Source organism: Pseudomonas sp. WS 5078 (assembly GCF_012985745.1).
Classification (GTDB): Bacteria; Pseudomonadota; Gammaproteobacteria; order Pseudomonadales; family Pseudomonadaceae; genus Aquipseudomonas; species Aquipseudomonas lundensis_A.
In genome coordinates this window covers 1-57,671 of record NZ_JAAQWX010000009.1, presented here as the reverse complement: position 1 = coordinate 57,671, position 57,671 = coordinate 1, and the positions used below count along the sequence as shown (strand labels likewise).

42 protein-coding genes and 3 tRNA genes (1 of these 45 running past the window's edge) are annotated in these 57,671 nt (G+C 59.2%); 11 read left to right on the top strand and 34 right to left on the bottom strand.

The genetic code is table 11. The features are described 5' to 3' along the window. A protein-coding gene (locus HBN68_RS13625; RefSeq protein WP_094993941.1) for an NADPH-dependent 2,4-dienoyl-CoA reductase crosses the window boundary here: on the bottom strand, window positions 1–2,029 show its 5' portion. 8 nt of this gene lie to the left of the window's left edge; the window shows 2,029 of its 2,037 coding nt (coding positions 1–2,029); it begins with the start codon at window positions 2,027–2,029; its stop codon lies beyond the left edge, outside the window. 212 nt (window positions 2,030–2,241) lie between these two features. Between HBN68_RS13625 and HBN68_RS13620 the strand changes: the two genes are divergently transcribed. Both HBN68_RS13620 and HBN68_RS13615 read left to right on the top strand, forming a co-directional pair. Continuing rightward, window positions 2,242–3,372, top strand: coding sequence for a carbon-nitrogen hydrolase family protein (locus HBN68_RS13620; protein WP_169964738.1), 1,131 nt, complete (start codon window positions 2,242–2,244; stop codon window positions 3,370–3,372). A 3-nt stretch (window positions 3,373–3,375) separates the two neighbouring features. Next, entirely contained in the window at window positions 3,376–4,416 is a 1,041-nt protein-coding gene (locus HBN68_RS13615; RefSeq protein WP_094993939.1) for an AraC family transcriptional regulator, read from the top strand. 244 nt (window positions 4,417–4,660) lie between these two features. Here HBN68_RS13615 and HBN68_RS13610 read toward each other — a convergent pair whose 3' ends face one another. The 27 genes from HBN68_RS13610 to leuC all read right to left on the bottom strand — a co-directional run bounded on the left by HBN68_RS13610 (window position 4,661) and on the right by leuC (window position 37,234). Then, complete coding sequence (locus tag HBN68_RS13610; protein WP_169964736.1) at window positions 4,661–5,548, bottom strand: DUF2242 domain-containing protein; 888 nt, start codon at window positions 5,546–5,548, stop codon at window positions 4,661–4,663. A gap of 136 nt (window positions 5,549–5,684) precedes the next feature. Then, the gene (gene pelG, locus HBN68_RS13605; RefSeq protein WP_169964734.1) at window positions 5,685–7,055 is read right to left on the bottom strand and encodes an exopolysaccharide Pel transporter PelG; all 1,371 of its coding nucleotides are present in this window, start codon (window positions 7,053–7,055) and stop codon (window positions 5,685–5,687) included. Next, a complete protein-coding gene (pelF, locus tag HBN68_RS13600; protein WP_094993936.1) occupies window positions 7,056–8,573 on the bottom strand; it encodes a GT4 family glycosyltransferase PelF in 1,518 nt (505 codons plus the stop codon). Next, complete coding sequence (locus HBN68_RS13595) at window positions 8,570–9,556, bottom strand: HEAT repeat domain-containing protein (RefSeq protein WP_169964732.1); 987 nt, start codon at window positions 9,554–9,556, stop codon at window positions 8,570–8,572. The genes pelF and HBN68_RS13595 overlap by 4 nt, the downstream gene beginning before the upstream one ends. Next, window positions 9,534–10,898, bottom strand: coding sequence for a PelD GGDEF domain-containing protein (locus HBN68_RS13590; protein ID WP_249275364.1), 1,365 nt, complete (start codon window positions 10,896–10,898; stop codon window positions 9,534–9,536). Before HBN68_RS13590 ends, HBN68_RS13595 begins: the two co-directional genes overlap by 23 nt. 5 nt (window positions 10,899–10,903) lie before the next feature. Further along, a complete protein-coding gene (locus tag HBN68_RS13585) occupies window positions 10,904–11,422 on the bottom strand; it encodes a penicillin-binding protein activator LpoB (protein WP_169964730.1) in 519 nt (172 codons plus the stop codon). A 28-nt stretch (window positions 11,423–11,450) separates the two neighbouring features. Further along, window positions 11,451–15,062, bottom strand: coding sequence for a tetratricopeptide repeat protein (locus HBN68_RS13580; RefSeq protein ID WP_169964728.1), 3,612 nt, complete (start codon window positions 15,060–15,062; stop codon window positions 11,451–11,453). Beyond that, the gene (locus HBN68_RS13575; protein ID WP_169964727.1) at window positions 15,040–17,850 is read right to left on the bottom strand and encodes a bifunctional glycoside hydrolase 114/ polysaccharide deacetylase family protein; all 2,811 of its coding nucleotides are present in this window, start codon (window positions 17,848–17,850) and stop codon (window positions 15,040–15,042) included. The genes HBN68_RS13580 and HBN68_RS13575 overlap by 23 nt, the downstream gene beginning before the upstream one ends. A 537-nt stretch (window positions 17,851–18,387) precedes the next feature. Then, window positions 18,388–18,464 (bottom strand) — tRNA-Asp (locus HBN68_RS13570). Between the two features lie 101 nt (window positions 18,465–18,565). Continuing rightward, window positions 18,566–18,642, bottom strand: a tRNA-Asp gene (locus tag HBN68_RS13565). A gap of 55 nt (window positions 18,643–18,697) precedes the next feature. Further along, window positions 18,698–18,773, bottom strand: a tRNA-Val gene (locus tag HBN68_RS13560). Between the two features lie 143 nt (window positions 18,774–18,916). Then, window positions 18,917–19,696, bottom strand: a complete 780-nt coding sequence (locus HBN68_RS13555; protein WP_094994922.1) for an SDR family oxidoreductase — start codon at window positions 19,694–19,696, stop codon at window positions 18,917–18,919. After that, window positions 19,693–20,904: an O-succinylhomoserine sulfhydrylase gene (locus HBN68_RS13550; protein WP_094994921.1), complete on the bottom strand. Its 1,212-nt coding sequence runs from the start codon at window positions 20,902–20,904 to the stop codon at window positions 19,693–19,695. The genes HBN68_RS13555 and HBN68_RS13550 overlap by 4 nt, the downstream gene beginning before the upstream one ends. A gap of 95 nt (window positions 20,905–20,999) precedes the next feature. After that, entirely contained in the window at window positions 21,000–22,505 is a 1,506-nt protein-coding gene (purF, locus tag HBN68_RS13545; protein WP_047275550.1) for an amidophosphoribosyltransferase, read from the bottom strand. A gap of 41 nt (window positions 22,506–22,546) precedes the next feature. After that, window positions 22,547–23,104: a CvpA family protein gene (locus HBN68_RS13540; RefSeq protein WP_047275552.1), complete on the bottom strand. Its 558-nt coding sequence runs from the start codon at window positions 23,102–23,104 to the stop codon at window positions 22,547–22,549. Between the two features lie 106 nt (window positions 23,105–23,210). Further along, complete coding sequence (locus HBN68_RS13535; protein ID WP_094994920.1) at window positions 23,211–23,840, bottom strand: SPOR domain-containing protein; 630 nt, start codon at window positions 23,838–23,840, stop codon at window positions 23,211–23,213. Further along, window positions 23,824–25,131, bottom strand: a complete 1,308-nt coding sequence (gene folC / locus HBN68_RS13530; protein ID WP_169964724.1) for a bifunctional tetrahydrofolate synthase/dihydrofolate synthase — start codon at window positions 25,129–25,131, stop codon at window positions 23,824–23,826. The genes HBN68_RS13535 and folC overlap by 17 nt, the downstream gene beginning before the upstream one ends. Beyond that, on the bottom strand, window positions 25,128–26,048 hold the full coding sequence (accD, locus tag HBN68_RS13525; RefSeq protein WP_047275558.1) for an acetyl-CoA carboxylase, carboxyltransferase subunit beta: 921 nt from the start codon (window positions 26,046–26,048) through the stop codon (window positions 25,128–25,130). The genes folC and accD overlap by 4 nt, the downstream gene beginning before the upstream one ends. A gap of 272 nt (window positions 26,049–26,320) precedes the next feature. Further along, window positions 26,321–26,944 (bottom strand): phosphoribosylanthranilate isomerase, encoded by a 624-nt coding sequence (locus HBN68_RS13520; RefSeq protein WP_169964722.1) that lies wholly within the window; start codon window positions 26,942–26,944, stop codon window positions 26,321–26,323. Window positions 26,945–27,007: 63 nt separating this feature from the next. Further along, window positions 27,008–27,832: a tRNA pseudouridine(38-40) synthase TruA gene (gene truA / locus HBN68_RS13515; protein WP_169964936.1), complete on the bottom strand. Its 825-nt coding sequence runs from the start codon at window positions 27,830–27,832 to the stop codon at window positions 27,008–27,010. A gap of 195 nt (window positions 27,833–28,027) precedes the next feature. Then, complete coding sequence (locus HBN68_RS13510; RefSeq protein ID WP_169964719.1) at window positions 28,028–30,649, bottom strand: FimV family protein; 2,622 nt, start codon at window positions 30,647–30,649, stop codon at window positions 28,028–28,030. Window positions 30,650–30,836: 187 nt separating this feature from the next. Then, on the bottom strand, window positions 30,837–31,847 hold the full coding sequence (locus HBN68_RS13505; RefSeq protein ID WP_094994915.1) for an aspartate-semialdehyde dehydrogenase: 1,011 nt from the start codon (window positions 31,845–31,847) through the stop codon (window positions 30,837–30,839). Between the two features lie 153 nt (window positions 31,848–32,000). Further along, entirely contained in the window at window positions 32,001–33,113 is a 1,113-nt protein-coding gene (gene asd, locus HBN68_RS13500) for an aspartate-semialdehyde dehydrogenase (protein WP_094994914.1), read from the bottom strand. A 68-nt stretch (window positions 33,114–33,181) separates the two neighbouring features. Then, a complete protein-coding gene (leuB, locus tag HBN68_RS13495; RefSeq protein ID WP_169964717.1) occupies window positions 33,182–34,264 on the bottom strand; it encodes a 3-isopropylmalate dehydrogenase in 1,083 nt (360 codons plus the stop codon). A gap of 68 nt (window positions 34,265–34,332) precedes the next feature. Continuing rightward, window positions 34,333–35,100: a class I SAM-dependent methyltransferase gene (locus HBN68_RS13490; RefSeq protein ID WP_169964715.1), complete on the bottom strand. Its 768-nt coding sequence runs from the start codon at window positions 35,098–35,100 to the stop codon at window positions 34,333–34,335. 63 nt (window positions 35,101–35,163) lie between these two features. Next, the gene (gene leuD, locus HBN68_RS13485; RefSeq protein WP_094994911.1) at window positions 35,164–35,805 is read right to left on the bottom strand and encodes a 3-isopropylmalate dehydratase small subunit; all 642 of its coding nucleotides are present in this window, start codon (window positions 35,803–35,805) and stop codon (window positions 35,164–35,166) included. A 10-nt stretch (window positions 35,806–35,815) separates the two neighbouring features. Beyond that, window positions 35,816–37,234 (bottom strand): 3-isopropylmalate dehydratase large subunit, encoded by a 1,419-nt coding sequence (gene leuC, locus HBN68_RS13480; RefSeq protein WP_094994910.1) that lies wholly within the window; start codon window positions 37,232–37,234, stop codon window positions 35,816–35,818. A gap of 130 nt (window positions 37,235–37,364) precedes the next feature. On the opposite strand from leuC, the gene HBN68_RS13475 reads away from it, so the two are divergent. Both HBN68_RS13475 and HBN68_RS13470 read left to right on the top strand, forming a co-directional pair. Continuing rightward, on the top strand, window positions 37,365–38,261 hold the full coding sequence (locus HBN68_RS13475) for a LysR family transcriptional regulator (protein WP_094994909.1): 897 nt from the start codon (window positions 37,365–37,367) through the stop codon (window positions 38,259–38,261). 37 nt (window positions 38,262–38,298) lie between these two features. Next, on the top strand, window positions 38,299–41,559 hold the full coding sequence (locus HBN68_RS13470; protein ID WP_169964713.1) for an EAL domain-containing protein: 3,261 nt from the start codon (window positions 38,299–38,301) through the stop codon (window positions 41,557–41,559). A 24-nt stretch (window positions 41,560–41,583) separates the two neighbouring features. Here the strand turns inward: HBN68_RS13470 and HBN68_RS13465 are convergent, their stop codons facing one another. Next, window positions 41,584–42,042: a lipocalin-like domain-containing protein gene (locus tag HBN68_RS13465; RefSeq protein WP_169964711.1), complete on the bottom strand. Its 459-nt coding sequence runs from the start codon at window positions 42,040–42,042 to the stop codon at window positions 41,584–41,586. Window positions 42,043–42,247: 205 nt separating this feature from the next. Here HBN68_RS13465 and HBN68_RS13460 point away from each other — a divergent pair, with 205 nt between their 5' ends. Continuing rightward, complete coding sequence (locus tag HBN68_RS13460; protein ID WP_169964709.1) at window positions 42,248–43,429, top strand: acetyl-CoA C-acyltransferase family protein; 1,182 nt, start codon at window positions 42,248–42,250, stop codon at window positions 43,427–43,429. 47 nt (window positions 43,430–43,476) lie between these two features. Here the strand turns inward: HBN68_RS13460 and ycaC are convergent, their stop codons facing one another. Both ycaC and HBN68_RS13450 read right to left on the bottom strand, forming a co-directional pair. Continuing rightward, the gene (gene ycaC / locus HBN68_RS13455; RefSeq protein ID WP_094994905.1) at window positions 43,477–44,103 is read right to left on the bottom strand and encodes an isochorismate family cysteine hydrolase YcaC; all 627 of its coding nucleotides are present in this window, start codon (window positions 44,101–44,103) and stop codon (window positions 43,477–43,479) included. 88 nt (window positions 44,104–44,191) lie between these two features. Continuing rightward, on the bottom strand, window positions 44,192–45,058 hold the full coding sequence (locus tag HBN68_RS13450) for a pirin family protein (RefSeq protein ID WP_094994904.1): 867 nt from the start codon (window positions 45,056–45,058) through the stop codon (window positions 44,192–44,194). Window positions 45,059–45,348: 290 nt separating this feature from the next. Here HBN68_RS13450 and pvdM point away from each other — a divergent pair, with 290 nt between their 5' ends. The 4 genes from pvdM (at window position 45,349) to HBN68_RS13430 (ending at window position 52,034) form a co-directional block, all read left to right on the top strand. Next, a complete protein-coding gene (gene pvdM / locus HBN68_RS13445) occupies window positions 45,349–46,698 on the top strand; it encodes a pyoverdine-tailoring dipeptidase-like protein PvdM (RefSeq protein WP_094994903.1) in 1,350 nt (449 codons plus the stop codon). 15 nt (window positions 46,699–46,713) lie between these two features. Further along, window positions 46,714–47,583: a formylglycine-generating enzyme family protein gene (locus tag HBN68_RS13440; RefSeq protein WP_169964707.1), complete on the top strand. Its 870-nt coding sequence runs from the start codon at window positions 46,714–46,716 to the stop codon at window positions 47,581–47,583. A 138-nt stretch (window positions 47,584–47,721) separates the two neighbouring features. After that, entirely contained in the window at window positions 47,722–49,386 is a 1,665-nt protein-coding gene (locus HBN68_RS13435; protein WP_169964705.1) for a cyclic peptide export ABC transporter, read from the top strand. 170 nt (window positions 49,387–49,556) lie between these two features. Further along, window positions 49,557–52,034, top strand: a complete 2,478-nt coding sequence (locus HBN68_RS13430) for a TonB-dependent siderophore receptor (protein WP_169964703.1) — start codon at window positions 49,557–49,559, stop codon at window positions 52,032–52,034. 55 nt (window positions 52,035–52,089) lie between these two features. Here the strand turns inward: HBN68_RS13430 and HBN68_RS13425 are convergent, their stop codons facing one another. Beyond that, window positions 52,090–53,916, bottom strand: coding sequence for a glycoside hydrolase family 15 protein (locus HBN68_RS13425; RefSeq protein WP_169964701.1), 1,827 nt, complete (start codon window positions 53,914–53,916; stop codon window positions 52,090–52,092). Beyond that, window positions 53,909–54,709, bottom strand: coding sequence for a glucose 1-dehydrogenase (locus HBN68_RS13420; protein WP_094994898.1), 801 nt, complete (start codon window positions 54,707–54,709; stop codon window positions 53,909–53,911). Before HBN68_RS13420 ends, HBN68_RS13425 begins: the two co-directional genes overlap by 8 nt. A gap of 390 nt (window positions 54,710–55,099) precedes the next feature. On the opposite strand from HBN68_RS13420, the gene HBN68_RS13415 reads away from it, so the two are divergent. Further along, entirely contained in the window at window positions 55,100–56,041 is a 942-nt protein-coding gene (locus tag HBN68_RS13415; RefSeq protein WP_169964699.1) for a cupin, read from the top strand. Between the two features lie 3 nt (window positions 56,042–56,044). On the opposite strand, the gene HBN68_RS13410 is transcribed toward HBN68_RS13415, so the two are convergent. After that, window positions 56,045–56,959 carry a LysR family transcriptional regulator gene (locus HBN68_RS13410; RefSeq protein ID WP_169964697.1) on the bottom strand — a complete coding sequence of 305 codons (915 nt, stop codon included), beginning with the start codon at window positions 56,957–56,959 and terminating at the stop codon, window positions 56,045–56,047. Between the two features lie 219 nt (window positions 56,960–57,178). Between HBN68_RS13410 and HBN68_RS13405 the strand changes: the two genes are divergently transcribed. Further along, the coding region (locus tag HBN68_RS13405; protein ID WP_169964695.1) for a ribonucleotide-diphosphate reductase subunit beta at window positions 57,179–57,671 on the top strand (493 nt) is incomplete at its 3' end.

Here is a 57,671-nt window from a genome sequence, read left to right as displayed (position 1 = left end):
CGGCCGCCAGTCGCGATCCCTGATTGATCGCGCGCTTGGCATCCAGTTCGGCCGCCACATCCGCGCCGCCAATCAGATGCACGCGCTGCCCGGCGGCTTCCAAACCTGCTTGCAAGTCACGCAGCGGGTCTTGACCGGCGCAGATCACGATGTTGTCCACCGCGAGCAATTGAGGCTCACCGTCGCCTATGCGGATATGCAGCCCGTCATCGTCAATGCTCAGGTACTCAACGCTGTTGAGCATCTGCACATGCTTGTTTTTGAGGCCCGTGCGGTGGATCCAGCCCGTGGTCTTGCCCAGCCCGTCGCCCACCTTGGTTTTCTTGCGTTGTAACAAAAACACCTGTCGCGCAGGCGCGTGAACCTGAGGTGTGATCCCGGCCACGCCGCCGCGGGCTTCCAAGCGTGTATCGATGCCCCACTCCCGCCAGAATGCATCCCGGTCCTGGCTGGTGGACACGCCCTGATGCACCAGAAACTCCGACACGTCAAAACCAATCCCACCCGCGCCGATAACTGCCACTTTTGCGCCAACCGGTTTGCGTTCGAGGATCACGTCCAGGTAACTCAGGACGTTGGGGTGATCCACACCCGGAATGTCAGGGGTGCGCGGCGCGATACCGGTGGCCAGAATAATTTCGTCAAACCCGCCCGCCACCAACTGCTCAACATCCACACGGGTGTTGAGGCACACCTCGACCCCGGTGGTTTGCAATAAACGCTTGAAGTACCGCAGGGTCTCGACGAACTCTTCCTTGCCCGGCACGCGCTTGGCCACGTTGAACTGGCCGCCGATCTCGCTGGCCGAATCGAACAGCGTCACCTGATGCCCGCGCCCGGCCGCCACTGTAGCCGCCGACAGCCCGGCCGGACCGGCACCGACTACAGCGATTTTTTTCACATGGATGGCAGGCAGGTAGTTGAGTTCGGTTTCGTGACAGGCGCGCGGATTGACCAGGCAACTGGTGAGCTTGCCGCTAAAGGTGTGGTCCAGACACGCCTGGTTGCAACCGATGCAGGTATTGATTTCGTCACTGCGCCCGGCTGCGGCTTTGTTGACGAACTCAGGGTCGGCCAAAAACGGACGCGCCATGGACACCATGTCGGCGTCGCCCTCGGCCAGAATCTGTTCGGCAATTTCGGGGGTGTTGATGCGGTTGGTGGTGATCAGCGGCACCTTGACCGAACCGCGCAATTTGGCCGTGACTTTGCTGAACGCGCCACGTGGCACTTTGGTGGCGATGGTCGGGATGCGCGCCTCGTGCCAGCCGATGCCGGTGTTGATCAGTGTGGCACCGGCCTGTTCGACCGCCTGCGCCAGTTGCACGATTTCGTCCCAGACGCTGCCACCTTCCACCAGGTCCAGCATCGACAGGCGATAAATGATGATGAAATGTGGCCCGACCGCTTCGCGCACCCGGCGCACGATTTCAACCGGCAGGCGCATACGGTTTTCGTAGCTACCGCCCCAACGGTCGGTGCGATGGTTGGTGTGGGCCGCGAGGAACTGGTTAATGAAATAACCTTCAGACCCCATGATTTCAACGCCGTCGTAACCGGCGCTCTGGGCCAGACGGGCACAGGTTACGAAATCACTGATCTGCTTCTCAATGCCGGCTTCATCCAGTTCCTTGGGTTTGAACGGATTGATTGGCGCCTGAATCGCGCTCGGCGCAACCTGACGCGGGCTGTAGGCATAACGCCCGGCGTGGAGGATCTGCAAGCAGATCTTGCCCCCGGCATCGTGTACCGCCCGGGTCACGACCACATGCTTCTCGGCTTCTTCCGGGGTACTGAGCTTGGCCGCCCCGCTGTACACACCGCCCTCATCGTTGGGGGCGATACCGCCCGTGACCATCAGGCCGACGCCGCCCTTGGCGCGTTCAGCAAAGTAAGCGGCCATGCGTTCAAAGCCGCCGGGCTTTTCTTCAAGGCCGGTGTGCATCGAGCCCATCAGGCTGCGATTGCGCAACGTGGTGAAACCCAGATCCAGCGGGGCCATTAAATGCGGGTAGTGAGTGGCAGTCATCAGGTTGCTCCACAACAGGCTGATTCACGGAACGCGGGAGGCTCTACGGCGCCCGTCGTTGAATGACAGGCACAGTAAAGCCCCGCCCGACCCCACTCAATGACCCAAAGTGACAAATTATTAACCCAATTGCACAGCCCCTCTTGGCAAGCGTGCAGGCGCCACCTACCCTAGACACCGAATCCTGCGAATGGCTGTCTGCTCTATTTCTCATGCGTAAATTAATTGGTTGCACCTTACTGATCGCCGTTGCCGCCGCTGCAGGTGGGTATGCGTACTGGACCGAGCAACGCGACGTCGGCCATTACCTGTCTGACTTGCGGGTCGAGTTGGCAATTAACGACGGCGTCGACACCGGGCGTGGCAACCTGCTGGGGATCGAGCCGTTACTGTCGCCCCGCGATTATCAAAGCCTTGAGCTGCTGCATCTCAAACTGGCGACTTACTTGAACAAGGCCCGCGACGCCGGCTTGCTCAACGAGAAAACCATCGTGGTGATGCCCGAACACATTGGTTCATGGCTGATGTTTCGCGGCGAGAAAGACGAGCTGTATCAAGCTGCAAACCTCCACGAAGCCATGCACTGGCTGGCCATCAGCAACCCGCTGAGCTTCACCCGTGCCTGGCTGGGGGCCGAAGGAGAAAGCCGTCTCAACGATGCCCACTTGCGCATGAAAGCCAAACGCATGGCCGCCGACTATCAGACCCTGTTCGGCGGGCTGGCCCGGGAGTTTGGCATCACGCTGGTGGCCGGCAGCATCGCCCTGCCCGACCCGCGCATCGAAAACGGCACCCTGCACGCGGGCTCCGGCGCGCTGTACAACAGCAGCGTGGTGTTCGATCGCAACGGCACTGCAATAGGCAAGCCCCAGCGCCAATTGCTGCCGACCTACGAAGAACAGAGCTACATCCAGCCCAGCCCCGACCATCAGTTGAATGTGGTGGACACTCCGGCCGGGCGCCTCGGTATTCTGGTGGGCAGCGACAGTTGGTACCCCGACAACTACCGCGTGCTGAACGAGCAACAGGTGCAACTGATCGCCGTACCCGCCTTCGTGACCGGCAAAGACACGTGGAATAACCCCTGGGGCGGTTACAAAAGCGTATCGACGCCCAGCGAAATCAGCCTCAAGCCCGGCGAAGTCAGTGAAGGCGAAGCCTGGCATCGTCTGACCCTAATCAGCAGCGTGCCCAGCAGCACTGCCGAAGCCGGGATCACGGTGTTTTCCCAAGGTCGGTTCTGGGACAAACACAGCGTCGGGCAAAGCTTTATCAGCCGCAACGGCCTCACCAGCCCTGATATGACCGTGTCCACTGCTCGCTTGCTCAACCTCTGGTTGTAGCCAATGAAACCGTTACCGATGCGTTTGGGGGATTTGTCGGTCGGTTTCGTGCAACAACTGGCGGATGCGGTGCGCAGCTGCGGTCATGACCCCTTGCCCTTGCTCGATCAATACGGCCTTGATGCTGCGCGCTTGAGCCAGCCCATGGCGCGGCTCTCGATTCCGCGCTACATGCGCCTGGGGCATGCCGCGATTGGATTGACGGGCGAGCCCGCACTGGGTTTGCGCATGGGTCAGTTGAGCCGCCTGAGTCAGGCGGGGCTGGCCGGGGTCACAGCGGCGCAAGCCCCGACGGTGCGGGAAGCGGCGCGCACTCTGATCCGCTTCGAAGCCCTCTACGGCTCCAACTACCGTGGGCAGTCGAGCCTGCACGAAGATGCTCAGGGCGCCTGGCTGCGCTTTTACTCCATCAGCCCGTACAACGCCTATAACCGTTTCGTGGTGGACTCCATCATCTCAGGCTGGCTGCAGCAATTATCCGCCGTGGCCGACTGCCCGCTGACCAGCGAACAGATCGAGATCGAGTTCAGCGAACCCGACTACGCCGAGCAGTACAGCGTGCTGAGCCACAACCCGGTGCGCTTTCGTGCAGACACCAACCAGCTACGCCTCAATCACGCCACGCTTGATCTGCGCAACCCGCAGCATTGCCCAAGCACCTGGGCATATTTGCTACAATTGTGCGAACGCGAACTGGAGCAACTGACCCGTACGCGCAGTTTGCGCGAGCGCATCACCCAGTTGCTGGGGCCGTTGCTCAATGGCGGCCGTGAACCTGATCTGGAAGAAGTGGCTGCTCGCCTGAAACTGCCGACCTGGACGCTGCGCCGCAAGCTGGCGGAAGAAGGCACGCAGTTTCGCGCCATCCTCAATGACACACGCCGCGACCTCGCCATGACCTATATCCGGGACACCGAACTGGCCTTTGGAGAAATCGCGTATTTGTTGGGGTTTGCCTCGGCCGAGGCGTTTCAACGTGCCTTCAAACGCTGGAACGCTGAAACACCCGGAGAGTTCCGGCGCCGCCAGCGCCAGTCGGCATGAAGCGACCGTGCGCTGCGACGTTCAAAGCTCGGTAGCGTCGTCCGCAGGCTCCAGCGGGTCCAGTTGGGACGCCTGATACTCCAGCAGTTCTTCCTGATAATCGTCCATGTCGGCATCCTTCTGCGTCTGTTGTCGTGATCGTTCGAGCTTAACGTGCGCGCATGAAGGAAACGTGACACCTGCGCTAACACGTCTAGGGCTCAAATTTAAACGTAGCAGATCATTTCAGATTTACCGCCGCGGTTTATTGCGCTGGAGCAGGTTCTGGGTTGACCGGTGCAGTGACCGGGGCTGGCCCTGCGACAGGGATCGGCGCTTCAGGCACAGCCGCTGCAGGCGCCACGGGCGCGCTGGGCGCCGTCGGTTCTGGGGTTGCAGGAGCGTCAATCGGCGTGATGGGGGCTGCTTCCGCGGGCGGCACCATCGGCTGCGACCCCACGGGCTCGACCGCGGGCGGCGCGATCACCGGCGTCACCTCGGGCGCGATGACGGCCGGGGCCTCAGATGGCGGCGTGGCAGGTGTCGCTTCGACCTTGGCAGGCGCAGGCTCAGGCACACCCAGATCAGCCTCGGGTTTCTCTTCAATGTGCGCGGCTTTCTTTGCTTCCTTGGGCAGGAACACCTCTACCAATGAGAAGAAACGGTCATAAAACTGCGCAGACGATACGGTTTCGCTGGCCACCTTGACCATCGAATCATCGGTTGAACCAATGGGCATCGATACCGACCCCAGCACACCGACCCCAAGGCTGGCGGAGTTGTTAACCTTCTTCAGCGCATAGCGGTCCTGCAAGGCATTGGCGAACATCGTGGAGTGATGCGCCGCCCCGCCGTCATCGGCACAGACCACGTTAAAGCTGATTTCCAGATGGCTTTCACCGGTTTGCTGGAAGCTTTTATGGCCGCTGATCATTTTCGGGTCGCGGCTGGTGATGATGTAGCCCTGACTGAGCAAGGCGCGGCGTGCTGCCTCGCAAGAAGCCTTGTCGGCCACCGGGTAATTGCGCGAAAAAGTGCCGGAGTCATCGAAGTTTTCATGCTCGTAGATCGCGGTTTTCTGCGTCGAGCAACCTGCGAGGCCGGTCAGCACGAAGGCGACAACCGCGGTACGCAAGGGGAATGACATAGACATTGAACATCCTGAAGAGAACGGTACGGGCGAATGCGCGCAGTTTGATCGGATGGCGTGTCCAGAACAAGTCGAAGATGCGGCCTGTGGTCGCTGGCGCAGGCCAAGGACCACCGTTCACGCATGCCGCGCTTCCCGCTTAATCGCTGAGCATGAAGGTTTGGTACTCAAGGTCATGCAGCGCCGTCGACAGTTGCTGCAACGCCACGAGCACGCACACCAGCAATGACAAGGTAAACCCGTAACCAAAGAAACTCGGGCCAAGGTACAGGCTGAGCAGGGTCAAAGCGCCGTTCAGCACCACAAACATCACACACAGCTTGAGCACGATTGCCCGCTTGTCGAGGTAGAAAAACACGTTCAACAGCGCCATGAACACCACTTGAATGCTGACCCCCACCAGATCGATGTAAAACAACGGCAGGTAGTAACTGGAAATCCCCAGCCATTCGAGCAGGTGCGGCGCGAAGAGGAACAACAGCACCGCCGTCAGCCCCTGCACCTTGCAAATTTCCAGCAGCCCTTGCTGGATCGACAGCGTCATCTCTGCCTTGATCTGGCCGATATGCTGCAACGTCTCCCCTTCACGGATCGCCCGAAACAGACGGTCATACCATTGTGCGAAGTCGGTTTCGATGCGGACCAGAAACACCGCCATGCCGGGGATGATCGCCAGGTACGCCAGAAAGATCGGCAAGTCGTAGAGCACCGACGAGCGCATCGGGCCAATCACCGCGCTGGAAGTGGCCGGGTTGAACCAGAAGATGAACTTGTCGATCCAGATCCCCAAGTTGTAACAGAGCCCGGTCAGCAACAGGCTGGTGAACACCTGTCGCCGGTCCAGAAAATCGAACGCCACCAGCGTATCGGCGCGGTATTCGCGCAGGATGTCGTAGAGGTACAGGAACAGCAGCGTGCCGTGGCCAATCAACAGCGCCAACAGCAACCCGTTGATACCCATGAAGCTCAACAGGTACGCACTCAATACCATCAGCGCATAGCCCACCAGCATCACCAGCAAAATCCGGTTATAGGCCTTCATCCCCGACAGAAAGATGATCACCAGCCACAGGTTGCACAGGGTCACAAAATTGGCCAGCACCAGCAGCCGGTACATCAGTGGCTCGTCAAACAGTGCCCACAGCAACAGCGTGCCCAGTACGCCTGAGCTCAGGGTGACGAGCAGCAACACGCCCACCAGGTTGGGCAAGATCCGCGAGAATTTGCGCTCAAACAGCCGGTCCGAAACAAACCGTGTGAAAAACAGTTGCAGGCCGCCCGTCAGGATCAGCGAGGTGGCCATCAGGTAAGTCACCGTGATCAGAAACTGCCGGACCAGCATTTCCGGCATCAACAACCCGAGGCTCAACACCCCCACCAGCATCACGCTGACAATCGACAGCACCCACGGCCCCGAGCTGATGAGCCCGGCGTACACATAAGCGTGCAGGGTCGCGGTGTAAGAGTCGCGGGACAGGATTTTACGCAGTTCAAAACCGATGCCAGCCATTTACACCGCCTCCATGGCTGCGCGGTACAGGGTGCGATATCGCTCAAACATCAAATTTTCTCCGTAGTAACGATGCACCCGTTGCAAGCCGCTGGTTTGCGCGGCCTGCCAGCGTTGAGGGTCGCGCAGCAGGCCGAGGATCGCGCGGGAGGTGGCTTGCGGATCAGCGATTGCCACCACTTCTCCGGCCAGCCCCAAGTCGCGGTCTTCGGCAATACCGCCTTCGATCAGCTCGCGGCATGAGCCCACGTCACTGGACACCACCGGAATTCCCGCCGCCCAGGCTTCCAGGATGACCAGCGGCTGAGCCTCACTGATGGAGGTCAGTACCATCAAACCCAATTGCGGCAGGATGTTCTGAATGCTCTGGAAACCCAGGAACAACACGTTGTCTTCCAGCCCCAGGCTGGCCACTAGGCTGCGGCACTCGCTGACGTAAGCCGGGTCTTCCTCTTCGGGCCCGACAATCCAGCCCTGCACGTCAGGCATGGCGCTGACCACGCCGCGCAGGGCGCGGATAAAGGTTTTCACATCCTTGATCGGCACCACGCGACCAATCAGCCCCACCACCGGCAAAATACCGTCGGGACGGGCCTGCAACGCGGCAGTCCATTTCGGTAAGTCGATGCCGTTGGGGATCACTTGTGTACGCGCCGCATCGGCGCCGTCCTTGATTTGCCGCTGACGGTTGCCGTCATACAGGGCAATGATGTTGTCGGCGTGGTCGTACACCAGCCGCCCGATGCGTTCAAAGAAGCGGATCCACAGCGTACGCATGTAGCCGGTGCCGGTGTCCAGGCTGCCATTGAGCGCTTGCTCGCTGCTTTCCGCGATCCAGCTGGCCTGCGCCAGGTCGATCTTGCGCTCCTTGGTGTAGATACCGTGTTCGCTCAGCAGGTAGCGACAGCCCCAGCGCTGCTTGAGAATGCAGCCCACCAACCCCGCATACCCGGTGGAAATTGAGTGCAAAGCCCGCGCCCTCGGCATGTCGCGTGCGGCCTCGGCCAGCATCAGCAAGGGCGACTGCATCGAACGCAGGGTCCAGAAATAATTCACGAACGAAGGATCGCCACAGTGTTTGAGATAGCCCGCGCTCAAGGTTTCCCAACTGGCGCGGCTGCGCAGCACGTCTGTCAGGCTAAGGCGATCCTGCGCCAGCGCGTCGAGCAACTGTTGGCCCTGCGCCACGCTGGGCGCGTCCGGGTGGTGCAAAAAGCGGTACAGGTTGGCCAGTTCCGGGGCAATCGCTTGCTCGGTGGTGGTGCTCGCCGGGCGGCCTTGCCACGCCTCCTCAAGGAACACTTCTTGGATGTGCACCACGTTTGGCGGGATGTCGTAGTTTCTGCGGCTATAGGCGTTACGCTGCCCGCCGATGAACAGCACCGAAAAGGTCACTTCGGGCAACCCCAGCAGCATCTGGTGAATCCAGCTCGATACCCCGCCGCGTACATACGGCCAGGTGCCTTCAAGCAGCAGGCAAACATCCGCCACCGGTGCGTCGTGTTGGGGTGTGTTCATAACCAGCACCTTGCGAGGTCTGCGAAGGGGGGGCGACGCAACAGGTCGGCGGGCAACGTTGCCAGCAGAAGCGGAATTTGCGCGTAATGCCCGGCCCTGAAGGCAATTTCAGCGTGAAACGGAATCAACAATGAAGCATCGATACCTGCGTGTTGCGCGGCGTCCAGGTGTGTCAGCGCAGTGTCCAAGGCATCCATTTCCAGCGCAATACGCCCCGCCAGCAGGTGCAGCTCACCCCCCTCACCTTCGCGCAAGCCTTGCTCGGCATGTTCGCGCGCCTGATTCAGGACGTGCTCCAGCACACTGCCCTGGGCCAGCCCCAGATAGGCCAGCTCCCAATACCAGCGCGCCAGCGTGGCGTGCAAAGCCGCCCGGGCCGGCGGTTTGGCGGTGGGCAGCTGTTTGAGGTCGGCCTGAATCCGCTGATTGATGTCGTTCTCCTGCTTATCGAGCATTGAATACGCCAGTAAACGCACATCATCACTGGGATCAGCCAAGGCCAGCCTGAGAATCGGGATCGCGTCCCTGCCCGGCATCCGTCGTGTGCTCAGCAACGCCGAAAGGCGTAGATCCGGGTCGGGTGCGTGACGCAGTACATCCTGCAAACCACCGTCGCGAAAAATCGGTGAATGCAGCGGCTGCGAGCGAAACGGCAACTTCGGAATGCCCAGTGACTGCCAGGCTTCTGGTTCGCGAGGGCGCGGCCAATACAGTGCCGGGAAGATCACGCAGGCAACGCCCAAGGCGCCGATCACCGGGATAAAAAACACCAGAGAGAACAGAAACAGCGGGCTCCAGGGCATGGGCTGGCGATAACGCGCAGGCAACAACATCCATACACCGGCGCACAGCATGCCACTGGCAATCCCATGGGCGGTCACATAAAGCAGGAACGCCTGCCCCGGCGGCAGCTCGACCCAGAGGCTGGACCAACTGCTCGCCTCCAGCACTACCCCAAGGCTAAATAGCCACTTGCTGATCATTCAGGCCACACTCGTTGAACAGGAAGTTACGCAAGCCACCGCGCTCGGAAGCGGGCTCCAGGGTATACGGGAATACGCGCACACCAAGGCTTTGCAGGGTGTGTTGCTGGCCGAAATGTTCGTGAACCAGCGTGTTCAGACGCGTCAGGTAACCTTCGGCACCCTCGGCACTGGTCAGCGGTAACAGCACCAGCAGCCCTTGATGGTCGCGTTGGTTACGCACATTCAGTTGCAGGTCGAGCCCACGCTGGCTGCGTTCAAACAAGCTGAGCAATTGCGGCTCGGGTTCGGTCAGTTCGAAGAAGAACAGGCACGCTGACAAGTCGTGCTGCTGTACATCAATCAAGGAACGCTTGAGTTGCTGGGCAAAATGCTGTGCGTCGGCATCCGGCAGTTGCAGGCTATGGCTGTCACTGTTCAGCAGGTCAGCGATATGCCCGGCCAACAACGCCAGCAAGCTCAGCGTACGCTCTTGAAAGGCGAAGAACGGCATCTGCCGCACAGCCAGAATCGCCAGCAAGCGCCCGTCAGTGTCCATCAGCGGCACGCACACCTGCAGCGACGAAAAGTCACTCTGCTCCCCGTTATCCGTCAGGTTGCTGCGCACACTGACCAATTCGTTGCGCTCAAGGCATAAGGTGATCAGCGGGTCGTGCACCGCCAGCGCACCCATCACACCGAGGGTTGCCAAGGGTTCATCGTGAACCAGGCGCTGGTCATCCACCGGATACAGACCCGCCACCCGCAACGAACCGTACTGGCCAAGGATCGCCACTATCGGCTCAGCCAGAGCCGCCAAGGGTTGCGGGGTGCCTTGCAGTGTACGCAGCCGTTCACGCAAGCCCAGCAATGAGCTGCGCAGGCTTTGATCGCTGCCCGCAACCCGTTGCTCCAGCCGGTCGTGGGAAACCCGCAACACTTGATGGTGCCGGGTGAACTCGTCGAGGCGGTACTGGCGATAATTGTTGGCCATCTGCAAACGCTGCAAACGCCGGTCCCACAAGTCGCGCACTTCGCCCACCACCATGGTGCAGACCAGAACCCCGACGATGAATGAAGGCGAAATCTCGGCGTACAACGGCCAACCCTGTTGGCGCAGGACGAAAAACGCCATCACGATCAGGCACGCACTGCTGAGCCCACGCACAAACCCGTAACGCACACTGATCAGCAGCGGCGCCAGCAGCGGCCACGGAAATTCGCCACGCACTTGCAGCGGATCGTCAGGGGTCAGCCACAGCCCAAGGCCGAGCGCAAGTGCAGTGATTACCAGCGTTTCGAGCCAGGAGCCGAGGCCCTGGGCTCGGGGCGCCAGGCTGAAATCCATATGGGGGGAGTTCATCTCAGTTACTCAATCCGAAGGCCGCCGACCAGTTTGTGCAGCACTTTCTGTGCGGAACCGGCCAGGCTTTCACGGGACCAACCGGCACGCGCACCGCTTTCGCTCCACAACACCCGGCCGGTGGCCGGCTCGATGACCCGCAGGCTGATCCCGACCGCCGGTTCGCCATCCAGACCGTTTTTGTACTGCCACTCTTCGACGCTGCCGGCTACCACGTAATCGAGCTTCTGCTGGCGCGCCCATTCCATGGCGCCGTTCAAGCGCTCGTTGTCGTCCAGCAGGGCCTGCTCACCCTGCTCTGCCACCGGGTACATCTGGGGTTGCAAGCCTTTGTTGCTCAACACACTGAGCAAGATCTGCTCGCTACGCTCACCCGCCTGCGGGGTTTGCGAATAGTTGACCAGTGGCACCACGCCCCATTGGGCACTGCGAGACAAGGTCGGGCTGCTTTTACCGGTGAAGCTGCTGCACCCGGCGATGAGCAACACGCCCATGGCCAGCGTCAGGTTTCGGATTGTTTGCATCGTGTTTCTCCACATAGTCATTGATTGATCAGCGCCCAAACCGCAGGCCATAGCTCACGCCGAGCGTGCCACCGGCGCCCGCGCCGCCCTGAGGCGAAGACTGGTAACCGAACGTGAACGCCAGTTCGTCATCCCCTAGCACCTCCATGCCCAAGCCTGTGTCCACGCCCCAGTTGAAGGTCTTGTCGACCCACTGCCAGCCTGCCGTGACGTCCACCAGCCAGGTGTATTGCGCCTTGGTACGGTTCAAGGCGCCGGGCATGCCGCGCCGCCATGAACTGCCGACGTACACTTGGCCATAACGCGCTTGCAGCAAATCGCGGGCAGTGAGCGGCGACGTAACGTCCACGGCACGTGCACCCGTCACACGCCCCTCGTCATCTTCGATGGGCTCTAGCTCGTAAATCGGTTTGAGGAAGGCAGTGAGGTCATTCAGCTCAGCGCTTTTAAGGCTATTGCGCTGATAGTCGGCACCGGCCCGCACCACCCAGTTGGGGCCTTCGAACTCCAGGGTATGGGCCAGCTCCAGCTTGGCCTCCTGACCGGAACCCAATGCATCGCCTGCACGGGTCGAAAAGCGGTTATGCGTCAGTGCCCAACTCAACTGGTCACGCGCCGAGAAACCATGCTGCCCCTTGACCCACACCCCGTCGTGCTGGCCAAAAGCGCGCATCAGGCCGGTTTCGTCGCTCTGGCGATGCCAGTCGAGACCGGTTTCAATTTCATCGGTTGCACTCAACTGCCACGCCCGGCTCAGGCCAAAGCCGTTGCGGTCGTGATCCTGGCGGGTGCTGATGTCGGCAACCAGGCTGTAGCTGCCGTCACTCAATTGGCGGCGCAACGTGAGCAACGCATTGCGCTCCTGACCCAATTGGCCATCACGCAGTTGATCGCTGTCATAGCGGCCTTGTCCCAGCACCAGGCTGGCGTACCAGTCGTCATTGAGGTGACGGGCGAGCGTCAGTTGCGGGCCAGAAATATCCAGCCCACCAAAATCCTTGCCCTCCCAGCGCAACTGAATGCCTTGCGGCGTGCGGTCAAGGATCTCCACCGCCTGACGCCGCAATTGCTCGCGAATCATGGCGGACTGTTCGTCTCCCAGTGCCGACAAGCCCACGCTCAGGGCGTGACCGTCATGCCCCAGTTGACTGAGGGCCTCGACCTGTTGCGCCGGGTCCAGTTCGCCGCTGGCCAGCAGTTGCTTGAGCATGTCGCGATTGCGGTCACGCAGCGCTTGCTGGATCAGTTCAAAGCGGTCGACTTTTAGGCCCTGACTGCGCGCCCAGGCCAGCCAGTCGTTTTTCTGGGCCGATTGATTGGTTTCGTCCAGCCGCGCCAGCAGGCGTTCGAACCACAGTTGCAACATGGCGGGCGAGCCGTCCTGCCATTGCAATGCCTTGTTCTGCGCCAGACGCGCCGAATAACTGCTGGCCAGCAGTCGCAGCCACATGGCATACCGTTGAGAGGATTCAATCCCCGGTTGCAGGTCCACGGTGCGGGTCAACTGCAGGCGCAAGCGTTGCGCCGCTGCCAACGAACCGGCCGCTTCCAGCGCATCGGCATAGCCCGCCTGCACCAGCCAGTCTTGGGGATTGGCCTTGAGGTACAGGCGATACCAGGCCAACGACTCACTGGTGCGCCCAACCATCTGGCTGGCACTGGCGAACGGCAGCCACAGCAGGTTGTCGTTACGCGCCCGCGCCCGCCATTTTTGCAACAACGGGCCGATCTCTGCCGTACGCCCCTGATCGATGTACAACCACAGCAAGCGCTCGCGAAACAGGTTGTCATCGTCGTAACGCGCCAAGCCCTGCTTGAGCAGACGCTCGGCATCGACGAAGCGGTGCTCATGCACGGCCAAAGCAGCGCGGGCCGCCAGTACTTGCTCCTGTTCGTTGGCCTGCTGCCATGCCTGCGCACTGTCGAGCAAAACACTGACTTGAGCCCAGTCCTGCAGTTCCTGCGCCACTTGCAAGGCCACGACCAGACGCTGCGGGTTATGGGTTTTGTTCCAGCTCGCAATCATCAGCGCCAATGCCTTTTGCGGCGCACGCTTGCGGTACAGGTTGGCCAATTGCTCCTCTTCGCCGTAATTCAACGAACCCTTGATCGCCAGTAACCGTTCAAGTGCCGGCTGCAAGTCATCGTCACGCTCCAGTTCCCACGCCAGTGCCGCCCGCAGCTCCCAATAATCGGGGTCTTGAATGTCCCGGTTATCAATGTCCAGTACGTTCCACGCCCCTTGGGTATCAAAAAACCTCAGGTGCGACCCGGCCCAGTCCACACGCTCGGTGACGGTGAGCGGAAAATGTTGCGCCATTGCCTGCATGACCACGGTCTTGGCCGGGTATTGCTCGGTGTTTTCCAGGTTCTGGCTCAGACGCACCCAGGCCAGACGCTGTTCAGGGTATTTTTTCAAGCTGGCGCGCAGCACGGCTTCGGCCAGTTGCGGCGTGCCACGCTGTTCGTGGGCAAACACCAGCGCATCCAGCTCGGGCCCGGTCAGGCTGCGTGTCTCCAGGAGGCTGGTGAGCAACGGGATGCCATGATCGAAATCAAACAACTGAATCGACAAGCGCCAGGCATGCTCATACGCCGCCGGGTCATCCTGCAGCTTGAGGTAGGCCATCCAGTAATCCAGCGCCTGATAGTTATCGCCCTTCCACTCGCCCAGTCGGGCCATTTGTTCAAGAAAGGCAGCATCGCCCGCTTCGATCTGCAACAGTTCCTGACCCACGGTCCAGGCGCCGTCCTGATCGCCAAACGCCAGCCGCAATCGGAACTCCTTGCGTAAAGCCTCAAGGTTGCCGGGTTGCAAGGTCCGCCACTGCTGTAACAACACTTCGGCTTGGTGCAACTGGTCATGGGCGATCGCGGTTTCAACACCTTGCTCCAACCAATGCGGGTCGCTGTCAGGGTCATTGAGGAGCGCCACTTGCCGGCTTAACAACGCCGCCGCTTCAGCCCCTCGATCTGCGGCAATCAAGGCATCGAATGCTTGCCGCAGGTAATGTTTGTGCTGCTCGGGCGTGCTGCTGGACGCTTCCAGTTGCAGGTACACGTCAGCGGCACGGCCCGGCTGTCCACCTGCCATCGACCATTGCGCGGCACTGCTTAACCACGTCAGGCGCCGGGCCGGGTCACGCTCGGCCAGCTCGGCATAACATTGCCCCGCCAGGCCCGGTGCTTGCAGCACTAACAGCAACTGCGCCATACGTTCCAGTGCAGCAATCGGCAACTGAGCGCGATCCAGTGTGCTGAGGCGTTCGACCAGCACTGTGCGGGCACTGGCATCGGCATCCTTGGGCAACGCCAATTGATCGAGCTGCAACCCGTACAAGCGGGCGACCGTGGCGTTGGGCTGCGGCCATTGACTCAAATGTTTGCGGGCCCTGGAGTACTCGCCCAGGGTAATCAGCAGGTCCAGCAGCTTGATGCGCAACGCATCGTCTTGCGGGTGCGCGGTGAGCAGCAGTTCCGCATAGTTGGCCGAGACTGCATCTGGCTGACGGTCATCCGGGAGGAAGACGCTTTCTTGTTCAAAGGTCAGCCACAGCAGTCCGCCGACCGCCACGGCCACCACACCCAGCGCCCACGGATTGAGCAGCCGGGTTTTCTTATTGGCAGAGGAGTTGGGCATCACTCACCTGCTTCATTGGCAATTTAAAGAACCACAGGCCATTTTCCGCACGCGGGGAATAGCGCTGCCCGTTGATTTCAACATGGCACGGCCCAGCGGCCCGTACTGAAAACTGCACCTCAAACTCCCCGGCCATTGCAAAGGTGACGCGACCGTCATTCTCAAACCGCCAGCCCTGGAGCGGCACGTTGGCCTCCTCCAATGCCGGCCGTGGGTCGCGATCCGGGCGCAGGGCGAGCAACGCGCGATCGCTGCTCAAATGGACATACCGGCCTTGCGGCAGGTCGCGCACCCCGGCAACACCTGTAGAGCGAGTCAAGTCAGGCCAGCCCATCTGCGGGTCAATACGCAAGGTGCGCAAAGCGTTCATCCCGAGTACTTGCCAGTCACCGTCGGCGGTACGCGCCAGGCTGGATTCATACAGGCCGCGCACCCGTGGCAGGTAGTCACTCATCCACAATGAGATCGGCTGCTGCTTGATCATGAAGGCGTAGATATCATCCATGACCTTGATCGATGCCTGCTTGGTGCCGGAATAGAAGTGGTAATACAGGTGCAAGCCCCGCAAACGGCGCGGGTTGTCAGTCAGCTCAAAGGTGTCGATAACATCGCGAAAGCCGTAGAACGGCCCCTTCCACAGGTTGGTGTACATGTTTTCGTTAATGATCGGGGCATAGATCTGCAAGCCGCCCGCGGTGGGTCGCAATAGCGGCGAGAGCCCGGTCAGTGACGGGTTGGCGTGGGTGATGATGGTGGTGCCGCCGTTCACATTTTGCAGGCCGGCTTCATAGGCGTACTGGAGGGTGGCTTCGTCCGGTAACGCATCGCCGGGCCAGAAAATCATCTTTACCGGCTTCTGCGGGGTGGTCAGGTTGTTGTTGATGTAGTCCCGTGAACCAAACACTTCGCGACGAAAGTCGATCTTGTTGTACCCCGCAATTTTCATGTTCAGGCCATATTCGGGATGGAAGCCCTCTTCTTTCATGGCTTTTTCCGGCTGCATGAAGAATGGGTGGCTGAAGGTATGGGTGGCCACCTCGACTTTGGGGTTGGCAAACAAGGTGCGTGCAATCGGTTCCAGTTCTTTGGCCAAAAACGGGAACATGCCGCGAGGGGAGATTTCCCCTTCAATGATCGACACCGACGTCAGGAACGGATAAGGCTTGATAAACAGGTCCAGCACAGACTGCCCTGCGTAGGGCGTGCCACGGATCTCTGCGCGGGACGGAAAACCGTCACCGTCGATGTGCACGGTCGCAATGCGTCGGCCGTTTTCCGTGGTGGTGTCAGGATGCGGTTGCAGGGGAAGGCGCAACGCACGTTGAATAAACACGAACGGATCAATGATCCAGCGGCTGGCTTCGCCATTGGATTCCACCAAATACGGCGCCATTGCCATGCCGCCCCACTGGCCAATGGCAACCGGCGCAAATTCATTGCCCTTCTCATCGGCCAGCAACAGACCGGGTTTCGGGCCGCCCGGCAATATCGACAGGGGCGTCAGTTCGCGGGTGCGCAGCATTAATGGCGCTTCGAAACCGCCGATCAACGACGCGTCTTGCGACAGCAACGTGAGTGACGTCGGAGCACTCTGCACTGACGGGTGCAAACCGAGGCGTTTAAGGAGGACGGCGTTCTCAATCGGCATGCCGGCCAGGAACACCAGTGGCACGTCTTCATCCAGGCGTTGGTTGATCCAAGCATTGAAATGCTGTGCATCTTGCGGCGGGCCCGTGTTCATCCAGCTCACCACACCGGCATACACGCCCTTGAGCCGATGGGCAGGGAGCGGTTGATCGACCGGGAAATAGTCAATCCGGTAGCCCAGGTACTCGAGCAAGCCACCGAGCATCACATGCCCGGCGTTAACCGTAAGGTCCCCTTCACGCGGGTCATACAACATGGCGATCCGGCGCGGCTGGACTTCAAGGGTACTGACACCCAGGTAATCGAGGTCCGGGGTGGTCACGAACGGGATAAAGCCTTCATCGCGTAATTGACGGGCCAGTTTGCGCGCCTGTTCTCGTTGGCTAGGCGGCAGGTAATCAATGGCTACCAGCGGCATGCCTTTGTCCCGCAGAGGTTTGAGACGAGTCTCCAGCCACTCACGGTCGGCTTGTGAGACAGGCCGATAGCGTTTGGCACCGGCGTCCCACCCTGCGTGAATCGACTCGACTGCCACGGCGGCGGCCACACCGTCCAGCTCAGGCAACACTTCAAAACCGCGGTTGAAGAACAGCTTCAGCTGCGGTTCGCGGGTGTGCAGTTCGCGCAGAAAACTGGCCAGTGCTGTTTGCTGACCGGGCCATGCCGATTCCGGCAGCAGTTGAAAGCTGTCCAGCGTGTCGAGAAACAGCCCGGCGTAACCCTGCGCCTGCAGTTCATGCGCGCGTTTGAACAGATGATTGCGCCATTGCGGTGACGCCAGGTCCATCACCTGGCTGTTCCAAGCCTTGTTACGTTTAGAACTGGCGCCTTTATCCAGCCCTGACTCAATCAGTGTATTGCGATCGCCATCAAACTCGCCCACGGACAAATACGCAAACGGCTGACTGCCTAATTGACGAATTCGGGCAACGTCTGCAGTGGACAGGTGGCCGGACTCAACAACCGCCCACTCAAACTGTGCCAGCTCTTGCAAGGGGGGATTGTCTGCGTACCAAAACGCCACACTGCGAGGCGCAGGTTCAGCCGCATGACTGGCGGTGCCGGAGAGGTACAGTGAAAACGCTGCGAACAGGCGCAAAGCGACGGTACACGCACGCCTCCTGCGAAACTTGTGCTCCATAAATGACGTTTGACCTTAATGACCGAATCCAGGGCAGTTATTGCAGTGCGGCCGCTTCGGTACTCTCAAACATGATGATGAGGAGCACGCCAGTTGATCGAGTCAGGGGCATTAACGTTTGGTTCGTCATGCATCAGCGACAACGTTTTACGACCCGTTACTCATTAATCGGAGACAGCACTGCGCACCAATTGCGGGCAATCCTATGGATCCAATATTGAGCAGTCCAATTTGATTTTTTATCGCCATCGGGAATAAGCGTCGTTTTTTTGACGACTTTCGCCTGACTTAGGATTTCAAATCGCACGCGCTGGAAAAATGACGCAATCAGGAGAGTATCGAGCTAGAGCCTTACAATCCAAACGAATAGTTAATATTCCAAAAAAGGAGCGTGCCAACGCACACAGGGATGCCATTTGCGTGAGAAGACGGTCGCGAGGCAAAACTGACAGAGAGGTAAAATTCAGGCACAAAAAAAGCGACCCTGAGGTCGCTTTCTTTGTAGCTTCTGAGAGTTCAAGGGCTCAGAAGCAGATATGGCGCAGCGGACGGGACTCGAACCCGCGACCCCCGGCGTGACAGGCCGGTATTCTAACCGACTGAACTACCGCTGCGTATCGCTCGGACTTGCGTCCGTTTGAAACTTTGAAATCGTTGATTGAACAGCTTCGGTGCTTTTCAATCGCAAGTCAGGCTGGCCTGACTTGTACAAATATGGCGCAGCGGACGGGACTCGAACCCGCGACCCCCGGCGTGACAGGCCGGTATTCTAACCGACTGAACTACCGCTGCGCGTCGGTTGGTGTCCTTTTCAGAACGCCTTTTCTCTTTCGAGAAACTCAAGAAGTGGTGGGTGATGACGGGATCGAACCGCCGACCCTCTGCTTGTAAGGCAGATGCTCTCCCAGCTGAGCTAATCACCCTTTGCTTCGTTGAGGCCGCGAAATTTACGCACCTATCGAAGCTAAGTCAAGGACAAGATTGAACTTTTTTTTAAAAAAGCAAAAATCGATAATCCCTGACTATTGCCCTAGCACTTATCGAATCCTTTTAAACCAGAAGGTGTTCACGCGTCGTACACCATTTTTTTACTCATGCCGCCATCGACCACAAACTCCTGCCCCGTTACGAACCCGGCATTGCGCGACAACAGCCAGGCCACCATCGAGGCCACGTCTTCCACCGTACCAACCCTGCCAGCGGGATGCTGCGAATGATCGTTATCGGCCAGCGGCTCGGCACGGCGCACTGAAGGATCCCGTGCATCGATCCAGCCCGGACTCACTGCATTGACCCGGATCTCTGGCCCAAGGCTAATGGCCAAGGCATGTGTCAACGCCAGCAAGCCACCTTTACTCGCGACATACGCCTCGGTATCCGGTTCGGACTGGCGGGCACGCGTGGAGGCCAGATTGACGATAGCGCCGCAGTGCGCCCGCAGATACGGTGCGCAATGCTTGGCCAGCAGCATCGGCCCGGTCAGGTTGACCGCCAGTACGCGGTTCCAGTGTTCAAGGTCGAGGCTTTCAAGGGTCATGTTGTGCGGATCAGCGATGGCGGCGTTGCACACCAACGCATCCAGACGCCCGAACTGCCCCAATACCTGCGCCACGCACTGAATAACATCCGACTCCTGTGCCACGTCCATCGCCACAAACCAGGCGTTTTCGCCCAGCACCTTGGCCACTCTGGAGCCACGCGTGCGGTCAATGTCCGTGAGCACCACCTGCCAGCCTTCGCTGACCAGCCAGGCGGCAATCCCAAGGCCAATGCCCCGCGCAGCACCGGTAACCAGTGCCACACGTCCGTTTGCGCTAGCCGATGTTTCGAGAATCAGGTCCGTCACAGTGCCGCAAGACCTCGTGCCAGATCCGCCTGCAGATCAGCGACATCCTCCAGGCCCACCGCGATCCGGATCAGGCTGTCGCGGATACCGGCCGCTTCACGCTCCTGGGGTGCCAGACGACCGTGGGACGTGGTGGCGGGATGTGTGATGGTGGTTTTGCTGTCACCCAGGTTGGCGGTAATGGAAATCAGGCGGGTCGCGTCGATAAAGCGCCAGGCACCCTCCTTGCCTCCACGGACCTCAAAGCTGACCACAGCACCAAAACCGCGCTGCTGACGCTGGGCCAGAGCATGCTGCGGATGGCTCTTGAGACCGGCGTAATGCACGTGCTCGATGCCGTCCTGCTGCTCCAGCCACTCGGCCAGGGCCAATGCGCTGGCGCAGTGGGCACGCATGCGCAGGTTGAGTGTTTCCAACCCCTTGAGGAAGATCCAGGCATTGAACGGGCTTAATGTCGGCCCCGCTGTGCGCAGGAAACCCACCACTTCTTTCATCTGTTCGCGGCGACCGGCAACCACCCCGCCCATGCAGCGGCCCTGCCCGTCAATAAACTTGGTGGCCGAATGCACTACGATGTCGGCCCCCAATTTGAGCGGCTGCTGCAACGCTGGCGTGCAGAAACAGTTGTCCACCACCAGCATCGCACCCTTGGCATGGGCCACTTCGGCGAGCGCGGCGATGTCAACCAGCTCGGCCAGCGGGTTGGAGGGGGATTCGACAAACAGCAATTTAGTGTTCGGTTTGATAGCGGCATCCCAGCCCGACACCTCGGCCAGAGGCACGTAGTCGACTTGCACGCCAAAACGCTTGAAATACTTTTCGAACAGGCTGATGGTCGACCCGAATACGCTGCGCGAGACCAGAATATGGTCGCCTGCGCTGCACAGGCTCATGACCACTGACAGGATCGCCGCCATGCCAGTGGCCGTGGCAACGGCCTGCTCGGCACCTTCGAGTGCAGCGATGCGCTCTTCAAAGGCGCGCACCGTGGGGTTGGTGTAACGCGAATAGACGTTGCCGGCTGCCTCGCCCGAGAACCGCGCAGCCGCATCGGCTGCGGTGCGGAACACGTAGCTCGAGGTCAGGAACATGGCGTCACCGTGCTCGCCCTCAGGCGTACGGTGCTGACCAGCACGTACGGCCAAGGTGTCGAACGCTACGCCCTCGAGGTCGCTGTCCAGCCGACCGGCATCCCAATCCTGACTCATGCTGCCCACTCCTTGCTGTAAAGACTGCTTTGTATTGGCTACTGTGCGTATCGGAAAAATGCAAACCGGCCCTTGGGGGCCGGTTCGGTAAAGCGCTAGTTGTTGTAGATGCCGATGGTGGCACCCACCCCCTGCGCAATCACCTTGGAGGCATCATTGCGCGCACGCTCGATGCGGTCCAGGTAGTTATCATCGATGTCACCCGTCACGTACTTGCCATCGAACACAGCGCAATCGAATTTCTCGATTTTGATCTTGCCACCGCCCACGGCATCGATCAGGTCTGGCAAGTCCTGATAGATCAGCCAGTCTGCGCCGATCAGATCAGCGACATCCTGGGTGGTGCGATTGTGCGCGATCAGTTCGTGAGCGCTCGGCATGTCGATGCCATACACGTTCGGGTAGCGTACTGCCGGTGCGGCCGAGCAGAAATAAACGTTCTTGGCGCCCGCTTCGCGCGCCATTTGAATGATCTGCTTGCAGGTCGTCCCGCGCACGATCGAGTCATCAACCAGCATCACGTTCTTGCCACGGAACTCAAGCTCGATGGCATTGAGCTTCTGGCGCACGGATTTTTTGCGTGCAGCCTGGCCCGGCATGATGAAGGTACGGCCGATGTAGCGGTTTTTGACGAAGCCTTCGCGAAATTTGACGCCCAAGTGGTTGGCCAACTCCAGAGCCGCCGTTCGGCTGGTGTCCGGGATCGGGATAACCACGTCAATGTCGTGCTCAGGACGCTCGCGCAAGATCTTGTCGGCCAGCTTTTCACCCATGCGCAGACGGGCTTTGTACACCGAAACGCCGTCGATGATGGAATCCGGACGCGCCAGGTAAACGTGTTCAAAGATACACGGCGTCAATTGCGGGTTGGCCGCGCATTGGCGGGTGTGCAGCTTGCCATCTTCTGTGATGTAAACCGCTTCGCCGGGCGCCAGGTCGCGAATCAGGGTGAAGCCCAGTACATCCAGCGAAACGCTTTCAGAGGCGATCATGTATTCAACGCCTTCGTCAGTGTGACGCTGACCGAATACGATCGGGCGAATGCCATTAGGGTCGCGGAAGCCGACGATGCCGTAGCCGGTCAGCATCGCAACCACTGCATAACCACCACGGCAACGGTTGTGCACGTCTGTGACGGCAGCAAACACGTCTTCTTCGGTCGGCTGCAGCTTGCCGCGCTGGGCCAGCTCGTGCGCGAACACGTTCAGCAGTACTTCCGAATCGGAGTTGGTGTTGACGTGGCGCAAATCAGATTCGTAAATCTCCTTGGCCAGTTGTTCAACGTTGGTCAGGTTGCCGTTATGCGCCAGGGTGATGCCATAAGGCGAGTTCACGTAAAACGGCTGAGCTTCAGCTGAAGTCGAGCTACCAGCAGTCGGGTAGCGAACGTGGCCAATGCCTACGTTCCCGACCAGACGCTGCATGTGACGCTGATGAAACACATCACGTACCAGCCCGTTATCCTTGCGCAGAAATAACCGGCCGTTATGGCTGGTTACAATACCGGCAGCATCCTGGCCGCGGTGCTGGAGGACGGTTAGCGCGTCATACAGCGCCTGATTGACGTTCGACTTACCGACGATACCGACGATGCCACACATGCGACGCAACCCCTACTTTATGGATCTGAACTGAACACCGCTCACTTGGGCTGGGTAGCCGGCAAGAGATGTTCCTTGAACGGAATATCAGCGGGTACGCTGATACCGCTGGCGAGCCACTGACTGCTCAACCCCAAAATGAGATTTTTCGACCAGTCGGCAACCAATAGAAATTGTGGCAAAAGCCGAGACTCTTGCCACCACGAGTCCTGCTGTACCGGCCCCAGACTTAATAGCCCGACTGCCACGACCACCAGCAACGCGCCACGCGCGGCGCCGAAGGCCATGCCAAGGAATCGATCGGTCCCGGACAACCCGGTGACGCGAATCAGTTCGCCGATAAGGAAATTGATCATTGCGCCGACCAGCAAGGTGGCGACAAACATGATGGTGCACCCGGCGATGACACGGGCGGAAGGTGTTTCGATGTAGGCAGAGAGATATTCCGACAGGGAACCACCGAACATCCAGGCGACGACACCAGCAATGATCCAGGTGCACAGCGACAATGCCTCTTTGACGAAGCCACGCTTCAAACTGATCAGTGCAGAAATGGCAATCGTTGCAACGATTGCCCAGTCAACCCAGGTAAATGGCACGGTGCAGCCTACAGACAGATAAGGCGGCGCATTTTAGCAGAGCACCGCCTCACAGGTAAGGCGATTTAAACGCGCATTGCGTATCAGATTGAACCTTTTTTCAGTCTCAGCCACGTTCAGGCTGAAAGCGAACCACAAAACCCTTGAGATTTTGCTGTTTGCCCAACAAATCGCGCAGACGGTCAGCTTCCGCACGCTCCAGCAAAGGCCCTACAAAAACACGATTCATCCCGCCAGAGGTACGAACATAAGCGTTATAACCTTGATTACGAAGGGTTTTTTGCAGGTTATCGGCACTTGCACGATTGGACAGACTGACCAATTGCACTGACCAACTGATCGGCAAACCATTGTCATCGACACGTTTTTGCGTGGTATCGAGCTTGGCCGGCGCCTGCGCAACTGTTTGTGCAGGCGTAATGGCAGGCGGTTTAGGTGCAACGGCAGGCTTGGAAACCACCGGCGGCGCGACAACAGCTTCAGGCTCGGGCGCAGCAACCACAGCCTGCTCGACCGGGGCAGGCTCTTCGGGAATGACTTGCGGCTCGGGCACGGCAACCGGCTCAACCTGAACGCGCGGCAGCACGGGTACTTGAGGCGCCGTGGGGGCATCGACCTGAATCTGACGCTGCTCATCCTGACGCGAAAACAGCATCGGCAAGAAAATCACCGCCAATGCCACCAGCACCAGCGCGCCAACCATGCGCTGCTTGTACGCCTTATCCAGCAAAGCCATTTGCAGCCTCCTCCGTGGCGCGCCGCTCCAGCCATTCAAGGGCTTCGGCGACACAATAGAATGACCCGAACAACAGAATTTCATCAGCGGCCGTGGCCCGCTCGCACTGGGCTTCCAGCGCCGCCATCACACTGCCGTGCTCCGAAACAGATGCGCCCTGACGTTGCAGAACAGCACCCACTTCAGCAGCAGGACGAGTACGCGGGGTGTCTAGCGGTGCAACAGCCCAATGCTCGACCGGCACCGTAAACTGTGCCACTACCCCGTCCAGATCCTTATCTGCCAGCAAACCAAAGACAGCCAGGCGTTTGCCTGCAACCGGGCGCTGTGCCAGGCGCTGAACCAGATACTGCGCAGCATGCGGGTTATGGCCTACATCCAGAAGCAGGCTCAAGGTTTTACCGTGCCACGTGAACGAGCGACGATCAAGTCGGCCGGTCACACGGGTAGCCTTCAGCGCCCGGGCAATGGATTCCGGCTGCCAAGGCAAGCCACTGAGCGCGTAGCCTTGCACGGCCAGCGCCGCGTTTTCCATAGGCAAGTCAAGCAGGGGCAGATCGCGCAGTTCGATAACGCGTCCTTCCGCGCTCAGTCCCCGCCAATGCCAGACCTGTTCGGTGGTAGCCAGATCGAAGTCACGACCACGAATAAAGAGCGGGCAATCCAACGCGCGGGCTTTATCGAGCAACGTCTGAGGCGGATTCAAGTCACCACACAAGGCTGGCTTGCCTGGACGGAAAATGCCGGCCTTTTCGAACGCGACAGACTCTCGGGTATTGCCCAGGTATTCCACATGATCAACACCAATGCTGGTGACCAACGCCAGATCGGCATCCACCAGATTGACGGTATCAAGCCGACCGCCCAGCCCGACTTCCAGAATCACTGCATCGAGCCCGGCCCGCTGAAACAGCCAGAAAGCAGCCAGCGTTCCGACTTCAAAGTAAGTCAGGGAAATTTCGCCACGGCCCGCTTCGACCGCAGCAAAGGCTTCGCACAACTGTTCGTCTGTTGCTTCAACGCCATCGATTTGCACGCGCTCGTTGTAACGCAACAAATGTGGGGAGCTATACACCCCTACTTTCAGGCCTTGCGCTTGCAGCAACGATGCTACAAACGCACAGGTAGAACCTTTGCCATTAGTGCCAGTGACCGTCACCACCCGAGGCGCAGGCTTGCCCAGCCCCATGCGGCCCGCTACTTCACGCGAGCGCTCCAGGCCCATGTCGATGGCCGATGGATGCAACTGCTCAAGGTAGGCGAGCCACTGGCCAAGGGTGCGCCGGGTCATAGGTTTGCCGGGGCCGGCGGTACAACAATGGCTTCAACAGGAGGCGCCACGTACACCGGAGTCGGCAGGCCCATCATCTGCGCCAGCAGGCTGCCCAGACGCGGACGCAGTTCCTGACGGGATACGATCAGGTCGATTGCGCCGTGCTCCAGCAGGAATTCACTGCGCTGGAAACCTTCCGGGAGTTTTTCACGTACGGTCTGCTCGATCACACGCGGACCAGCAAAACCGATCAACGCTTTGGGCTCTGCAACGATCACATCGCCCAACATCGCCAGACTGGCCGAAACACCGCCGTAGACCGGATCCGTCAATACGGAGATGAACGGGATGCCCTCTTCACGCAGACGTGCCAGCACCGCGGAAGTCTTGGCCATTTGCATCAAGGAAATCAGGGCTTCCTGCATGCGCGCGCCCCCCGAAGCTGCGAAACAGATCATGGGGCAGCGGTTTTCCAGCGCATGGTTGGCGGCACGAACAAAACGCTCGCCAACGATGGCACCCATCGAGCCACCCATAAACGAGAATTCAAAGGCGGACACTACGACCGGCATGCCCAACAGGGTACCGCTCATGGAAATCAACGCGTCTTTCTCGCCAGTCTGCTTTTGCGCACCGACCAGACGATCCTTGTACTTCTTGCTGTCGCGGAACTTCAGGCGGTCAACCGGCTCCAGGTCGGCACCCAGCTCAACACGGCCGTCGGCATCCAGAAAAATGTCAATGCGGGCACGCGCGCCAATGCGCATGTGGTGGTTGCACTTCGGACAAACGTCCAGGGTCTTTTCCAGCTCAGGGCGATAAAGCACTGCGTCGCAGGACGGGCATTTGTGCCACAGGCCTTCAGGTACCGAACTCTTCTTGACCTCGGAACGCATGATCGAAGGAATCAGTTTGTCTACCAACCAGTTGCTCATGCTTTTTTTCTCCAGTACCGGGGCGGCTTGAACATCGGGTTCAAGCCCCGTGTATGCCCTTGAGCTAAATTCATTAGGTGTGTGGCGATGATTGCATTCACCTGCGGTCAGCACAGGGCTAACCGGCATCTCCTTGCAACCCTCAGCCTTCCCGACAACACGCACCAGAGCGGTTGCCACTTTAATTTCTGCCCGTCCAACAACCGGGCCCGCACGCTTTACTGCGGCGGTAATGATGGACGGTGGCAGACTGCCAACCGTCACATCATGCGTCAGTTTGTTCCACGAACCGCCTGCATGAAGGCCTGTATCTTGTTGTGATCCTTGATGCCCTTGCTTTTTTCTACACCGCCACTCACGTCCACGGCATAAGGACGAACCTGACGAATGGCGTCTGCCACATTATTGGCATTCAATCCGCCAGCCAGAATGATCGGCTTGCTCAAGTCCCGAGGTATCAAAGACCAGTCAAAGACCTCGCCGGTTCCCCCCGGCACCCCTTCAACGTAGGCATCCAGCAAAATACCGCTGGCGCTGCCATACATCGCGCACGCCTGCGCAATGTCATCGCCCGCCTTTACGCGAAGCGCTTTTATATAAGGACGGTGAAAGCCTTGGCACTGCCCTGGGGTTTCGTCACCGTGAAACTGCAGCAAATCCAGCGGTACAGCGTCGAGGGTTTCGTTCAGCTCGCACGCACTGGCATTGACAAAAAGACCGACCGTGGTCACGAAAGGAGGCAGTGCCGCAATAATGGTGCGGGCTTGCTGAGCGCTGACGGCGCGCGGACTTTTGGCATAAAAGACAAAGCCAAGCGCATCAGCGCCGGACTCTACAGCAGCCAGCGCATCATCTATGCAGGTAATACCGCAGATCTTGCTGCGAACGGCTGACATGTCGGCTCCACCTCTGGATTGATGCGTGAAAGTGGCGGATGGTAACAAAAGCGTGAGCGGGCGTCAGCCGGCCAGTTCGCTAAAACCGGTCAGGAAATGCGGACCGATATACCTGTCAGGTAACTGGAACTCATCGTGATACTCCACCTGCACCAGATACAAGCCATACGGGTGCGCCGTGACACCGCCCAAGCGACGTTGACGGCTTTCGAGCACTTCCTTGATCCACTCGACCGGCCGCTCGCCGGCACCAATGGTCATCAGCACCCCCGCGATATTGCGCACCATGTGGTGCAGAAACGCACTGGCACGGATATCCAGCACGATCATCTGCCCATGACGGGTAACGCGCAGGTGATGCATTTCTTTGATCGGTGATTTGGCCTGGCATTGACCGGCGCGAAAAGCGCTGAAGTCATGCACCCCCAGCAAGTAATGAGCCGCCTCGGCCATGCGCTCGACATCCAGTGGGCGATGGTTCCAGGTCACTTCCTGGTTCAAATGTGCCGGGCGAATCTGATCGTTATAAATGACATAGCGATAGCGCCGTGCAATGGCTTTGAACCTTGCATGAAAATGCGCGGGCATGACTTTGGCCCAACTAACACTGATGTCATGGGGCAAATTGATATTGGCCCCCATCACCCACGCCTTCAGCGAGCGCTCAGCCTGCGTGTCAAAGTGCACCACTTGCCCGCAGGCATGCACACCGGCATCGGTACGCCCGGCGCACAACAATGAAACCGGGGATGCGGCGACTTTCGACAGCGCGTCTTCAAGGGTCTCCTGAACGGTCAGCACACCGTTGGCCTGACGCTGCCAGCCGCTGTACCGCGAACCTTTGTATTCAACACCCAACGCGATGCGGGAAAAACCTTCGGCAGCCATTTCAGCGGCTGCGTTATCTAAATTTGCCAAGGACTTACAGCCTGCTCATGTACGCAAAGGCGGGCATTATAAGGCGCACGCGCCAAGACGCCATGAAACAAATACGCCGCGCCGATGATTAAACGCGCTGACGCCCGCCTCGCAAAAACGACAACGGCAGCCATCCTGGCTGCCGTCGGCATTACACGCGTGCGATCACACCAGACGGGACAACATCTCATTGGCCTCGGCCAACTGCTCGGGATTACCTTCGCCCAGCACTTCAGTCAGGATGTCGCGCGCGCCCTCCGCGTCGCCCATATCGATATACGCTTGCGCAAGATCAAGTTTGGTCGCAGTTTCATCGGTCCCGGACAGGAAGTCAAACTCGGGCTCTTCATCCTGCTCGACCGCATCGTCTGCGGCAAATTTGCTTGTATCGACAAACGGCTCGGCAATTGGCGGATGCTCCAGGCTCTGCGACAGACGCTCTAGCTCGGCATTGACTTCATCCAGCTCCACCGCAAAGCTGTCAGGCGCGACCGGTACTTCTTCATCAGCCAACGACAGATCGAAGTCCGCAGGCAGGTCCAGATCATCGACGCCATTAATGTCGAACAACGGCGGCTCGGCATCAGACAACCCCTTGAGCTCGCCTTCCAGACCCAACAGATCCTCATCGGCCAATGTTGGGGCCGAGAGATCATCGTCCGGCAGGTCTAAATCGAAGTCAGAAAGATCTTCCTGGGCGGCCTGGGCCTCAGCCTGCTGAGCCAGCACCGCCTCAAAGCTCAATTCATCATCGGCAGGCGTCGCAGCTTGAGCCTGCGAGCTCACACCCGGAGCAACCACCGATGGCGATGCAGCCTCCAGATCGTCCAGACTCAGGTCGAAATCCTCATCGAATGCCTCGCTGACAGGCTCAGCGGGAACTGGTGCCTCTTCAACGGGCTCTTCCTGAAGCATGTCCTTGACGAATTGGGCATCCAGCTCGGGAGCGAGGGCGGCCGAGGCAATACCCGCAGCCGCGACAGCGGCCATGGCCGGATAGCGCGCTTTGAGTTGTTCGACTTCAGCGTGGTTTTTGCCATTGGCGATCAACTGACGCTCCTGCGCAACAAACGCATCACGCGCGCCCAGTTCACCGTAAACCTGCATCAGTTTCAGACGCAAATCGCTGCGCTGCGGCGCCTGCTCAATGGCAGACGTGAGCAGCTCTTGCGCCTCATTGAACTGGCGGCGAGTAATGAGGTGTTCAGCTTCGTCCAGCACATCGCTATCGGGCTTGGACTGTGTTGCCGCAGCCACAACTGCTGCCGCTGCGACAGTGGCTGCCGCAACCGCAGGAGCAGCGGATTCGACAACCGGTGCAGGTGCAGGTGCAGGTGCAGGTGCAGGTGCAGGTGCAGGTGCAGGTGCCAGCTTGACGCTTGGAGGCGGAACTTCAAGGCCTTCAAAGCTGCTTTCCGGCATGTCCAGATCAGCAGTGAAATCCGACTCTTCCTCAAGCGCACGCGCCATGCGCAGGTGTTTTTCTGCGGCCTGTTGCGCTTTGCGGCGACGCGCCAGCAGCAACATCAGCAGTAACAACAGGAGCACGGCCCCACCACCCACCAGGCCCAGCAACAGCGGACTGGCAAGCAAGTCCTGAATACTGCGCTCCTGGGTTTGGGCATCATCCACCGGCGCCGGGGGAACGGCAGTGGCCGGTGTACCCTCAGTGGCCGGTGGAATATCAGCTTCGGGGGCATCGGCTGCCTGAGCCGCCAATTGCGCCGGTATCGCCGCAGCAGGATCAATGCCCGGCGCAGTGTCTGCCTGAAGTTTGGCCAACTGATCGTTTTTCAGCTCAATCAAACGCTGCAGTTTGTCCAGCTGGCTTTGCAGGTCCTGCATCCGGCTTTTCAGCTCGGCATTCTCTCGGCGGCTGGCATCCAGCCCTTCCTGAGTCATCGCCAGCTTGTCGCTCAGTTGCTTGACATCACCTGCCGCGCCCTTGCCTGCACCTTTGGCCGCCTGCCCGGAGACCAGGCTCAAGTTATCGCCAGCGGCCTCTTTGGGGGTTGCCAGTGCCGGGGCTTTACGGCCTGTTGCATCCAGCTGCTGGGCCAGCGGCACAGTACGACGCCCGTTGCGCCAGTCAGCGTTCTGCGACGCGACTTCAGCCACTGCCTTGGCATGGGGCAATTGAGTGCTTTGCGACGCATCCGGCAAGCGCAGTACCTGACCGGTTTTCAAGCGATTGATGTTGCCATTGATAAACGCATCGGGATTGAGCGCCTGAATCGCCAGCATGGTTTGCTGAACGGATCCCTCCGTGCGCGCCTTCGCGGCAATTTCCCAAAGGGTGTCACGGGCACTGGTTGTGTATTGCGCCGGGCTGCCAGCAGGGGCAGCCGTCGGGGTGGCTGCGGCAGCCGCCGCTGTTTGCGGCGAAAATTTGGCCGGGTCAAGCAATACGCTGTAATCGCGCAGCAAGCGACCGTTGGGCCACATGACCTGCACCAGAAATTTGACGAAGGGTTCTGACAGCGGCTGACTGGACGTCACACGCAACACGCTTTTGCCCTCCGGATTGATGACCGGGGTAAAGCGCAAATCATCCAGAAAGGCAGGGCGTTGTACGCCCGCTTTAGTAAATTCTTCAGTGGGTGCCAGGCTGGGGACCACTTCAGCAGCGGTCAAATCCTTGACATCCAGCAACTCGATTTCAGCCAGCAGCGGCTGGTTCTGCGTCGACTTCAGCGTCAGCTCCCCGAGCCCAAGCGCCTGTGCCATGCCTGATGACAGCGCCGAAGCGGCGGCGATTGCTAACACTAATTTGCGAACTTGAACCATAGCCTCTTCCTTATTGGTACAGACCCCGTCCCACGGGATCTGTATAGCTGCTGCCTGAAGACCTCACCCGGATTACACCGTTACCGGGGTGGTTCTCCCATTACGCCTTGCGAGCCCTGACAGCAACTGAACTGCAACGATTGGCCGTCTGGCTAGAATCATGCTGCAAATTGACGCCAAGTATCTTTTACAGCAGACCTTTTATCAACAACTCGGCCACCTGCACGGCGTTCAAGGCTGCGCCTTTTCGTACGTTATCTGACGTCAACCACAAATTAAGTTCAGAAGTATCGTCAACTCCGTGACGCACACGGCCTACATACACAACGTCCTGACCGACCGCATCCCCCACAGCTGTAGGATAGTCGCCCGCCTCAACCCGTTCGATACTATCGGCCGCATCGAGCAATGCATTAACCGCGTCCAGGTCCGCAGGGCCTGCCAATTGCACCGAAACACTGAAGCTGTCGCCAAAAAACACCGGCGCCTGAACACAGGTTACCGACACCTTGAGCCCGGGCATGCCCAACACATCACGCAGCTCACTGACCAGACGTCTTTCAAGTGGCACATGGCCCTGGGCATCAGGTTTACCGACCTGCGCCAGCAAATTAAATGCCATTTGCCGGTCAAAAAAGGTTGATTCCAGAGGACGCAAATTAAGCAGCTCAGCCGTCTGACGTGCCAGCTCGGACACCGCTTCACGGCCTTGGGCCGAGACCGCCAGGCATGCAGTGACACTCACCCGCTGGATGTCCAGTAGCCCACGCAAAGGGGCCAGCACCACCGCCAGCGCAGTCGCGGAAGCGCTTGGGCTGCTGATTTGTACGGGTTTGGGCAAATCCTCCAGCGTCTGCGCATTGGCTTCTGGTACGACCTGGGGCGCCTGGGCCGACGGCAAGGCGCCTGACAGGTCGATCACGGCACAGCCCGCCGCACTGGCTTTGGCGGCGTAACTTAACGTCACCGCTGGCCCGGCCGCGAAAAACACCATGCGCACCTTACTGAAATCAAACGCGTCGACTTCACGCACCCGCACGTTCTTGCCCCGGTAGGGCACCGAGCTTCCGGCGGACTCCAGACTGGCCAGTAAATGCAGCTCACCGACAGGAAAATCCCGCTCTTCAAGAATTTGCACAATGGTTTCGCCGACAGTGCCGGTGGCGCCGACGACGGCGATATCAAAGGACTGGTTCATGGATCTACCTCAGGCGAAACAGTGGGAGCGGCACTGTACCGGGCGTAACCCCGCCAGGCAACGCACAGCACGCTGCATGGACTGTTCACATCCTGGGCACAATAAAAAACCCGCCACTCTTGCAAGGGGCGGGTCTGGAGTCACCGGCGCGGATTAACGCTCCAGCAAAATCCGCAGCATGCGACGCAGCGGTTCGGCCGCGCCCCACAACAACTGGTCACCCACGGTGAAGGCGCCGAGGAACTGCGACCCCATGTTGAGTTTGCGCAGACGGCCGACCGGCACGTTCAGGGTACCGGTGACTTTTGTCGGACTCAGCTCTTGCATGCTGATCTCACGCTGATTGGGCACCAGCTTGACCCAAGGGTTGTGCTGGCTGATCAGGCCCTCAATGTCGGCAATCGGCACATCTTTGTTCAGCTTGATGGTCAACGCCTGGCTGTGACAGCGCATGGCGCCGATACGCACGCAAATGCCATCAACCGGAATCGGGTTTTTGAAACGCCCCAGAATCTTGTTGGTTTCGGCTTGCGCCTTCCATTCTTCACGGCTCTGGCCGTTAGGCAGTTCTTTGTCGATCCACGGGATCAGGCTGCCTGCCAGCGGCACACCAAAGTTCTCGGTCGGGTAGGCATCGCTGCGCATGGCTTGCGCCACTTTGCGATCGATATCGAGAATGGCGCTGGCCGGGTTGGCCAGTTCATCGGCGACAGCGGCGTGGGTCGCACCCATTTGCTTGATCAACTCGCGCATGTTCTGCGCGCCGGCACCGGATGCCGCCTGATAGGTCATGGCGCTCATCCATTCCACCAGACCGGCCTCGAACAGACCGCCAAGCCCCATCAGCATCAAGCTCACGGTGCAGTTGCCGCCCACGTAGTTTTTGGTGCCTGCATCGAGCTGCTGGTCAATCACCTTGCGGTTGACCGGATCCAGAATAATCACCGCGTCATCCTGCATGCGCAGGCTCGATGCCGCATCGATCCAGTAACCTTGCCAGCCCGCCTCACGCAGCTTCGGGAACACCTCATTGGTGTAGTCGCCGCCCTGGCAGGTCAGGATCACATCGAGGGTTTTCAACTCTTCAATGTTGTAGGCATCCTTGAGCGGAGCAATATCCTTGCCCACGGACGGCCCTTGTCCACCGACATTGGAGGTGGTGAAAAACACCGGCTCAATAAGATCGAAATCCTGCTCTTCCAGCATCCGCTGCATGAGCACGGAACCGACCATACCGCGCCAACCGACCAGACCTACACGTTTCATCGCAACTACACCTTTAACAAAAAGTGGGGTCGTTACTTCCACCAACAGGAAGTAACGGGCCCGAGAGATTACAGATTCTGCAGCGCGGCGACTACTGCATCGCCCATTTCCTGTGTACCGACCTTGGTACACCCCGCCGACCAGATATCACCCGTACGCAAACCTTGATCCAGAACCAGGCTTACAGCCCGCTCGATGGCGTCGGCCGCCGCCTGCTGATTGAAGCTGTAACGCAACATCATCGAGACGGACAAAATCGTGGCCAGCGGGTTGGCAATGCCCTGCCCCGCGATGTCCGGCGCAGAGCCGTGGCACGGCTCGTACATACCCTTGTTGTTGGCATCCAGGGAGGCCGAAGGCAGCATGCCGATGGAACCGGTGAGCATCGATGCCTCGTCGGAAAGGATGTCGCCGAACAGGTTATCGGTGACGATCACGTCGAACTGCTTGGGCGCGCGCACCAGTTGCATCGCGGCATTGTCGACGTACATGTGGCTCAATTCGACGTCCGGGTAATCCTTGGCCACGTGCTCAACGACTTCGCGCCACAGCTGGCTGGACGCCAGTACGTTGGCCTTGTCGACCGAACACAGTTTTTTGCCACGCACACGGGCCATGTCGAAACCGACTCGCGCAATACGGCGAATTTCGCTTTCGCTGTAGGGCAGCGTGTCGTAAGCCTGACGCTCGCCATTTTCAAGTTCGCGGGTGCCACGTGGCGCGCCAAAATAAATGCCACCGGTCAATTCACGGACGATCAGGATGTCGAGGCCCGCAACGATTTCCGGCTTGAGGCTCGACGCGTCTGCCAGTTGCGGATAAAGGATCGCAGGACGCAAGTTGCCAAACAGGCCCAATTGCGCACGGATTTTCAGCAACCCGCGCTCAGGACGAATATCGCGCTCAATGGTGTCCCATTTCGGACCACCCACCGCACCCAACAGTACAGCGTCCGCCGCGCGGGCGCGGTCCAGGGTTTCATCGGCCAACGGCACACCATGCTTGTCAATGGCCGCGCCGCCGATCACGTCATGGGTCAGCTCAAAGCCGAGCTGAAACTTGTCGTTGGCCAACTCCAGCACCTTGACCGCCTGAGCCATGATTTCTGGACCAATGCCGTCACCTGGAAGAATCAGAATCTGCTTGCTCATGGGTTCCTCTTTCTTGTCTGTCGATGCCCCCGCAGGCGCATCTGGAAAATTTTATCGTGTGGCCGTGTTTACTTTTCACACCACAGCACCAGCACATCGGTACTGAACGAGCCGTCGCTTTCAATTTCGAAATACTCACGCACCTCGGCGCCCATGGACTGTTGCAACACGCTAATGGCATGCATGAGGGTGTCCGGCGTGCGCATGCGGGCAATCCAGGAGCCGAACTCTAATCGCAAACGCTGACGCTGCGTACTGCGCGTGTGCAGCCCCGCCTGGCTGATCTGCTCAAGCCACTCGCCGGCAGCGTAATCGCGCACATGGCTGGTGTCGCGCAACACTTCAACCGTTTGCAAATACGTGTCAAGCAGAGGGCTGCCCGGCGACATCACGTCAATGAATGCAGCGACACCGCCGGGTTTGAGTACCCGCCGCACTTCTCGCAAGGCCTGACCGAGGTCGCTCCAGTGATGGGCCGAATAACGGCTCAGCACGTAATCGAACTCGCCGTCGGCAAAGGGCAAGCGTTCAGCGGCACCACACACGGTGCGGATATTCGGCAAATCGCGCTCAAGAGCAGCGCGGCTCACCACATCTAGCATCTGCTGCGACAGGTCGTAAGCGACCACCTCCCCGACCAGCGCCGCAACATGAAAACTGACGTGTCCGGCCCCGCAACCAAGGTCCAGCACCCGCGCCGCAGGTTTGCCAGTCAACTCAGCCTGCAGCAGCGCAAACTCGGCGCCCTGGGCGTGAACAGCGCTGTTCAGGTAGGCCGACGCTTGCTCACCGAACTGTTTCTGTACAACTTGACTGTGCTGAGCGGTGCGGGTCATAGGAGCATCCTTCAGGTCATGGGCCTGAAGTCGCCGACAAAGGCGGCGACTTCAAACAGTGAGTCAGTCGCGAAACAGCCACGGCTGGCTGGCGCGATGCGTGCTCTCAAACGCAGCAATGGCATCGCCATCCTGCAAGGTCAAACCGATGTCATCCAGGCCGTTGAGCAGGCAGTGCTTGCGGAACGCATCGATTTCAAAACTCAGTACCTTGCCGTCCGGGCGGGTCACCGTCTGCGCCTCAAGGTCGATCTTGAGTTGATAACCCGGCGTTGCTTCAACCTGAGCAAACAGTTCGTCAACCTCGGCGTCGCTCAGGATGATGGGCAACAAGCCGTTCTTGAAGCTGTTATTGAAGAAAATGTCGGCATAACTCGGCGCAATGATGCTACGAAAGCCATATTCTTCCAGCGCCCAGGGCGCGTGCTCACGGCTTGAGCCACAGCCAAAGTTTTCTCGCGCCAACAACACGCTCGCCCCCTGGTAGCGCTGGGCATTGAGCACGAAATCTTTGTTCAGCGGGCGCTTGGTGTTGTCCTGATACGGCTGGCCCACGTCCAGATAACGCCACTCATCAAACAGATTCGGGCCGAACCCCGTGCGCTTGATGGATTTCAAAAACTGCTTGGGAATGATCTGATCCGTGTCCACGTTGGCACGGTCCAGAGGCGCGACAAGACCGGTATGCTGGGTAAAAGCTTTCATGCTGCGCTCCTTAAATCAATTCGCGGACGTCGATGAAACGACCGTTTACCGCCGCGGCAGCGGCCATCGCCGGGCTCACCAGATGGGTGCGGCCACCAGCGCCCTGACGTCCTTCGAAGTTGCGGTTGGAGGTCGAAGCGCAATGCTCGCCCGACTCAAGGCGGTCAGGGTTCATCGCCAGACACATCGAGCACCCCGGCTCACGCCACTCAAAACCCGCCTCCAGGAAAATTTTATCGAGCCCTTCCGCTTCCGCTTGAGCCTTCACCAGGCCCGAGCCCGGCACGACAATCGCCTGCTTGATGGTCGAGGCCACCTTGCGGCCTTTGGCGATCACGGCTGCCGCACGCAAGTCTTCAATACGTGAGTTGGTGCACGAACCGATGAACACACGGTCCAGCTGGATATCCGTGATGGCCTGGTTGGCGTTCAACCCCATGTATTTCAACGCGCGCTCTATTGAACCGCGCTTGACCAGATCGGCTTCCTGCGCCGGATCGGGCACGTTCTGATCCACAGCCAACACCATTTCCGGCGAGGTGCCCCAGCTGACCTGCGGCTTGATCTGAGTCGCATCCAGCTCAACCACCGTGTCGAAGGCCGCGTCGGCATCAGACACCAATGCTTTCCAGGCTTCAACAGCCAGGTCCCACTCAGCGCCTTTGGGGGCGAACGGGCGGCCCTTGACGTATTCGACTGTCTTCTCATCGGCCGCCACCAGACCGACGCGGGCGCCCGCCTCAATGGCCATGTTGCAAATGGTCATACGGCCTTCAACGGACAAGTCGCGAATCGCGCTCCCGGCGAACTCAATGGCGTGGCCATTGCCACCGGCCGTGCCGATCTTGCCGATGACCGCAAGGACGATGTCCTTGGCCGTCACCCCAAATGGCAAGGGGCCTTCAACCCGCACCAACATGTTCTTCATCTTTTTGGCAACGAGGCACTGGGTGGCCAATACGTGCTCAACCTCGGACGTACCGATGCCATGCGCCAAGGCGCCGAACGCGCCATGGGTCGAGGTGTGCGAGTCGCCGCAGACCACGGTCATACCCGGCAATGTGGCGCCCTGCTCAGGGCCGATCACGTGAACGATGCCCTGACGCACGTCGTTCATCTTGAATTCGGTGATGCCGTACTCGTCGCAGTTGTCATCAAGGGTTTGCACTTGCAGACGGGAGACTTGATCGGCAATCGCTTCGATCCCGCCCTTGCGTTCCGGCGTGGTCGGTACGTTGTGGTCCGGGGTCGCGATATTGGCATCGATACGCCAAGGCTTGCGCCCTGCCAGACGCAAGCCTTCGAACGCTTGCGGCGAGGTCACTTCATGAATGATGTGACGGTCGATATAGATCAGCGCCGAACCGTCGTCGCGCTGCTTTACCAAATGCGAATCCCAGAGCTTGTCGTAGAGCGTTTTGCCGGCCATCACACGGTTCCTCATCAGCTACTTTCTGTGCCAATAACCACTTGGCTTGTGAGGCCGATCCTATGGCGTTAAAGTTAATAACTCAAATTCATAATTTTCATAGTTTGGATAACCAAAGGGAATTCGAAACATGGACCTCGCAAATCTCAATGCTTTTATTGCGATTGCAGAAACCGGCAGCTTTTCAGGTGCCGCCGAACGGTTGTTCCTGACCCAGCCGGCGATCAGCAAGCGCATTGCCAGCATTGAGCAACAACTCAAGCTCAGGCTGTTCGACCGACTGGGCCGCGAAGTCAGCCTGACCGAAGCCGGGCGTGCCCTCCTGCCTCGCGCCTATCAGATTCTTAACGTGCTGGACGACACCCGGCGCGCGCTGAACAACCTCAACGGAGAAGTCAGCGGCCGCCTGACTCTGGCTACCAGCCACCATATTGGCCTACACCGTTTGCCGCCCCTTCTGCGTGAATTCACCCGCACTTACCCCAAGGTCGCGCTGGATATTCAGTTTCTCGATTCAGAAGTGGCCTACGAAGAAATCCTGCATGGCCGCGCCGAACTGGCGGTTATTACGCTCGCGCCCGAACCGCATTCACTGATACGCGCTGTACCGGTCTGGGATGACCCCCTGGATTTTGTGGTTGCGCCTGAGCACTCGCTCACCCACAAGGGGCCGATTAGCCTGGCAGATATCGCCCACCACCCGGCGGTGTTTCCAGGCGGTAACACCTTTACCCACCACATCGTGCAGCGCCTGTTCGAGGCGCAAGGGTTGACCCCCAATATCGCCATGAGCACCAACTACCTGGAAACCATCAAAATGATGGTGTCCATCGGGTTGGCCTGGAGCGTATTGCCGCGCACCATGCTCGACGAACAAGTGGCATCTATCCGCTTGCCGGGCATACAGCTGACACGCCAGCTAGGCTATATCGTACATACCGAACGAACATTGTCGAATGCCGCACACGCCTTCATGACACTGCTGGATGGCCAGGTCGATACGCGGCACACTGCGCCGCACGCCTGAGCGCACTGTGGTTTTCTCTGTTCAAGGATTGCAGCCAATGCCAACACCCGCTGACCCTTTGCACCTACTTTGCGCCTTGACAGACAGCGACCCCTCAGCCGTGGAGCAAAGCTGGCACCAGACGCCACAATTGCTGTCTGCCTTGAAGGCGGCGCGCATGAGCGCCTGGTGCTGGGACATGGAAAGCGGCGATATCCGTTGGTCCGAGGGCTCCCAGGCGCTGTTCGGATTGCCTGCCCGGCATGCCTTGCCGAGCCATCTCGATCAGCTCTCGGCGCTGCCCTTCGACGATTGGCCCAAGGCGCAACGTGTGTTTGATGCCGTGCTAAAAGGCGCCCCGTTGGAGCGCAGCACGCACCACCGGATCCGTTGGCCGGACGGAACATTGCACTGGCTGGAGATACGCGGCAGCCTGGTCTCAAAACCCGGGGCCAGGCCGCGCATGATGGGCGTCCTGCACGAAGTGACGCAGCAGCGTCAGCGCCAGCAGGCCCTAAACAGCTCTGAAGAACGTTTTGCGACCCTGTTTCACCTGTCCCCGAACATGGTGCTACTGGTGCGTATCGAGGACGGGCGAATCAGCGAAGCCAACCACTGTTTTGAAAGCTTGCTGGGCTGGCCGGTGACACACGCCATCGGCCGCACCACGCTGGAGTTGGGGCTATGGCCCGACCCGCAGCAACGCAGCACGTTCATCCAAGCCATTCGCAATCAACACCCGCCGGTGGCGATGGAAGTGCAGCTGCGCGGCCGAAATGGCCAGTTGCACGACGGTATCCTCAGCGCACAGAGGGTCGAACTTGAGAACGAGGAATACCTGGTCAGCACCTTTCTCGACACGAGCGAGCGCAAAAAAACCGAGTTAGCCCTAAAAGACAGTCAGGAACGTCTGGATTTGGCGCTGGATTCGGCGCAGCTGGGTACCTGGGACTGGCACATACCCAGTGGCCAGCTCTATGGCTCGGCCCGTGCCGCACAGTTGCACGGGCTGGAAGCCGTGGCGTTCAATGAATCATTTGATGCGTTTTTCGAGGGTGTTCCGGCGCAAGAACGCAACAACATGCGCAATGCCTACCGCTCACTGCGCGAAGGCCCTGCCGGCAATTATCAATTAACCTACCGCGTGCAGCTCGAAAGTGGCGCCTCGCGCTACCTGGAAAGCCGCGCACGCCTGTACCGTGGCGATGACGGCCAACCCTTGCGCATGGCCGGAACATTGCTCGACATCACTGAGCAAGTGGAGCGCGAACAACGCTTGGTCGCCTCTGAAGAAAAATTTGCCAGCGTGTTTCAAACCAGTCCCGACCCGATTTGCGTCATGCAGGCCGACAGCGGGCAAGTGATGGAAATCAATGCCAGCTTCAGCCAAACCTTTGGCTGGGACATGGACGATTTGCGTGCCAACGGTGATAACCGGGCGCAGCACTTGCAACCCTTATTGAGCGCCTTGCAGGCACCGGCGCAAAACAACCTGACCCTTAACCTGTGGCATAAAAATACCGAAGCCCTCACTTGCGTGCTGACCAGTCGTCACATTGAAGTGGATGGCCAGACGTGCATTGTCGCCACCTTGCGCGACATTACCCAGCAACAGCGCGCCGAGGCGGTGCTTAAAGCCAGCGAGGAGAAATTCGCCAAGGCTTTTCACGCCAGCCCCGACGCCATCACCATCAGCGACTACGCCACGGGCTGTTATCTGGAAGTCAACGACGGTTTCACGCGTCTGACCGGTTATACCAGCGCCGAAGTCATGGGCCGCAGCCCTTACGAACTGGGCATTTGGGGTGACAGCTCGCTGCGTCAGGCGCTACTGGACGAGCTGGAAGAAAAAGGCCGTATCAGCAACCGTGAAATTTTGGGGCGCTCACGCCGTGGCGATCTGCTCAACGTGGAAATTTCCATCGAGCGCATCACCCTGAACGACACGGCCTGCCTGCTGCTGATCGCCCGTGACATCAGTCAACTGAAAGCCGCACAGGCTCAGGTGCGTCATCTGGCCTATCATGACCCGCTCACCAATCTGCCCAACCGGGCCTTGCTGATGGATCGCCTGACCCAGCAAAGCGCCTTGCTGTCACGGCATGACATGCGCGGTGCCCTGCTGTTCCTCGACCTTGACCACTTCAAACACATCAACGACTCACTGGGGCATCCGGTGGGCGATGCGGTGCTGAAAGTCATCACCGCCCGGCTTGAAGCCAGCGTGCGGGTCGAAGACACCGTGGCGCGACTGGGCGGCGACGAATTTGTGGTGCTACTCAGCGGCCTTCACGGTTCGCTGGAGGAAGTCACCCGGCATGTGCGCGCCACGGCCGACACCCTGCGTGAATTGTTGGCCGAACCGATGTTTCTGGATGGTCAACGCCTGCAAGTCACTCCCAGCATCGGCATCGCGCTGATCCCCGATCACGGCTCCAAACCGGCAGACTTGTTCAAACGCGCCGACATTGCCCTGTACCGCGCCAAGGATTCGGGGCGCAACACCACGCAACTGTTCCACCCCGACATGCAGGCCGCCGCCAGCGAACGCATGCGCATAGAGAGTGATTTGCGCACCGCCCTGGCACGCAACGAATTCAGCCTGCACTATCAGCCGCAGGTCGATGCACGGACCAACCGCATTGTCGGCGCCGAAGCGCTGGTGCGTTGGCAACACCCGCAACTGGGGCCCCAGTCGCCGGGCGAGTTCATCAAAATCCTCGAAGACAGCGGATTGATTCTGGACGTGGGCACCTGGATTCTGGAGCAGGCCTGCCGTGATGCGGGTTCGCTGCTCAACGCAGGCCTGATCGATGCCAACGCTTTCCGCCTCTGCGTCAACATCAGCCCGCGTCAATTTCGCCAAAGCAACTTTGTCGAACGGGTAGAACGCAGCCTGCTGGCCCACAGCTTGCCCAGTACCCTGCTCAAGCTGGAAATCACCGAAGGTATCGTGATCCAGAACCTGGACGACACCATCGCCAAAATGCGTCAACTCACGGCCCTGGGCGTGAGTTTTGCGATGGACGATTTTGGTACCGGTTACTCTTCGCTGACGCACCTCAAGCGCCTGCCGGTCGACACGCTGAAAATTGACCAGTCATTCGTGCGCGATGCCATCAACGACCCGAATGACGCAGAGATTATCCGCGCCATTGTGGCGATGGCCCACAGCCTGAAACTCAACGTGGTAGCCGAAGGCGTCGAACGGCTGCAGCAATTGCAGTTTTTACAGAGCCTGGATTGCCACATCTATCAGGGGTATTTGCACAGCCGTCCGGTGCCTCTCAACGCGTTTTGCGCCCTGCTCAAGGCCTGAATCGTGCGGCGGCAGGGGTAACCACTACAGGTTGGGACTGACCCGTTGCCAAGCCAGATTGGCGATTTTCATCGAGCCGTTGAAATTAACCGGCACGTCAGGCGCCAGGTACAGCATGTCACCTTCAATACGACACGTGCGGACTTGACGTTGCCCTCGCCAGTTAGGAAAGAAACTGACAAACATCTCGTGCTCCAGCAATCCGCGCGCTTCATCCACGTAGAAGGGGCCGCTGTAGGCAAAGTAGGTTTTACCCGCCTCCTTGTACTCATGCTCACTGGCCTCAAACGGATCATTGCTGGCCAGGTTAGTGCGTCCGGGCGGACAGAACTGGGCTGACATATACCCGTCAGGCGTATACATGATGATGCCTTCCGGGGTCGTGCCCATCGGGTGGGATTCAATGCCGGTGTCGGTATCGCGCTCCACAAAACTCACCAGTTTCCAGGCGCCAATCAGCGCATTTCGGTCTACGGTAGACATGGCATGCATTTCCTTTGCATAGGGATGGGAGAGCAAAGCCTGCAGGTCAGGCTTCACGAAACCGACAGCGTAGACGGCGATGCCGCATCGTCCATCTATACGCAATGCCACTTATCGAATTCCCCCTCAAACGGACTAGCCCGCAGCCAGTGGCGCTGTGAAATAATCCGGGCCCATCGATCAACAAGAACAATAAGGACGCTTCATGCACACCTCTGACATCTTTATTCTCAGTGCCCGACGCACCGCCATTGGCACCTTCGGTGGCGCGCTGAAAGACGTGCCCCTGTGCGACCTCGCCACCGTTGCCGTGACGGCTGCGCTGTCCAGCAGTCAGGTCGATCCCGAGCGCATGGGTCATGTGGTGATGGGTAATGTGATCCCTACCGAACCCCATGACGCCTACGTCGCGCGGGTTGCGGCGATGCGCGCAGGTATCCCGAAAGAGACGCCCGCCTACAACGTTAACCGCTTGTGCGGGTCGGGCTTGCAAGCCGTCATTGGTGCAGCCCATACGCTGATGCTCGGTGATGCCGAATTTGCCATCGGCGCCGGGGTCGAGTCCATGAGCCGCGGCCCGTATTTGCTGCCCGCTGCACGCTGGGGGGCACGCATGGGCAATGGCATGTTGCAAGACTACATGCTGGGGGTGCTGCACGACCCGTTTCAGGGCATGCACATGGGCGTCACTGCTGAAAACGTCGCTGAACGCAATGGCATCAGCCGCCAATTACAAGATGAATTGGCGCTTGCAGACCAACTGCGGGCGGCCCACGCCATCGCGCAGGGCTACTTCAAGGGGCAGATAGCCCCGGTCGACATTCATGCCCGCACAGGCAGCACGCAGTTCAGTGTCGATGAGCATCCGCGCGCCACTTCGCTGGAACAATTGGCCAGCATGCGCCCTGCGTTCAAAAAAGATGGCACCGTCACCGCCGGTAACGCCTCGGGCCTCAACGATGGCGCCGCCGCGCTGGTGTTGGCCAGCGCTGGCGCCGTGACTTCGGGCAATCTCACGCCCATGGCGCGACTGGTGGCGTATGCCCACGCCGGGGTGGAGCCTGAACTGATGGGGCTCGGGCCAGTCCCCGCCACCCGGCTGGCCCTTAAACGCGCCGGGTTAACCATCAACGACATGGACGTGATCGAGGCCAATATCGCCTTCGCGGCTCAAGCCTGTGCCGTCATGCAAGAACTGGACATGGACCCGGCCAAGGTCAACCCCAATGGTTCGGGCATTGCGCTGGGTCACCCGGTGGGTGCAACCGGTGCGATCATTGCCACCAAGGCCATCCATGAGCTGCACCGCATTCAGGGTCGCTATGCATTGGCCACCATGTGCATCGGCGGTGGTCAGGGGATCGCCGTGATCTTTGAACGGGTTTGACGCCACCATGAAGGACGCTGACGCATGAACGTCAGCGTCCAGCGTGCTTACTTGCTGGCCGTCAAGGTGGTGTAGCTGGTAATCAGGTTGCGGTAGTCCGGGATGTGATTGGAGAACAGCGCGCCCAACCCCTCCACGTCGTTACGCCAGTCGCGGTGCAGCTCGCAGGCCAGGCCAAACCAGGTCATCAACTGCGCGCCGGAGGCGGACATGCGATCCCAGGCCGAGTGACGGGTGATTTCGTTGAACGTACCGGACGCGTCCGTGACCACGAACACCTCATAACCTTCAGCCAGGGCTGACAGTGCCGGAAATGCGACGCACACTTCGGTCACAACGCCAGCAATGATCAGCTGCTTTTTGCCCGTGGCCTTGACTGCCTTGACGAAGTCTTCGTTGTCCCAGGCGTTGATCTGCCCCGGGCGGGCAATGTAGGGCGCATCGGGGAACTGTGCCTTAAGCTCCGGCACCAGCGGGCCGTTGGGGCCTGTTTCAAAACTGGTGGTCAGAATGGTTGGCAACTTGAAGTACGTGGCCAGATCCGCCAGGGCCAGCACGTTGTTCTTGAACTTGTCCGGGTCGATGTCCCTGACCAACGACAGCAGGCCGGCCTGATGATCCACCAACAAAACGGCGGCATTATCCTTGTCCAAACGCTTGTAAGAAGTTGTCACAGGGTATTCCTCTGATGAGTGAATCAAGAACCCGGACCATGACCCTTCATGGCCCGAACGTGCGGCTTCACGCGTTACGACAATGAGGTCAGGCGGGCATGCGACCAAAACGGCCCGATTGAAAATCCACAAACGCCTGCTGAATCTCGGCCTCGCTGTTCATCACAAAGGGACCATGGCCCACGATCGGCTCATCAATGGGTTCGCCGCTCAGGATCAGGAACACCGCATCCTGATCGGCAGCGACATGCACGTGAGTGCCGTCGCGTTCAAACAACGCCAACTGGCCTTCACGCACCTCCTCCTGGCCATTGAGCTGCACCGCACCTTGCAGCACCACCAGTGCCGTGTTGTGGCCGTCGTGCAGATCAAAAGTAGCCGACTTGCCCGCTTGCAACCGAATATCCCACACCTGAATGTCGGTAAAGGTGTGCGCCGGGCCGCGGTGCCCTCCGAACTCACCGGCGATCAGACGCAGGTGTCCGGCATTGTCCTTGAGGGCCACATCCGGGATGTCCCGGTCCAGGATGCCCTGATAACCCGGTGCAGCCATCTTGTCTTTGGCGGGCAGGTTGACCCACAACTGGACCATTTCCAGGGTGCCGCCACGGCGGGCGAATGCCTGGGAATGGAACTCTTCATGCAGGATTCCGGACGCCGCCGTCATCCATTGCACATCACCGGGGCCGATCACACCGCCGTTACCGGTGGAATCGCGGTGTTCGACTTCGCCCTTGTAAACGATGGTGACAGTTTCAAACCCGCGATGCGGGTGTTGCCCTACGCCACGCCGTTGGGTAGTCGGCGTGAACTCGGCGGGGCCTGCGTAATCCAGCAACAGGAATGGGCTGATGTGTTTGCCCATCTGATCGTAAGAAAACATCGTGCGGACCGGAAAACCGTCGCCTACCCAGTGACGACGCGGCGCTGTGTATAGGCCAAGAATCTGTTTCATCGTGTACCTCCCGTGATTCGTGGCAACAGCTTAGAGTCGATATGTTTTGCGCAATAGACTGCGTTTTTGAGCCTTAGCGTTCTATTGGGAGGACGATGGGGCGCGGGCGTGCCCATGCACATACCCAGCACGCGGAGGGTTCAACTCGAAGAACGACTGGCGGGGCGGCTGATACAGCGTAGTAGTCATCGCTGCACCCCTGCCTAAATTACGTGTCATGCCCCTCGTTCTCTCCAGATAGCAAAGGCCGCGCGCCTGCCCCTTGACGGCGGATTTCTACTGAGATGGCAATGACTCAATCACGTTCTAAAACAGCCCTGTTGATCGGTCTTCCCCTGGCCTTGGCTGCCGCCATCGGTGGCGGTTTTCTGGTGTGGGACACGTTTTACAGAGGCAATCCTGGTTACCCGCTGGAAATCATCAAGCAAGCCGACGCGCTTCAGGACCGCATGTTGTCGTTTGACAGCCACATCACCGTGCCACTGGAATTCGGCACAGCGGGTAACGAAACCGACCAGGACGGTCCCGGTCAATTCGACCTGGCCAAGGCAGCCAAGGGCCGGTTATCCGGCGCAGCATTGACCGTGTTCGGCTGGCCGGAAATCTGGAACGGCCCTAACGCACCCCACCGCCCGACCGCAGGCTTCGTCGAGGCAGCGCGCAATGAGCAACAAGCGCGCTACCGGATCATCACCGGCATGGTCCGCGATTTCCCCAACCAAGTCGGCATCGCCTACACCCCGGATGACTTCCGACGCCTGCACGGCGAAGGAAAATTCGCAATTTTTATCAGCATGCTCAACGCCTACCCGTTGGGTAACGACATCAATCAACTGGACATGTGGGCCGCACGCGGCATGCGCATGTTTGGCTTCAGCTATGTGGGCAATAACGATTGGGCCGACTCGTCGCGTCCGCTGCCTTTCTTCAATGACACGCCCGATGCCCTCGACGGCCTGTCGGAAACCGGCAAGCAAGCGGTACGACGCCTGAACGATCTGGGTGTGATTATTGATGTGTCACAGATGTCGACCAAGGCGCTGGAGCAAGTCAGCCAACTCAGCCGCACGCCGATGGTGGCCTCGCATTCGGCCCCGCGAGCGCTGGTGGACATCCCGCGCAACCTCAGCGACAAAGAAATGCAGCTGATCAAGGACAGCGGCGGCGTGGTGCAAATTGTCGGCTTCCCCACCTACCTGCGCCCCTTGAGCAAGAGCAGTCAGGACAAACTCAACACCCTGCGCGGCCAGTTCGACTTGCCGCCATTGCACAGCCTGGAAATGGCCCTGATGCCGGGCGACGCGATTATCACCGTCTGGCCCGAGCAGCGCTTCGGTGAGTACGCGGCCGGGCTTTACGACATCCTCGAGGCGGAACCGAAAGCCACGCTCAAGGATTACGGCGATGCCATTGATTACGCCGTGAAGAAAATCGGTATCGACCACGTGGGCATCAGTTCTGACTTCAATGATGGCGGCGGACTCGATGGCTGGAAGGATGTCAGTGAGACCCGCAACGTCACGGCCGAGCTGTTGCAACGCGGCTACTCGGAAGCCGACATCGCCAAATTGTGGGGCGGAAATTTCCTGCGCGTGTGGGACACCGTGCAAAAAGCCGCCAAACCCGTTTCTCCTCAATAAGTGAACGTGCTGACCATGTTGACGTTGAACCCGCTGTATCGCCTCTCGCTGGCTGCCATGCTGTGCAGTCTGTCCGCTTTCGCCCACGCAAACGAACCCGCCAAACCGGGTACTGTATTCAAAGATTGCAAGGACTGCCCCGAAATGGTGGTGTTACCCACCGGCAGCTTCATGATGGGCACCCCGCTCGATGAAGTCGGCCGCGAGCCGGATGAAGGCCCGCTGCATAAAGTGACCTTCAGCAAGCCTCTGGCCATTAGCCGCTTTCAGATCACGGCCGCCGAGTTTGACGCCTACATCGGGGACACCGGGGTCACGATAGCCGACGGCGACGACCGGCCGGGACGCGCGTGCATTGCCAGCAAACCGCGCTACCCGCAGGGTCCGCGCCAACCGGCGGTGTGCATGGACTTTGACGATGTCAAACACTACGTCAGCTGGCTCTCGAAAAAGACAGGCAAACCCTATCGCATGGTCAGCGAAGCCACCCGCGAATATGCCGCCCGGGCAGGTTCGAGCGGCCCCTTCCCCTTCCCCATGGATGAAGGCAAGGAATACAGCATCGCCAAACATGCCAACACATATGGCCCGACCGATGGCTACAGCTACACCTCGCCCGTTGGCAGTTACCCGGCCAATGCGTTCGGCGTGTATGACATGCACGGTAACGTTTACGAGTGGCTCGAAGACTGCAAACACAACGACTACGTGGGCGCTCCCACTGACGGCAGCGCCTGGGTGACGGACAGCACCTGCGAACTGCGCCAGATTCGCGGCAACGACTGGGGCGAAGCGCCGGTATTCTCCCGTTCGGGCAACCGCAATGACATCTACCCGCAGACGCGGGGGGACTGGGTAGGTTTCCGGGTACAGCGCGCGCTTTAGCGTCTACACGAGGCTGCGCAAGAATTCGCAGCCTCGCCCCTCGACAGCGACAACCCCGGCGTGACGCCTGCTAAATCCCCGGCCTAATCACTCGTTCACAAAAGACTGTCCTTCCCGTGATTCAAGGAACTTTTGTTTATGAGCCAGCCCGCCACGCCACGCCCCACCCCCGGGGTTTTTCGAGAACTGCTCCACCTGCTCAAGCCGTTCCGGCTCATTGTCAGCCTGTCCGTCCTGCTCGGCATGGTGGGCGGCCTGAGCGTCACGGTGTTGTTGGCCACCATCAACAGTGCCTTGCACGCCGAGGGCGGCCTCACCCATCAGGTGGTTGCTCTGTTTGCCGGGCTCTGCCTACTGGCGCTCATCAGCACCATTTGTTCAGACATCGGCAGCAACTATGTTGGCCAGCACATCATCGCCCGGCTGCGCAAAGAGCTGGGGGAAAAAGTCCTGTCAGCGCCCATCTCGCAGATCGAGCGCTATCGCAGCCATCGCCTGATTCCCGTCCTGACCCATGACGTCGACACCATCAGCGACTTCGCTTTTGCCTTCGCGCCACTGGCGATTTCCCTGACAGTAACACTGGGCTGCATGGGCTATCTGGCCATGCTCTCGTGGCCGATGTTCCTGATGATGCTGGTGGCCATCGTCATCGGCACGGTGATTCAGTACATCGCGCGCGGCCACGGCCTGAACGGTTTCAATGAAGCCCGCGAAGCCGAAGACGATTTGCAAAAGCACTACAACGCCATTGCAGAAGGCGCCAAGGAGCTGCGCATTCACCGTGCGCGCCGCCAACGCATGTTCGTCTCGGGCATCCAGCGCACCGCGCAGAAAATCTGTGACATACAAGTGCGTTCGATCAACACCTTCGTGATCGCCAAGAGCCTGGGTTCGATGTTGTTCTTTGTGGTCATTGGCCTGGCGCTCGCCATGCAGTCGTTATGGCCCAGCACCAACCCCGGCGTAATCAGCGGTTTTGTACTGGTGCTGCTGTACATGAAAGGCCCGCTGGAGCACATGATCAGCACCCTGCCAATCATCAGTCGCGCGCAAATTGCCTTGCGCCGCATTGCAGACCTCTCCGAGCAGTTCAATTCCCCCGAACCGCACCTGCTGCTCAGTGAACCTGCTGCACAGGACAACACCGTTAACTGCCTTGAACTGGTGGATGTGAGCTACAGCTTCGCGCCTGTAGACGGCAGCGCGCCGTTTCGTCTGGGGCCGGTCAACCTAAAGATCAATGCGGGCGACATTGTGTTCATCGTCGGTGAAAACGGGTGTGGCAAAACCACCCTGATCAAATTGTTGCTGGGCCTGTATGCCCCCCAACAGGGCGAAATCCGTCTCAACGGGCAAGCCGTGACGGCACACAGCCGCGACGATTATCGGCAGCTGTTTACGACGATTTTTGCCGATTATTACCTGTTCGACGACGTGGTGCAGGGCGACATGAACATCCCGCAGGATGCCGAGCAATACCTCAAGCGCCTCGAAATATCGCACAAGGTCAGCATCAATGGCGGGCAGTTCAGCACCACCGACCTGTCGACGGGCCAGCGCAAGCGCCTGGCGCTGGTGAACGCCTGGCTCGAAGAGCGCCCGGTCTTGGTGTTCGATGAATGGGCTGCCGATCAGGACCCGACCTTCCGCAGGATTTTCTATACCGAATTGCTGCCGGACCTGAAGCGGCTGGGCAAGACCATCATCGTCATTTCCCACGACGACCGTTATTTCGACGTCGCTGACCATCTGGTGCGCATGGACAGCGGTAAGGTCAGCACGGCGCTGGAACCCGCTTGAAGCCCCCTGCCCCATAAGCCTTTACGTGCCGCTACCGACTGGGGTTGGTGCCTGCCAAAAAATAATCGACCTTTTTTCAGGCACTTCTTTCCGGTTTATCAATCGAGCTGCGTCTAATAACTATTCCCATTAACAGACAATTACCCCCTCCTTCGGAGCTTCGGCACGTAATGCAACGACCAAACTTGAGACGGACCCCGCTTTCGATCGCTACCCAGCGCCAGACCGTTCGCCGCACGCTGTTGTCCAGTGCGTTGGTAGCCTCGGTGCTGCTGGGTTCATCCCTTGCTCAAGCGGCCCCGGTGGCCTTGAACATCCCGGCACAATCGCTGGCCAACGCGCTGAACGAACTGGGCACGCAGGCCAACCTGCAGATCCTGTACAGCGCCGATCAGGTTCAAGGGATCAAATCGCATGCCGTGTCCGGCTCACTGGAACCGGTCAAAGCCCTGGAAACCCTGCTACAAGGCAGCGGCATGTCCTACCAGCTCAACGGTGATACCGTCATCCTCAGCACACCACAAGGCAAAGGGCTGGAGCTGGGGGCTACTACCATCTCCGGTCAAGGAATCGGCAATTCCCTGACCACCGAAGGCACAGGTTCCTACACAACGGGCGCCACCAGCAGTTCGACCAAACTGCCGCTTTCGATTCGGGAAACGCCACAGACTGTGACGGTCGTCACCCGCCAGAACATGGATGACCAGGGCGCACAAAGCATTGGCGATGTGCTGCGCAACGCGCCGGGCATTTCGACCCAGGCGTATGACAGCGACCGCATGGAGTATTCGGCCCGCGGTTACGCCATCACCAACTTCCAGTACGACGGTGTTAACTCCATGTACGACGGCGTTTTCGACGAGGGCGCCACCAAAGTCGACATGGCCTTGTATGACCGCGTCGACATCGTCAAAGGCGCAACCGGCCTGTTGTCGGGCTCGGGCGAGCCTTCAGCCACCGTGAACCTGATCCGTAAGAAACCAACCCGTGAATTCAAGGCTTCGATCACCGGCAGCGCGGGATCGTGGGACAACTACCGCACTGAAGCCGATGTGTCCGGACCGTTGAACGAAGACGGCAACGTGCGCGGGCGCTTCGTCACCGCGTTGCAGGACGCTGATTCCTACATTGACCATTACTCAAAAAAGAATCAGGTGTTCTACGGCATCCTTGAAGCCGATATCACGCCGGACACGCTGTTTACCTTTGGCATGGACTACCAGAACATCAAGCCGCGCGGCTCATCCTGGACGGGTAATCCGTACTACTTCTCCAACTACACCAAGACCGATTTCAGCCGCTCGTTCAACCCGGCCACCGACTGGAGCCGTCGCGACGTGCAGGCGCGCACCACGTTCGCATCGCTGGAACACCGGTTCGCCAATGACTGGAAAATCAAAGGCACCTTGAACCAGCAGGTTAACGATCACGACACCCAGTTGGGCTCGGCCAGTGGCGGCATGCCCAATCCGGTCACGGGCGAAGGCATGTTCTTCTATTGGGGCAAGTGGGAGGGTCATCGCGTCCAGAACACCTTCGATCTCAACGCCACCGGGCCGTTCAGCCTGTTCGGGCGCGAGCATGAGCTGGTCGTGGGCTATACCTCCCAAGAGTCACGCCAAACCGGCGCGACCTTTGACGGCAGCCTGATCGAAAATGTCCCGGGCAGTATTTTCGACTGGAAGGGCAAATACCCGAAGCCGGACTTCCCGAAAAACGGCAAGTACGAGACCAACCAAAACCAGAACAGCGCTTACATCGCCGCACGTTTTAAACCGACTGACGACCTGTCGTTGATCCTTGGCAGCCGTGTCAGCGATTTCCAGTACAACAGCACCTACAAATATTACGTACAAGCACCGCCCACCTTTGAGGACAACAAAACCACGTCCAAGCAGCATGGCCGTGTGACGCCTTACGCCGGTGCCGTGTATGACATCAACGACACCTATTCGGTCTACGCCAGCTACACCTCGATTTACAAACCGGTCACCAATAGAAGCGCTTCGGGCACCACCTTGGCGCCGACTGAGGGCAACAGCTACGAAATCGGCCTCAAAAGCGAATATTTCGATGGCCGGCTGAACGCCAGCATTGCCGCGTTCCGTACCGAGCAGAAGAAACTGCCGATCCAGATTGGCACCAACCCTAATACCAACGAAGGCATTTTTGAATCGCTCGACGGTGCGACCACCAAAGGGGTGGAGTTCGAACTGAGCGGTGAAATCATGCCGGATTGGAACATCAGCGCCGGTTACACCTACGCCCAGACCCGCTCGGACGACGGCGAACGTGTGTACGGCTATCCGCTGGAAACCACCAAACCCGAAAACGTGGCCAAGCTGTTCACCACCTACCGCCTGCCGGGCCTGTTGAACAAAGTCACCGTCGGGGGCGGCGTGAACTGGCAAAGCCCGTTCTACGGCAAGATCTATAACGATGCCAAAGGCGACTACGACATCATCGAGCAGCACAGCTACGCCCTGGTCAACCTGATGACCCGTTACGAGTACAACGAGCACCTGACGTTCAACCTCAACGCCAACAACGTGTTCGACAAGAAGTACCTCACCGGTCTGGGCAACTTCAACACCACCTATTACGGTGAGCCGCGCAGCCTGATGCTGACCACCAAGTACACGTTCTAAGCGTTACCGGCAGCACCCAAAAAGCCCCGACACACCTGCGTCGGGGCTTTTGCATTCAGGGTTGCCACTGGGTTTTCTGATGGTCCAGTTTGCGGTCCAGAAAGCTGGCGGCGCTGATCAACGCCAGATGGGTCAGCGCCTGGGGCGTGTTGCCCAGATGCCTGGCATGGCAATCGAACTCTTCGGCATACAAGCCCAGGGGGTTGGCGTAACGCAGCAGCTGTTCGAACTCCAGGTGCGCCTTTTCTACCTGTCCGGCTCGCGCCAGACATTCCACGTACCAGAACGAGCAGGCCGCAAACGCCCCTTCGGTGCCTTCAAGGCCGTCCATGCCCTCTTCCTCATTCAGGTAGCGGTACACCATGCCATCGCGCACCAACGTGCGTTCAATCGCCTGCAAGGTCGCCAACCAGCGCGGATCTGTGGCGCCGACAAAACGCACCAGCGGCATCAACAACATGGAACCGTCGAGCGCCGTGCCGCCTTTGTATTGCACGAAATGCCCGCGTTCTGCGTTCCAGAAGTTGTCCCAGATATCCGCGTGAATGGCCTGACGCGCAGCGTTCCAACGCTCAAAGGGGGCAGGCAGCGAACGCTTTGACGCCAGGCGGATGGCACGGTCCAGCGCCACCCAGCACATCAGCCGCGAATGCAGGAAGTGATGCTTCTCGCCGCGCATTTCCCAAATGCCCACATCTTTTTGATCCCAAACCTCACACACCTCATCAACAAGGCGAGTCACGTGCTGCCAGCCTTCATGGCTGATGGCCTCGCCGTATTTGTTGGTCAAATACACCGCATCCAGCAGCTCGCCATAGATGTCCAACTGCACTTGATCCACCGCGCCATTGCCCACGCGCACGGGGGTGGCGCCGCCGTGGCCGGCCAGGTGATCCAGCTCACGTTCCGGCAGTTCACGGCGACCGTCGATGCCATACATGATGTTGAGTTTGAGCGGCTGATCGCAGCAATCGCCAACACGACTGCGCAACCAACGCATGAAACTGTTGGCCTCTTCGACAAAACCGAGTCGGACAAAAGCGTAAACCGTGAAGGAAGCGTCGCGAATCCACGTGTAGCGGTAGTCCCAATTGCGTTCACCGCCGCGGGTTTCGGGCAGGCCAAAGGTGGCGGCCGCAATAATTGCCCCCTCTTTGCGCGAGGTCAGGAGTTTGAGCGCCAATGCCGAGCGATTGATCATTTCGCGCCAACGTCCGCGGTAAGTCGATTGCGCAAGCCACTGCCGCCAAAACTGCACCGTGTGCTGCAGCGCCAGCTCGCTGCTGCCCAGATGGACGCGCGGGTCTTGAGCTGCGCCGAGGATAAACTCCGCAGTCTGCCCCTGCTCCAGCATGAACGTACTGCACGCCGCCTGATGCTCAACGGTCAAAGGCTGGCTGGCAACCAGACGCAACGACGGTTGGCCAGACGCCTCAAAATACACATCCGCGCCTTGCGCCCGGGCTTGCGTGTCGGCCCGGGCGTAGTCATGACGCACCGCGCAGCGCGCGGTAAAGGCCGCCCGGCCACTGACCACCCGCACTCGACGCATCAGGACCGGCAACGCCTCAGCAGAATCACTGACGGGTAATAGATCCGTGACTTCCACCACCGCTTGCGCGCTCAGCCAGCGGGTTTGCAGAACATTGGTGTCAGGTAGGTAGATTTGTTCACGCCGGGCGTCCGGCATGTGCGGTGCCAACTGAAAGATGCCGGCCTCGGGGCTGTCGAGCAACGCGCAGAAGATTGAAGGACTGTCGAACTCCGGCCAGCAGAAAAAATCCACACTGCCTGTGTCATTCACCAACGCTGCGGTGCGCATGTCGCCGATGATGCCATGAGCTTCGATGTGACGTTGAGTTTCGGTATCGGGTTTAACCATTGCCGCGGAACTCCGGATAAAGGCTCATGCCGCCATCAATAAACAACGTGCTGCCCACCACGTAGTCGGACACATCGCTGGCCAGCCATACCACGGCGTTGGCCACATCTTCGGCCTCGCCCACGCGACCGTACGGGATCAACGTCAGAAGGGCCTGTTCCGCTTCACCTTCGGTGACATCACTGTTGATGGCCGTGCGGATCGCACCCGGCGCAATACTATTGATACGGATTTTCTGATGGCTGACTTCTTGCGCCAGGCTGCGCATCAACATGTCCAGCCCGCCTTTGGAGGTCGCGTAATTCACATGCCCGGCCCACGGAATCACCTGATGCACCGAACTCATGTGAATAATCTTGCCCGCCGCCCGCGACACCCCTTCACGAATGCCCTGACGGTTGAAGATGCGCAGCGCTGACCGTGCGCACAGAAACTGCCCGGTCAGGTTGACACCGATGACGGCGTTCCATTGCTCCAGGGTCATCTCGGCTGCCGGGGCATCCTGCTGAATGCCGGAATTGGCCAGCAGAATGTCCAGATACCCGAACGTCTCCAGTGTCTGCTCGAACAAACGCTCGACATCCGCCTCTTTCGACACATCCCCGCCAAGGGCAATCGCCCTGCCTCCGCCCGCATTGATCTCGGCCGCCAGCGCCTGTGCGGGTTGCGCCTGCGCGTTGTAATGCACCACCACCGCGGCACCGGCTGCCGCCAGCGCCCGGGCACTGGCCGCGCCAATCCCGGAACTGCCGCCCGTGACCAGCGCCACCTGTTGCGTGAGAGAAATTTGCATGAGTGTCAGCACCTGTTTGTGAGTGGGCTTTGAGTGCTGACTAGTGCGGGACGGCAGGAGTTCCGTGGGACATCAGATCGCCTCACTCAATAGCCGGTGACTGCCTTGAAATTCAAACAATTGCTGAAAGCATCAGGCTTGAACATCGACCTGGAGCTATCGATCCGCCACGATAACCAAGCGCTGGGATGAGCACTGTATTAGAGGCATCTCGGATGTTTGGAAGGAATTTTCTGAAATTTTAAATCTGTATATCGCCCGGCAAGAAAACGTTTGCCCCCTTCCCGGCACAACTGCTGTTCCGTTTGAGGCCTTAATGAGCGGACCCTCGCTTCGTATAGTGGCTTGAACCTGTACCCGTTAGGCCACTTACAAGAAGAAGGGGTTTGCATGAATAGCCTGAACGCTCCACTGCACCACGTTGATCTGCTGAATGCCGAGCATGACGCTGAATATTTCGAATACAGCAAGGCAGCGAATCCGATTAGCGCCGGGTTGATTTCGCGTATTCCCTATCAGAACTTTCCATCATCGCTGTACGACGCGGGCCCTAGCCGTCTTATACCTTTAGACCTGAGTGAGGCGCTGGGCTGTGAGGGGCCCGCAACCGGGCCGGGGCTGCTGGCGAGTTTTATCCGGCTCAATGCCGGTGAACGTCTGACCTTGTCCCCGACTGCGACGTCGCAGGTGTTGTATGTCATCGCCGGACGCGGTGGGTTGGCGCAAGGCGATGTGGCGTTTGAATGGGAGAAAGGGTGTTTTATCGCTGTCCCGGGAATGGAGGCTGTCGAGCTGGATGCCAGCGAGGACGCACGTTTTTACTACGTCCACGATGAGCCGCTGTTGCGCTATCTGGGTGTTACCCCCACCCAACAGCAATTCAGCGCCACGCTGTACCCGGCCCATAAAGCCAACGCCAAACTGCGCGAAGCTGCCGATGACCCGAGGGCTCAGGACCGCAGCCGTATCAGTATCCTGCTGGGCAACCGGCATTTCCCCCAAACACGCACAGTGACCCACGTGTTGTGGGCGATGTACGGGATTTTGCCTGCTGGTTCTGTACAGAAACCCCACCGCCACCAATCCATTGCTCTGGACTTCATCATTGACTGCCCGTCAGGGTGTTACACCTTGGTAGGCACGGACATTGACGAGACCGGTCAGATCCGCAATCCGACCCGGGTCGACTGGGCACCGGGGCTGGCGTTTGTCACGCCGCCAGGCTACTGGCATGCGCATTTCAATGAGTCGGACAGTGAGGCGTTTCTGATTCCGATCCAGGACGCAGGTTTGCAAACCTACCTGCGGGCACTGGATATCCGCTTCAGTTGAACCTCACGGCTGCCAATACGCCGGACTGCCCACCCGCTCGACCATAAAGTCGATGAAACAGCGAACCTTGGAAGACACGGTGCGCTTGGGTGGGTACACCAGCCACAGCGATGCAGGCACGTGGGTGGCTTGCACTTGCCACTGCGGTAGCCATTGCACCAAGGCCCCGGACGCCAGTTTCCGGGCCACCAGCCAGTCCGGTAAACACGCCACGCCGAGCCCTTGCTCCACCGCGAGCAATTGCGCGTCCAGGTCATTGATCCGCAAAGGCCCCGCCACGGGCACGCGTTCGACCGCGTGGGTATGCCCGAAAGCCGGCACAAAAAAAACCTCCTCCGGCAGGTTGCCATTGAGCAACACCGCGCTCACTTCCTGGGGCATTGCCGGGGCCGGGTGTTGCTGTGCATAGGCCGCACTGACACACACCAATGTCCGCTCGCTGGCCAGTTTGCGCGCCTTTAGGCTGGAGTCGGGCAAGACGCCAATACGCACGGCCAGATCGACACCGGCATTGATCAGGCTTACGTGATGATCGTCCAGTGTCAGTTCCAGCCGGACCTCGGGGTGTCGCGACATGAATTCGCCAAGTAACGGCAGAATGTGCTGACGGGCGAATGCGGGGGGAACATTCAGTTTCAACAGGCCGCGCGGGTGCTGATTAAGCGAAGACGTTGCCTGTTTGGCGTGATCCAGCGCGTCGAGTACGCACACTGCATGTTGCAGGAATGTCTCTCCGCCTTCGGTCAGGCGCAAGGTGCGGGTGGAACGATTGAACAAGGCAATGCCCAGATCCTGCTCAAGGTCCTTGATATACCGCGAAACCGTCGAGGCTTTGATCGACAGTTTTTCGGCTGCCCGGGAAAAATTATTGGCCTGTGCTGCTTCGACAAAAGCACTCAGCGCTGCGAAATAGTCCATGACGGGCCTGCGCAAGGGGAAAGTCGCCAAAGGCTATCAGATTCACCTATTCCAGCGTGTAGGCCGCCAGGAGATTTCAGGTTGACCCTTCACACCTTCGACTATATGGTGTGCCAACAAATAAACAGAAACACTACATGATGTGTTTTTTCATTTAGCCCACACTATTTGACAACCACAGCTCGTGGCCGAAATCCGCCTCCCCAAAAGGAAACCCCTATGTTGAATTGGGACAGTTCTGATACCGAAGACCTTGGCACACCTGCGGTGCAACCCGTTTCCACCGCGCTGGATGCACTCAATAGCGTTGGCGATCAGGAGGCTATGAAGGCACGTCAGGTCACAGCCGACGATACGCCCGCCATCATCCGCGCCAAGTCGGCCCTGAACACGCTGGATGTGGCTGAAGGTCTGGCCGAACTCGAAGGCGCCAGCGCCCGTGTCGCCGTTGATGAAAAGATGATGATCAACTGCCGTGCCGACCTTAACCAGCTCGTGCCGTTCAAATACGACTGGGCCTGGCAGAAGTACCTCGACGGCTGCGCAAACCACTGGATGCCGCAAGAAGTCAACATGACCGCCGATATCGCCCTCTGGAAAAACCCGGAAGGCCTGACTGACGACGAACGCCGCATCGTGATGCGCAACCTGGGCTTCTTCTCCACCGCCGACTCGCTGGTTGCCAACAATCTGGTACTGGCCGTGTACCGCT

Coding starts and splice junctions, on each gene's coding strand:
- HBN68_RS13620 (WP_169964738.1), top strand. CDS start 2,242: ATGCGTAAATTAATTGGTTGCACCTTACTGATCGCCGTTGCCGCCGCT.
- HBN68_RS13615 (WP_094993939.1), top strand. CDS start 3,376: ATGAAACCGTTACCGATGCGTTTGGGGGATTTGTCGGTCGGTTTCGTG.
- HBN68_RS13610 (WP_169964736.1), bottom strand. CDS start 5,548: ATGTCTATGTCATTCCCCTTGCGTACCGCGGTTGTCGCCTTCGTGCTG.
- pelG (WP_169964734.1), bottom strand. CDS start 7,055: ATGGCTGGCATCGGTTTTGAACTGCGTAAAATCCTGTCCCGCGACTCT.
- pelF (WP_094993936.1), bottom strand. CDS start 8,573: ATGAACACACCCCAACACGACGCACCGGTGGCGGATGTTTGCCTGCTG.
- HBN68_RS13595 (WP_169964732.1), bottom strand. CDS start 9,556: ATGATCAGCAAGTGGCTATTTAGCCTTGGGGTAGTGCTGGAGGCGAGC.
- HBN68_RS13590 (WP_249275364.1), bottom strand. CDS start 10,898: ATGAACTCCCCCCATATGGATTTCAGCCTGGCGCCCCGAGCCCAGGGC.
- HBN68_RS13585 (WP_169964730.1), bottom strand. CDS start 11,422: ATGCAAACAATCCGAAACCTGACGCTGGCCATGGGCGTGTTGCTCATC.
- HBN68_RS13580 (WP_169964728.1), bottom strand. CDS start 15,062: ATGCCCAACTCCTCTGCCAATAAGAAAACCCGGCTGCTCAATCCGTGG.
- HBN68_RS13575 (WP_169964727.1), bottom strand. CDS start 17,850: ATGGAGCACAAGTTTCGCAGGAGGCGTGCGTGTACCGTCGCTTTGCGC.
- HBN68_RS13550 (WP_094994921.1), bottom strand. CDS start 20,904: ATGAGTCAGGATTGGGATGCCGGTCGGCTGGACAGCGACCTCGAGGGC.
- purF (WP_047275550.1), bottom strand. CDS start 22,505: ATGTGTGGCATCGTCGGTATCGTCGGTAAGTCGAACGTCAATCAGGCG.
- HBN68_RS13535 (WP_094994920.1), bottom strand. CDS start 23,840: ATGGCTTTGCTGGATAAGGCGTACAAGCAGCGCATGGTTGGCGCGCTG.
- folC (WP_169964724.1), bottom strand. CDS start 25,131: ATGACCCGGCGCACCCTTGGCCAGTGGCTCGCCTACCTTGAGCAGTTG.
- accD (WP_047275558.1), bottom strand. CDS start 26,048: ATGAGCAACTGGTTGGTAGACAAACTGATTCCTTCGATCATGCGTTCC.
- HBN68_RS13520 (WP_169964722.1), bottom strand. CDS start 26,944: ATGTCAGCCGTTCGCAGCAAGATCTGCGGTATTACCTGCATAGATGAT.
- truA (WP_169964936.1), bottom strand. CDS start 27,832: ATGGCTGCCGAAGGTTTTTCCCGCATCGCGTTGGGTGTTGAATACAAA.
- HBN68_RS13510 (WP_169964719.1), bottom strand. CDS start 30,649: ATGGTTCAAGTTCGCAAATTAGTGTTAGCAATCGCCGCCGCTTCGGCG.
- HBN68_RS13505 (WP_094994915.1), bottom strand. CDS start 31,847: ATGAACCAGTCCTTTGATATCGCCGTCGTCGGCGCCACCGGCACTGTC.
- asd (WP_094994914.1), bottom strand. CDS start 33,113: ATGAAACGTGTAGGTCTGGTCGGTTGGCGCGGTATGGTCGGTTCCGTG.
- leuB (WP_169964717.1), bottom strand. CDS start 34,264: ATGAGCAAGCAGATTCTGATTCTTCCAGGTGACGGCATTGGTCCAGAA.
- HBN68_RS13490 (WP_169964715.1), bottom strand. CDS start 35,100: ATGACCCGCACCGCTCAGCACAGTCAAGTTGTACAGAAACAGTTCGGT.
- leuD (WP_094994911.1), bottom strand. CDS start 35,805: ATGAAAGCTTTTACCCAGCATACCGGTCTTGTCGCGCCTCTGGACCGT.
- leuC (WP_094994910.1), bottom strand. CDS start 37,234: ATGGCCGGCAAAACGCTCTACGACAAGCTCTGGGATTCGCATTTGGTA.
- HBN68_RS13475 (WP_094994909.1), top strand. CDS start 37,365: ATGGACCTCGCAAATCTCAATGCTTTTATTGCGATTGCAGAAACCGGC.
- HBN68_RS13470 (WP_169964713.1), top strand. CDS start 38,299: ATGCCAACACCCGCTGACCCTTTGCACCTACTTTGCGCCTTGACAGAC.
- HBN68_RS13465 (WP_169964711.1), bottom strand. CDS start 42,042: ATGTCTACCGTAGACCGAAATGCGCTGATTGGCGCCTGGAAACTGGTG.
- HBN68_RS13460 (WP_169964709.1), top strand. CDS start 42,248: ATGCACACCTCTGACATCTTTATTCTCAGTGCCCGACGCACCGCCATT.
- HBN68_RS13450 (WP_094994904.1), bottom strand. CDS start 45,058: ATGAAACAGATTCTTGGCCTATACACAGCGCCGCGTCGTCACTGGGTA.
- pvdM (WP_094994903.1), top strand. CDS start 45,349: ATGACTCAATCACGTTCTAAAACAGCCCTGTTGATCGGTCTTCCCCTG.
- HBN68_RS13440 (WP_169964707.1), top strand. CDS start 46,714: ATGTTGACGTTGAACCCGCTGTATCGCCTCTCGCTGGCTGCCATGCTG.
- HBN68_RS13435 (WP_169964705.1), top strand. CDS start 47,722: ATGAGCCAGCCCGCCACGCCACGCCCCACCCCCGGGGTTTTTCGAGAA.
- HBN68_RS13430 (WP_169964703.1), top strand. CDS start 49,557: ATGCAACGACCAAACTTGAGACGGACCCCGCTTTCGATCGCTACCCAG.
- HBN68_RS13425 (WP_169964701.1), bottom strand. CDS start 53,916: ATGGTTAAACCCGATACCGAAACTCAACGTCACATCGAAGCTCATGGC.
- HBN68_RS13420 (WP_094994898.1), bottom strand. CDS start 54,709: ATGCAAATTTCTCTCACGCAACAGGTGGCGCTGGTCACGGGCGGCAGT.
- HBN68_RS13415 (WP_169964699.1), top strand. CDS start 55,100: ATGAATAGCCTGAACGCTCCACTGCACCACGTTGATCTGCTGAATGCC.
- HBN68_RS13410 (WP_169964697.1), bottom strand. CDS start 56,959: ATGGACTATTTCGCAGCGCTGAGTGCTTTTGTCGAAGCAGCACAGGCC.